This is a genomic window from Promicromonospora sp. NPDC060204 (genome assembly GCF_042728455.1).
In the GTDB taxonomy this organism is placed as follows: domain Bacteria; phylum Actinomycetota; class Actinomycetes; order Actinomycetales; family Cellulomonadaceae; genus Promicromonospora.
In genome coordinates this window covers 1-48,701 of record NZ_JBHWZO010000010.1, presented here as the reverse complement: position 1 = coordinate 48,701, position 48,701 = coordinate 1, and the positions used below count along the sequence as shown (strand labels likewise).

Here is a 48,701-nt window from a genome sequence, read left to right as displayed (position 1 = left end):
CCCTTCCGGGGCCGCCGCTCGTCGCTCGGGTCGTTCAGATCGTTCGGGTCAGGACGCCGCGACGCAGCGGTAGTCGGCGCCGTCGGCCGGGTCGCCCTCGTAGCGGGTCACCAGCGGGTAGCGGCAGACCTCACGGGTCACGGTCCGGCCGTCCCGCTCGGTGACGACGGCGGGCAGCGTCGCGGGGGCCTTGCCCTTCTCTACCCAGTCCACCAGGGTCACCAGCGGGTCCGTGCCGATGCCGCAGTGGTTCACGCCCGGGGGCAGGAACAGCCGGTAGAAGCTGTCGACCCGGGCGTTGCCGCCCATGACCCGGTTGACGTGCTCGCGGTAGTCGACCGTGCCCTGGGTGGGGACGAGCTGGTCGGCCTGGCCGTGCCAGCTCAGCAGCTTGCCGCCGGAGCGGGCGAACGCGGACAGGTCCGGGTCGTCGCTGCCGATGACGGAGTGGAAGTCGCGCTGCGACTTCGCGAAGAGCTGCTCGAACTGCCGGTAGGTCAGGTGGGCGGTGTCGAGCTGCGGGTCCTTCGCGACGAAGTACTTGACCCACTGGTCGGCCACCACGAACGGCTGGCCGGGCGTGGCGAGCCAGTTGAACGCGGCGCCCTTGTTCGGGCCGTACCACAGCGGGTGGCCGGACGGGCTGACCGGACCCTGCCAGATCTTGCGGACGGCGTCCGCGAGGTCCGAGCTGATCGTGTAGGTCGCGCCGTCGCACTCCACCTGGGTGCCGACCAGCTCACGCGGGTCCCACGCGCAGTCCTGCGGGTCGTCGATGATGCCGTCCCGCACGCCGTCGATCGTGTCGCACGCGTCGACCGCGGCGGTGTTGAACGCCTCGATCTCGCACGGTGCGGGGGCGACGTCCTCCTCGTTGAACACGACCTGCGGCCACAGCGTGGCCACGGCGAACTTGTCCCAGCTCACCGCGGGCGCGCCCGCCAGGATGCCCTGGAAGTCCGTCGGGTACTCCTGCGCGGCCACGTACCCCTGGCGGCCGCCCGTGGAGCAGCCGTTCCAGTACGAGTAGGTGGCCTTGGTGCCGTAGTACTGCTTGGTCACGGACTTGCCGACCACCGCGAGGTCGTGGACCGACCGGGACGCGAAGTTCTCCAGGAGGGGCGTGTTCACGCGCCCGTCCGACGTCAGCGCCCAGCCGCTGACGTCGGCCGGGGACTCGCCGATACCCGCGTCGGTGGCCGCCGCGGCGTATCCGTTCTTCACGGCCGCCACCAGGGTGGCGCCCAGGTCGCCGGCCAGGTACGCGCTCCCGCCGGTGGCCTGGAAGCGGCCGGACCAGTCGGCCCGGTCCTGCGGCAGCGAGACCTTGACGGTCTCGTGGTCGCCGGCCCGGCCGTGCGTGAGGGTCACCGTGATGTCGCACCGGGCGGGCACGTCGGGGATCGGGGCGGGCGTCTGGAGCGGCGGCGTCGCCTCGGGGAAGGTGACGGTCCCGGCGGGGAAGGCCTGGGCGGTCACGGACTCGACCCGGGCGCCGGGCGGCGCGGAGACGGTTACGGGGGCGCACGACGACGCGGGGTGGGCGTCCTCGGCAGGGCTGCTCGCCGGTGCCGCGAGCGGGAGGAGCCCCGCCGCCGACACGGACAGCGCCGCCGTGACCAGCATGACTAGCTTGTTCATGGTGCACAGCCTGGCCCGGCGGCACCCGGGGCCGCCCCAGGGAGACACCCTGGTGCGCCCCCGGGGCCGCGGCGCGAGGGTAGGGCAATGGACAGAAGGACATTCGTACGGACCGCCGGCCTGCTCGCCACCTCCGCCGCCGTGGGCGGGACCGCCCTGCCCGAGGCGGCGGCCACGCCCGCCGTCGCCCCAACCCGGCCCGCGCCGTCGTTCCCCGTGATCAAGCAGGTCCGGGCCGGCGAGCTCGACATCGGGTACGCGGAGCTCGGGCCCGCCCGGGGCCGGCCGGTCGTCCTGCTGCACGGCTGGCCGTACGACATCCACGCCTACGCCGAGGTGGCGCCCCTGCTCGCGGCCCGCGGCTACCGCGTGATCGTGCCGTACCTGCGGGGCCACGGCAGCACCACGTTCCTGTCCCCGGACACGTTCCGCAACGCCCAGCAGGTGGTGGTGGCGCGCGACGTCGTCGCGCTGCTGGACGCCCTGCACATCAAGCGCGCGCTGCTGGCCGGCTTCGACTGGGGCTCCCGCACCGCGGACATCGTCGCGGCCCTGTGGCCCGAACGGGTCCGGGCGCTCGTGTCGGTGTCGGGCTACCTGATCACCAACCGCGCGGCGAACCAGACGCCCATCGAGCCCGCGCGGGAGTGGGCGTGGTGGTACCAGTACTACTTCGCCACCGAGCGGGGACGGCTGGGACTGGAGGACGAGCACTACCGCAAGGAGCTGGCCCGCGTGGTGTGGAAGTCCAGCTCGCCCACCTGGGCTTTCGACGACGCCACCTTCGACCGGACCGCCGCCGCGTTCACCAACCCGGACTACGCCGCGATCGTGCTGCACAACTACCGCTGGCGCCTCGGCCTGGCCGAGGGCGACCCCCGGTTCGACGACGTCGAGGCCCGGCTGGCGGCGGGGCCGAGCATCGGCGTGCCCACCGTGACGATCGACGCCGAGCTCGATCCCTTCACCATGCCCGGCAACGGCACGGGGTATCGCGACAAGTTCGTGGGGCCGTACGACCACCGGACGTTCCGCAGTGTCGGCCACGACGTGCCCCAGGAGGCGCCGGCCGAGTTCGCCCGCGCCGTCGTCGACGCCGACCGGCTCTGACCTCCTCGGGGGAGTGCCCCCGCCCGGTGTAACCTCCGCAGGGAGGTGCGTGTGCGGAGCGAGACGGTGCTGCGCGGCCGGCGGCGTGAGACGGACGCGCTCGACGAGCTGCTGCGAGAGGTCCGGGCCGGGCACAGCCGGGTGCTGGTGCTGCGGGGCGAGGCGGGGATCGGCAAGACGGCGCTGCTGGACCACCTGTCGGCGCGGGCGGGAAGCGCCCGGGTGGTCCGGACGGTCGGTGTGGAGCCGGAGTCCGAGATCGCCTACTCGGCGCTGCAGCAGCTCTGCGCGCCGCTCCTGGACCACCTCGACGCGCTGCCCGCGCCGCAGCGGGACACCCTCGCCACGGCCTTCGGCCTGAGCCCGGGCAGTCCGCCCGAGGCGCTGCTGGTCGGCCTCGCGGTGCTCGGGCTGTTCGCCGAGGCCGCGGCCGACCGGCCGCTGGTCTGCGTGGTGGACGACGTGCAGTGGGTCGACCGGATGTCGGAGGTGATCCTGACCTTCGTGGCCCGCCGCCTCCAGGCCGAGTCGGTCGCCCTGGTCCTCGCCCTGCGCAGCCCCGGCGACGAGCAGATGCTCCCGGGCCTGCCTGAGCTGCGGGTCGGCGGGCTCCCGGACGCCGACGCCAGGGCGCTGCTCGACACGGCGCTGCCGGGGCCGGTCGACGACCACGTCCGGGCGCGGATCCTCGCCGAGACGCGCGGCAACCCGCTCGCGCTCCTGGAGCTGCCCCGCGACCTGACGCCGGCGGAGCTCGCGTTCGGGTTCGGCGCCCCGAGCCCGACGCCCGTCGCGGACCAGGTCGAGGACGGGTTCCAGCGGCGCGTCGCGGAGCTCCCGGCGGACGCCCGGACGCTCCTGCTCACCGCCGCCGTCGAACCCGTGGGCGACGTGCCGCTGTTGTGGCGCGCCCTGGACCGGCTGGGCATCGCGCCGGACGCCGCCGCGGCGGCCGAGACCGCGGGGCTGGTCCGGATCGGCGCCCGCGTGCGGTTCCACCACCCGTTGGTGCGTTCCGCCTGCTGGCGCTCGGCCACGCCGGCCGAGCTGCGGGCGGCGCACCGCGCGCTCGCCGACGTGACCGACCCGGGCCTGGACCCCGACCGCCGCGCCTGGCACCGGGCGCACGCCGCGCTCGGGCCGGACGACGAGGTGGCCGGCGAGCTGGAGCGCACCGCCGACCGGGCGCTCGCGCGCGGCGGACGGTCCGCCGCGGCGGCGTTCCTGGAGCGTGCCGCGGAGCTGACCCAGGACCCGAAGCTCCGGGCCGGGCGCGTCCTGGCCGCCGCGCGCGCCCGGTTCGCCTCCGGCGCCCTCGACGGGGTGCCCGGCCTGCTGTCGGCCGCGGAGCTCGGACCGCTCGACCCGCTGCAACGCGCCGGGGCGGAGCGGCTGCGGGCCCAGGTCGCGTTCGCGCTCGACCGCGGCCGGGGCGCCGTCGGACCCCTGCTGGAGGCCGCGCGCCGGCTGGACCAGCTCGACCCGGCGGCGGCCCGCGAGGCGCACCTCTGGGCGCTCGGCGCCGCCGTGCACGCGGGCCGGCTCGGCGCCGGCGGTGACGACGGCGACGGCGGCGACCTGCGGCGTGCGGCTGAGGCCGCGCGCGCCGTGCCGGCCGGGTCAGACGCTACCGGCCTCTTCCTCGCCGGGCTCTCCGTGCGGTACACCGACGGGTACGGCCCGGCCGTGCCCCACCTGCGCGCCGCGCTCGCCGCGCCGACCGACGACGCCGCGGCGCTCCTGTGGCTGTCGGCCCCGGTGGCGCACGAGCTGTGGGACGACGCCGCCTGGTTCCGGCTCACCGAGCAGGCGCTCGCCGCCGCCCGCTCGACCGGCGCCCGCACGGTGCTGCCCACGGCCCTGACCTTCCGCGCCGGCGCCCATGTGGCCGAGGGCCGGTTCGCCGAGGCGTCCGACCTGCTACGGGAGGCCGAGTCGTTCGCGAACCTGCCCCCGCACCCGTCCGCGGCGCTCACGCTCGCCGCGCACCGGAGCGCCGAGGAGCCCGCGATGCGGCTGGTCGACGCGACCGTCCGCGAGGCCGAGGCGCGCGGCGAGGGCCGGTGGCTCGGCCTGGCGGGCTACGCGGAGGCCGTGCTGCACAACGGGCTCGGCCGCTACCCGGCCGCCCTGGAGGCCGCGCGCCGTGCCGTGGCGTACGACGACCTCGCCCTGACCGGCTGGAGCCTCGGCGAGCTGGTCGAGGCCGCGGCGCGCGCCGGCGAGGCCGGGGTGGCCGCCGAGGCCCGCGAGCGACTGGGGGAGCGCACCGCCGCCGCGGGGACGCCCTGGGCGCTGGGCGCGCAGGCGCTCGCGGACGCGCTGGCGGGTCCGCCGTCCGCCGCGGAGGACCGGTACCGCGAGGCGGTCGACCTGCTGGGCGGCACGCGGCTGACGGTGCTGACGGCCCGGTCCCGCCTGCTGTACGGCGAGTGGTTGCGCCGGGAGAACCGGCGGGCCGCGGCGCGGGAGCACCTGCGCGCCGCGCACGAGGTGTTCGCCGCGGCGGGCGCCGAGGGTTTCGCCAGGCGGGCGAGCCGGGAGCTGGCGGCCACGGGGGAGACGGTCCGCAGGCGCAGCGCCGGGCCGGCGGACGGGCTGACGGCGCAGGAGGCGCAGATCGCGCGCCTGGCGGTGGCGGGCCGGACCAACCCGGAGATCGGCGCGGAGCTGTTCCTCAGCCCGCGCACCGTGGAGTGGCACCTGCGCAAGGTGTTCGGCAAGCTCGGGATCGGTTCGCGGCGCGAGCTGGCGGCAGCGCTGCGAGAGCGCTGAATCCGCGCCAGCCGTTCCCCCGCGCCGAGCGGAGGCGGCTGAGTGACAATCGTTCAGGTGATCGGCCATGACATCTGGTCGCCGACCCGCTTCGCGCGCAACGGCGACGTCCAGCTCGCGTACGACCGGTTCGGCACCGGCCACGGCACACCCCTGCTCCTGCTGATGGGCCTGGCCATGTCGCGGTTCTGGTGGCCCGACGGCCTGTGCCGCGCGCTGGCCGACGAGGGCTTCGACGTGGTCCGGTTCGACCAGCGCGACACCGGGGAGTCCACCCGGTTCGGCGCGAGCGAGCGGCGCGTCTCGTGGGCGTCGCTCTTCGGCGGGGGTTCGGTGCCCTATACGGCCGAGGACGTCGTGGACGACGCCGCCGCCGTGCTCGACGCCGTCGGGTGGGACCGCGCGGTGGCGCTGGGGCACTCCCAGGGCGGCGTCGTCGCGCAGCGGTTCGCGCTGCGGTACCCCGAGCGGACGCTCGGGCTCGTCTCGTGCGACGCCCCGCCGAGCGACGCCGCCGGGCTCACGGCGCTCCGGCACCTGCGGTACGGGCTGATCGCACGGCAGTCCACGGCCCGGCACCCGCGGACCCGGGAGGGCGACGTCGCGTCCGCGCTCGCCGTCGCCCGGGCCATGGCGTCGCCCGCGTACCCCGTCGACGAGGCGGCGGCCCGCGCCCGGATCGAGCGCGGGCTCGACTGCGGCCCACGCGACATGCGGGCCATGGGCCGGCAGCTCCGCGCGGTGTGGCACGGGCCCCGGCTGCGCGAGGTGCGCACGCCGACGCTCGTCGTGCACGGCGCGGCCGACCCCCTGGTGCGGACGACGGCGGCCCGCGCCACGGCTCGCGCGATCCCGGGCGCCCGGCTCGTGGTGCTCGACGACGTCGGGCACGACCTGCCGCCCGTCGTCTGGCCCACGCTGGCGCGGCAGGTCCGGGGGCTCGTGCCGGCCTGACCTGGCCCGGTCTAGCGCCGCTCCGGCATCGGGATCCACGTGTGCCAGGGGGTGACCCGGTCCACGTGCACGACGGCGTCGAACGCCCGGCGGGCGTCCACGAGCTGCAGCTCCGTGCCGTTGTGCGTGCCGCGCGTCGCGTCCAGGGCCGCGGCGGCCGCGCCGTCGGCGGGTCGCAGGTCCACGTAGTACGAGCCGAGCCCGGGCGCGGCGAGCGCCGCGTCCAGGCTCGTCGGGTCCGGCGCGCCGAGGTCCTGGGTGAAGGGCGTCGAGTGTCCCGGGGCGTCGTCCGGCCCCGGGCGGTGCAGCCACGCCGTGCCGCCGCCGAACGTGGTGCCCAGCACCACCAGGTCGTCCCCGAGCCGGTCGGCGAGCTCGCGGCCCATCGTCGTCATCGGCTGCGGCACGAACGGCGGCGCGTGGAACGGCGTGCGCTGCACGTGGCCGTTCGCGGCCGCGACCACCACGCGGGGCTCGCGCTCCAGCACCCACTCCACCGTGTCCGCCATGGTCACGTCCCGGACGTTGCCCGGCGGATAGGCGCGCGTCGCGCCCGCGGGCATCGCCGCGAGGAACGCGTCTGTCTGCCGCGCGACCCGCGCGGCGTGCTCCGCGAACGCCACCGCCCGCGGGTCGGCTCCGGCCTCCAGGTAGTCGATCCGGCGGGCCCGGACCCGCTCGGCCAGCTCTCCGACGAGCGCCGTCAGGGCCGCCCGCTCGGCGGCCGGCAGCGCGATGTACGCGTGCAGCGCGGGCGCCGCCTGGGCGATCCCCGACCGGTCGGCCGGGAGGTAGTCGAACAGCGGCAGCAGGTCCGCGAGCACGTGCGCCGCATACCCCGGGTCGACGTCGGCCAGGAAGGCCTCCATCGCCTCGACCGCCGGCCGGGCGCTCGCGGCCGAGTCCGGCACGTCCGCCCCGTAGAACCGCACGCCGCCGTCGGTGCGCAGCCAGGCCAGCAGGTCGAGCATCTCCTGGCACCGGCCCATGCTGTAGGTGACGCCGCGCTCCAGCACCTCGCGGACCGGTCGCGTGCTGCGGCCGGAGACCCAGTCGTCCACCAGCCGGGCCTCCGGGAAGCCGGACTCCATCACGTACGCGGTGAACCCGTGCCGCGCCAGGAACCGCAGGATCCGGTGCCGCACCAGGTACATCTCGTGGATCCGGTGCATCGACTCGCCGATCGCCACGACGCGCGCGTCGCCGACGATCTCCAGCAGCGGCAGCAGGTCGGCGTCGTCGTCGGCGTCCGGGTCCAGGGTGGCCAGCCGGCGCGCGTTCGCGCCCAGCCAGGCGGTCAGGTCGTCGCTCACCCCCGGAACGTAGCCCTTGCCCGACGTCGGAGGGCGGGCTGTGCGCTCAGGGCGCAAATGCCTCGGCCGCCCGGAGCGGCCCGGGATACCGTGCGAGGGCGCCGACCAGGGGGAGACGGGCATGACGATCACACCGGACGAGCTGCTGAGCGGCTGGCGCGGGCGCCGGTTCCTGCTGGAGTACGCGCGCCGCTCCGAGGAGCTCGCGACCGACCCCGACCAGCCGGAGGCGCCGTTCTCGTCGGCCGCGATGCTGGCCGGCTACGAGCTCGACCCGGGCCGGGGCAGCTCGGTCGTGCTGGTCAGCGTTGGAACCGGAAGCTGTGCCGCCGAGCCGGTGGAGGCCACACCCGCGTCCGTGGCGACCCTGCTCGACGGCGTCGCCCTGGCCGAGGTCGACCAGGAGACGGTGCTACGCACGCTCGCGCACGCGGTGACGGTCGCCCGCTACTGGCAGGAGCCCGACGGCGAGGACGTGCTCGCCGCCCTGCCGGTGGTGCGCACCGCCCTGGAGCGCGTCGCGGCGCACGTTGCGGGCTCCGCGGACGCCGTCGGCTGGTGGAGCACCCCGGTCGACCGCACGGACCAGCACGCGGTGACCTGGGACGCGGACCGGACGCCCCCTGCCGGCACGGCGGCCGAGCGTCTCGACCGGTGGCGCACCGACGCCCTCAAGGAGGAGCGGGACGCCCGGAGGCAGCGGCCCGCCGACCCTACGGCGTCCTGGAGCGGCACGTGGTGGTCCGCCCCGCCGTGGCAGCTGACGCGCACCCTGCGCAGCCTCGACGGCCACGGCCCGGCGGGGCTCTGGCTGGTGGAGGACGACATGGGGTGGGAGCAGGCGGTGACCCACCGGGTCGACGTCCCCGCCGGCGCGCGGGTGTACGAGGTGGACGGCGCCGAGGCCTGGGCCGCGCTGTGCCGCGCGTACCCGCTGGAGGTGACGGCGCAGAAGCGGCACGACTGGTACCGCACCACCGGCCGGGACGGGCCCTGGGTGCAGCCCGACTGGGCGGCGGTCGCCGCCGACCACGACGCCGTGCACCTCACCGCCGCCTACCTCGCGGCGGCGGGCACCGTGATCCCCGTCGGTGACGACACGGCGAGCGTCATCGCCGGGTGGAACCCCGACGAGACCTGCTGGCTCGTCGACACGGTCCGGCCGGAGCCGGAGGGCAGGGCATGGGTGCTGGACGACGAGGACTGGGTGCCCGCGGCCGGTTAGCGGCGCGGCTCAGCGGCCCTCGGCGCGCTCCAGCTCCCGGGCCAGGTCGAGCATCTCGCGGCCGAGGGCGTCCAGCCGCTCGCGGAGGCTCGTGGTGCCGACCGGCGCGGCGGGGGCGGGGGTGCCGGTCCCGGCCAGCCCCGCGGCGTCGGGCTCGCGGATCACGTTGATGTCGAACACGACCCGGTCCGCGCGGTGCCAGGTGCGGAACACCTCGACGGGCCGGGCGGCCTCGTCGGTGCTGGTGCCCTCGAGCAGCAGCACGGGCGCCCCGGCGGGGACCTGGAGCAGCTCCGCCGTCTCGCCGTCGGCGCTCACGGCCCGCACCTGCCGCTTGCCCGCGACGACGTGCGTGCCGAACCGGCGCAGGATCGTGGCGTGCAGCGACGTGTCGGTCAGCTCCTCGGCGGTCAGGTCGCCGAGCTCCTCGGGCAGCCAGGTCTCGATGAGGGCCAGCGGCTCGCCTCCGGCGCTGCGCAGCCGCCGCAGGCGCAGCACCCGGTCGGAGGCGAGGGCACCGGTCGCCTCAGAGGCCGGCTCCAGCCCGAGCTCCAGGATGCGCGTGGTGACGTGCACGCCCTCGCCCTCGACCTGGGTCGACAGGCCCGGCACGCGCTGCACCAGGCGGTGCAGCTCGCCGCGCTCCCGGACGGTCGTGCCCCGGCCCCGCCGGCGCTCCACGAGCCCCTCCTGCTCCAGCGCCGCCAGGGCCTGGCGGACCACGGAGCGGGAGACGCCGTAGCGTTCCTGCAGCTCGGCCTCGGTGGGCACCTGCGCGCCGGGCGCGAGCGTGCGCCCCAGGATCTGCGCGCGCAGCTCGCTGCCGATGCGCCGGTGGAGCGGCTGACCGTCGGGTGCGGGGCGGGCCACGGTCAGCTCGCCGCGCTCGGGGCGCCCTGCTGCGCCGTCCGCCAGACGTGGTCCCAGCCGGGCGCGAGGCCGGCCGCCCGCTCGATCGCGAGCACGAGGCTGGCCTCCCGGGCGATGCCCTGGCCGGCGATGTCGAACGCGGTGCCGTGGTCCACGGAGACTCGCACCACGGGCAGTCCCACGGTGATGTTCACGCCGTCGTCGCCGTACACGGCCTTGAACGGGGCGTGCCCCTGGTCGTGGTAGCAGGCCACGACCATGTTCCACTTCCCCTTGACCGCGGCGGGGATGAGGGCGTCGGCCGGGAGCGGGCCGTGGGCGTTGAGCCCGCGGGCGCGCGCCGCCTCGACCGCGGGAGCCAGGATGTCGGCGTCCTCGTCGCCGAACAGGCGGTTCTCGCCGGCGTGCGGGTTCAGGCCCGCGAGCCCGATGGCCTCGTCCGGGCGGCCCAGCGCCGCCGTGAACGCGCCGGCCAGGTCGAGCACGTCGCGGGTGCGCTCCGGCGTGATGTCCTCGATGGCCTGGCGCAGCGAGACGTGCGTGGTCAGGTGGAAGAAGTACAGGTCGCCGGCCGACAGCACGAGGCTGAAGTTCTTGACCCCGAACTCGTGGGCCAGCAGCTCCGTGTGCCCGGGCCACCGGTGCCCGCCCGCGTGCATCGCGGCCTTGTTCAGCGGGGGCGTGACGATGCCGTCCACCAGCCCCTCCCGGGCCAGCCGGCAGGCCTCGACCACGAACCGGTAGGCGCCGTCGCCGGCCGCCGCGCTGATCTCGCCGATCGGCACGTCCGCCAGCGACGGGCCGGTCTGGAGCAGCTCGATCGTGCCCGGGGTGTTGGTGGCCTCGGCCGGGGACGCGATCACGCGGACCCGCTCCGGGTCGCCGCCGACGGCGGAGACGGCGCGGCGCAGCGCGCCGGCGTCGCCCACGACCACGGGCACGCACAGGGCGCGCAGGTCGTCGTGGCCGAGCAGGGCCTTGGCCGTGATCTCCGGGCCGATGCCTGCGACGTCGCCGAGCGTGACGGCGAGGGTGGGGATGCTCAAGGGTTTACCTCCTGGTGCGAAGAGTACGATCTCAGGCTTTCGAGGACGTCGACGACGGTCCGGCGGGTGCCGAACCCGCCCGCCTTGGTGACGACGACGGTGCCGTGCGCCGGCCCGCCCTCCAGCCGGCCGAGCGGCACGCCCTCGGCCACGGTGCCCGACACCCGCACGCTGCGGGCACCGAGCCGGGCGAGCACGGCGCGGGCGCCGTCGCCCCCGACGAGGACGACGGCGTGGGGGCGGGTCCGCTGCGTGACGGCGGCGACCAGGTCGGCCAGCTCGGCCGCCGCACGGGCGGCCCGCTCCCGTCCGGTGCCGGCGGGCCCCGTGGGCTCGGGGGTGCGGACGAGCACGGTCGCGGGCAGGTCCGCGCCCAGCGCCCGCGCGGCCGTCTCGTCCGGTCCGGTCCCGGCCTCCGGGGTGATCAGCAGCGTCCCGGGCTCGGCGCGCAGCAGCTCCTCAGCCTGCCCGCGGGAGACCTCGTTCAGGGAGCTCAGCACCACGAGCGTGCGCCCGACGGCGACCCGGGGCTGGTCGGGCGCGCCGCGGTCGCCGCCCCAGCGCGGGGCCAGCGCCGCCGCGAGCCCGGCGGAGCCGACCGGGACGGCGCGGGCGCCGAGCAGCACGACGGCGTCGGCGAGGCGCTCGAGGCCGGCGTCGTCCAGGGCGTCGACCACCACGGCGTCCGCGGCCGCGCCCGCCTCGGCGAGGCGGTCCGCCAGGGCCGCGGCGTCGCCGTCGGCGGGCACCCGGACGGTGCCCGGCAGGAGCGCGGTCAGGTCGCTCGTGCGGACCGGGGTGACGGGGTCGTGCCCGGCGGCCGTCGCCGCGACCGGCACGCCGCCGACCAGGAGCACGCCCTCGCTGACCGTCCGCCCCAGCGCGGGGTAGCTTGGGCAGACCACGGCGAACGCGCCCGGGACCCGCTCGCGCCAGGCGGTCAGGGCCCCGGTGACCTGGGCCGCGACGCTGCCGCGCATCGTCGAGTCGATCTTGACGTAGAGGCGCCCGGCGTCGGACAGGGCCCGCACGGCGGCCGCGGTGGCGGCCGCAGCCGGGCCGTCGTCCTGGGCCCGCGCGTCGGTGACGACGGCGACCGCCGCCCGCTCGCCGGAGGGCAGGTCAGGGCCGAGGGCCAGGTGGCTGGTCCAGCCGGCACGCGCGAACTGCACCACGCAGTCGCCGGCCCCGGTCAGGTCGTCCGCGACGACCCCGACGGTGTGCTCGCTCATGCGGTGCCGCGCCCCTCGACGGCAGGTGCCTCGGCGGCGGCGGACCCGGCGCCGTCGTCCTCCGCGGCGGGCGCGAGGCCGCCCTGCCGCTTGAGCACGATCGTGGCCAGGAGCGGCGCCAGGACGGCGCTGACCAGCACCGCCGAGGCGACCTGCGCGGTGGCGACCGCGACGTACGGCTCGAACGTGGGGTCCACCCCGCCGATGATCGCAGGCGTGGCGACGGCGTTGCCCGCCGTGGTCGCGGCGGCGATCGCGATGCCCGACTTCATGCCGCGTCGCAGGATGAAGCGGTAGCCCGAGTAGGTCAGGGCGGCGGTCAGCAGGACGGCGAAGACGCCGACGAGGAGGCCGCTCGCGCCGCCGGTCACGACGTCGCGCAGGTTGATCCCCGTGCCGAGCGCGAACGCGAAGAACGGGATGACGATGTTCGGCACCGGCCGCATGATCTCGGTCCAGCGCGGGTCGAGGTTGCCCACCACGAAGCCCAGCACCAGCGGGATCACCGCCGCGAGGAAGGCCGTCAGCGGGATGTCGGCCAGGCCCGAGGCGCCGAGGAAGAGCATCGAGATGAACGGGCCGTCGTTCAGGGCCGAGGCCATGTAGGCGCCGCGGTCGCGCTCGTCGCCGTACTTGCCGGTGAAGGCGAGCCACAGCCCGCCGTTGCTGTTGTCGATGGTGGCCATGAGGGCCAGGATCGAGACCCCCAGGAACCCCTCGATCCCGAAGATGCTGCCCGCCAGCGCGACCAGCCCGGCGGGGATCAGGGACTTCGTCAGCAGCAGCGTCCCGGTGGCGGCGAGCACCGGCCCCGACGTCCGCGCCGTGATCTGCATGCCGGTCGCGAAGATGAGCACGGCGATGAGCGGCAGCGCCGAGTCCTTGAACAGGGCGGTGGTGAACGAGCCCAGCTCCAGGAAGCCGGGGAAGAACGTCCCGACCACCGAGCCGAGGACCAGCGGCACGAGCATGAGCCCGCCCGGGATCTTGTTCATCCAGTCGTAGAGGGGCACGGTCGACCTCGGTGTCAGTCCGGCATCCATGGCGGAACCTCTCGTTGTGCGCGACCGGCGATGGTCGCAATTGTCAGGACAAGAAAGTACGGACAAAGTACGGGACGGGACGGGCGGCGGGCAAGTCCCCTGTACACAGGCCCCCGCGCGCGCAGGATTCACCCGGCGCATAGCGTTTCCGGGTGACCGACGTGTGGACGTGGCCGGCCCGGATCGGCGTGCTCATCGGGACTGCCCTCTTCGTGGCCCTCCTGATCCCGATCCTCGTGATCCAGGTGCGCCGGTACGGCGCCATCAGCCCCGCCCGGCTGCTCGGCGCGGCGGCGCTCGCCGTCTACGGCACCGCGCTGGTGGCGTACACCCTGCTGCCGCTGCCGTCGGGCGACCTCGCCGCATGGTGCGCCCAGTACGGGTACGACGGCGCGCAGCTCAAGCCGCTGCAGATCGTCTCCGACATCCGTGCGCGCACCGCCGGCCTGTCCCTGGGCGCCGCGGTGCGGGACATCTCCGTGCTCCAGGGTGTGTTCAACGTGGTGCTGTTCGTGCCGTGGGGCGTGCTGGTGCGCCGCTACCTGGGCTGGGGGCTGCTCGCGTCCGCGGCGTCGGCGCTCGGGGCGTCGCTGCTGATCGAGGTCACGCAGCTCACCGGCATCTTCGGGCTGATCCCGTGCTCGTACCGGCTGGCCGACGTCGACGACCTGCTCACCAACACCCTCGGCGGGGTGCTCGGCGCGCTGATCGCGCCGTGGGTGCTGCGCTGGATGCCCGGCGCCCGGACCCTGGCGGCGGGCCGGGGGACACCGCGGCCGGTGACCCTGTGGCGGCGCTGGTTCGGCATGGCCGTGGACTACCTCGCCTTCACCGCCCTGGGCGGCGTGCTCGCCCTGACCCTGGGGCTGGGCTACTACCTCGTGACGGGCCGCGCCCCGGCGGACTCCCTGGCGGTCTGGCTGGGCACCAGCGTCCTGGCGTGGGTCGTCGTGTTCGTGCTGCCCCTGGTCACGGGCGCGGGGGAGTCGCTGGGGCAGCGCACGGTGTGGCTCGCCGTCGTGTCGCCCGACGGCGGGGCGCGCCTCGCGCCGTGGGCCCGCCTGCGACGCGGGCTGGCCGGGGGAGCGCTGTGGGGCCTGCTCCAGGCGCTCGGCGACGCCGCGACCATGTTCGACGTCGGCGCGCTCTCCCCCGCGCAGGGCCTGGCGGCCACGGTGGCGACCGTGCTGGCGCTGTCCGCCCTGTTCACGCGGGGGCGGCGCGGGCTCTCCGGGAAGGCGGCCCCGTACCTCCTGGTCGACGCGCGGTCCCTCGCGCCCGAGGGTCAGCCGCGGGCGCGGGGGTCCCGGCCGAGCAGGTGACGCAGCGCCGGCTCCAGCGTGGGGTGCCGGAACCGGTGGCCCAGCGCGAGCAGCACCTCGGGCGAGACGCGCTGGCTCGCCTGCGCCAGCTCGTCCGCGCCCTCCTGGCCCAGGAGCAGCCGGGGCCCCAGGTCGGGCACCGGCAGGACGGCGGGACGGCGCAGGACGCCGGCCAGCGTGGCGGTGTAGGCGGCGTTGCGTACGGGGGTGGGCGCGACGGCGTTGACCGGCCCGGACAGGCGCTCGTCGTACAGCGCGCGGTGGTAGACGTCCACCAGGTCGTCGATGCCGATCCAGGACTGCCACATCTGCCCGTCGCCCAGCCGGCCGCCCAGGCCCGCGGCGAACAGCGGGTAGAACAGGCGCAGCGTGCCGCCGCGCGGTGACTGCACCAGGCCGGTGCGCACGTTCACCACCCGCAGGCCGTCCGCGGCCGAGGTCGCCTGCTCCCAGTCGTCGACGACGTCGGCGAGGAACCCGTCGCCGCGCTCGCTCGTCTCGGTGAGCACCTCGTCGCCCCGGTCCGGGCCGTAGAACCCGATCGCCGACGCGCTGACGAAGACCCGCGGCCCGTCGGCGGTGCGGCCGGCGAGCGCGGCGAGCGCCGTCGTCGGCTCGATGCGGGAGCCGCGGACCGCCGCGCGGTGCGCGTCGGTGAACCGGCCCGCGATGGACGCCCCGGCGAGGTGGATGACGGCGTCGACGCCCCGGAGCAGGTCGTCGGCGGGTGCCTGCGGGTCCCAGTGCCGCTCGTCGGGGCCGTGCGGCGCGCCGCGCACGAGCCGGACCACTCGGTGGCCCGCCGTGGTCAGGAACGGCACCAGGGCGCTGCCGACCAGCCCGCGGCTGCCGGTGACCGCGACGACCTTGGGCCAGTCGCCGGCGTTGCGGGCGGACGCCTGGGCCGCGAGGTCCAGGCCGAGCTGGCGGTGCCGGTAGGCGAACATCGGCCGCAGCACGGCCTCGGGCACTCGGGTCTCGACCGTGTCGGTGATCCGGGTGCCGCCGCCCTCGTCGTGGAACTCGTGGGTGTGCCGCCACGGCACCACCCAGCGCAGCGGCGCGGAGACCAGCTCGTCCACGAACCGCTCCGGCGGCTCGTAGCCGCTGTGCCGGGCCACCCACCGCAGGCCCACCGGCAGCCGCAGCACGGCCGCCCCGCCCGCGAGCGTGGACGCCTCGCGGACCACGTGCAGGGGCGACCACGGCGGGGTGAGCCGCATGATCGCGCCGGGTCGCTCGTGCCAGGCGAACACCTCGGGGCGCGGGTGCCCCACGACGCTCGAGTACGTCAGACCCATGGTTCCCCCTACAGGTAGCCGGCCGCGGTCGCGATGAGGAGGATCGTCACCGCGGCACCCGCGGCGTAGTTGACCCACAGGAAGTGCCGCCAGCCGCCGTTCGCCCGCGCGGAGTCCGCGTCGCTCACGCCCGCGTACGGCGCCGCGAGCACGAGGTAGGGGACGGCGAGCAGGCCCAGGAGCGCGGTGGGCCACCCCGTCGTGAGCATCAGCAGGCCCGCGACGACCCACGCGCCCAGCGCGAGCCGCACGGTGGTGGCCGCGCCGAACGCCGTCGCGATCGAGGAGATGCGGCCCTCGCGGTCGGGGACGACGTCCTGCACCGCGCCGAAGGCGTGGCTGGCCATGCCCCACAGCAGGAACGCGCCGAGCACCGCGAACGTCTGCGGCGTCGGGTCGGCCTGGGCCAGCGCCAGCCCGTAGACCGCCGGGCTCACGAAGTGCACGCTGGACGTCAGGGAGTCCAGCACGGGCACCTCCTTGAACCGGAACGGCGGCGCGGAGTAGGCGACCAGCGCGAACAGGCTGACCGCGAGCACCGCCCACGACGCCGGCGGGCCGAGCACCACGAGCACGGCGACGAACGGCACGCAGGTCGCCAGGGAGGCGACGAGGATCGGCCGGTGCCGCCGGGGTGCCAGCAGCGCGCCCTCGACGCCGCCCTTGCGGGGGTTGGTCAGGTCGGACGCGTAGTCGAACACGTCGTTGATCCCGTACAGCGCCAGGTTGTAGGGCACGAGGAAGAACAGGGTGCCCACGACCAGCGCGACGTCGACCGTGCCCGTGGTCAGCAGGTAGGCGGCGGCGAACGGGTAGGCCGTGTTGATCCAGCTCAGGGGGCGCGACGCGCGCACCAGGTCAGCGAGCACGTCGACTCCCGAACAGGGTCCAGAGGGCGGGCAGCAGGACGACGCCGGCCAGCGGGTAGGCGAAGTCCTCGATCGGCGCGAGCCCGATCCGGACCCCGGAGATGTGCGCGTCGGCGTACGTGAACAGGCCGGTCGCGATCATCACGTTGTCGAAGACGGCGGTGAGCACCAGCAGGGCGACGGCGGCCAGGACGATGGGGCGCCAGCCGATGGGGCGCGTCCCGGCCAGGCGTGCGCGCAGGGCGGCGATGACCGCGACCGCCACGGCCACCGCGAGGAAGGCGCGCGCGAGGATCAGGTAGGTCATCGCAGCATGTCCTCCCGGAGACGGGCTCGGTCTCGGGCGCGGATGCGGGCCCGGACCCGGGCCCGGCGCAGCACCCGCTGGGCACCGAGGACGAGCACCATCGTGAGCTCGCAGAGGAACGCCAGGAACACGATCTCCTCCATCGGCAGCTCGGGGGCGAGCATGAGCCCGGTCATGTACGGGCCGGCGCCGTGCAGGAAGATGCCGAGCCCGATGCCCGCCAGGTCCCACACGAGGAAGAACGCGGTACCGGTGACGAGCACGGCGGCGGCCCGGACGGGGGAGTCCCAGAGGAAGAGCCGGAACCGCCGGTCGACGATCAGGACGCCGGCGGCGGAGAACAGCAGCACGGCGAGGTAGACGAAGCTCATGACTCCTCCCGCAGCGGCCCGGCGCTGGTGTCGCCCCGGAGCCGCTTGACCACCAGCTCCGCGCTGATGAGGCACATGGGCAGGCCGATCCCGGGGATCGTCGTCGCCCCCGCGTACAGCAGGCCCGAGACGCGCGACGACGCGTTGGACCCGCGGAACATCGCGCTCTGCCGCAGGGTGTGGCCCGGGCCGAGCGCGCCGCCGCGCCAGGCGCCGAGGTCGTGCTCGAAGTCCGCGGGCCCGATCGTGCGCCGCACGACGACGCGCTCGGCGAGGTCGGGGGTGTCGGTCCACTTGGCGATCTGCGCGATCGCGTCGTCCACGACCTGTTCGACGCCGAAGGCCCCGGCGCCGTCGATCCCGCCCGCGCCGATCGAGGTGTCGGCCGGCACGGGGACGAGCACGAACAGGTTCTCGTGCCCGGGCGGCGCCACGGCGTCCGTCGCGCTGGGCTTGCAGACGTACAGCGACGTCGGCGTCCGCACGGACGGGTTCGCGCCGTAGATGGCGTCGAACCCCTCCTGCCAGTCGCGGGCGAACAGCAGCGAGTGGTGGGCCAGCCGGGGGAGCTCGCCGCGCACGCCCAGCAGCGCCAGCACGGCACCCGGCCCGGGGTCGCGGCGCTTCCACCAGCGGTCGCTCCTGCTGCGGTGCCGTGGCCCGAGCAGCTCGTGCTCGGTGACGCGCAGGTCCGCGGTCGAGACCACGACGTCGGCGGCCAGGTGGCGGGTGCGGCCGTCCGGGCCGGTGACGTCGACGCCGGTCGCGGCGCCGTCGGCCACCGTGATGCGGCGCACCCGCTGGCCGGTCAGGAGCCGGGCGCCCTGGCGCTCGGCGAGGCGGGCGACCGCGTTGATCACCGCGCCGAACCCGCCGCGCGGGTACAGCACGCCCTGGGTCACGTCGAGGTGGCTCATCAGGTGGTACATGCTCGGCGCGGCGCTCGGCGACGTGCCGAGGAAGACCGCGGGGTAGCCGAGGATCCGGCGCACCCGCTCGTCCGTGGTGTGCCGGGAGATGAAGTGGTCCAGCGACTCGCCCAGCAGGCGCAGCAGCCGCGGGGCGCGCCGCACGACGTCCGGCGCGAGCAGGGGCTTGGGCGAGGCGAACGTGGCGTAGAGGAACCGCTCGGTGGCGATCCGGTACGTCTCGGCGGCCGAGTCCAGGTACGCGTCCAGCCGCGGGGCCGACGCCGGGTCGAGCGCGAGCAGGGCCTCGCGCGCGCCGTCGGCGGGCAGGTCGAAGGGCTCGGAGTCGTCCTCGAAGAACACCCGGTAGGACGGGTCGAGGCGGATCAGGTCCAGCTCGTCGGCGGCGCTCGTGCCCAGGAGGCGGAAGAAGTGCTCGAAGACCTCGGGCATGAGGTACCAGGACGGGCCGGTGTCGAACACGAACCCGTCGCGGTGCCAGCGTCCCGCGCGTCCGCCCAGCTCGTACCGGGCCTCCAGCAGGGTGACCGACGCGCCCTCACGGGCCAGCAGGGCAGCGGTCGCCAGGCCCGAGATGCCGCCGCCGATCACGACCACGCGCCGTCCGGGCTGTCCGTCGTTCATGCCGCCCATCGCCTGCCCGTCCGGGTGCCCGCGAGCGTGGCGACGACGATGCGCATCTTGACGCCGGTCGGCACCGAGACCCGCCGGACGTGCATCTGCGCCGCCGGCATGGTGCGCAGCCGGTCGTTCAGCTCGGAGAACAGGCCTGCCGCCAGCGCCGTCGCCCGCCGTGGCCCGACCGGCAGCAGCGGGAGCACGGCGCGCGCGGCGGCCAGGTCGGCGTCGATGTCGGCCACGACGGCGGCCTTGCGGTCCTCGTCGAGCAGCTCGGGACCGGCGCCCGGGAAGTAGGTGCGGCCCAGCCGCTCCTGGTCGTCGCCGAGGTCGCGCAGGAAGTTGATCTTCTGGAACGCCGCGCCGAGCCGGCGGGCGCCCTCCTCCAGCCGGCCGCGGACGCCGGGCGGCACGGGGTGGCCGTCCAGGAACGCGCGCAGGCACATCAGGCCCACCACCTCGGCGGAGCCGTGCACGTAGGAGCGGTACTCGTCGTCGCCGAGGGCGACGACGGGGTCGAGGTCGCGGCGCATGGACGCGAAGAACGGGCGCACCAGCGTCTCGTCGATGCCGACGGCGCGCGCCGTGGTGCCGAAGGCGTGCACCACCATGTTGGTGCTGAACCCGCGGCGCAGCGTCAGGTACGTCTCCTCCTCCAGCGCGTCCAGGGCCGCGCGCCGCTCGGCGTGCGCCAGCCCGGCCTCCTGCGCCGGACCGTCGACGATCTCGTCGGCCACGCGCACCAGCGCGTAGATGTCCTCGATCATGCCGCGTGTCGCGGGCGGAAGCAGGCGCGTGGCCAGGCTGAACGACGTCGAGTAGGCGCCGATCACCTGGGCGGCGGCCGCGTGGGCGGTGTGCGAGTACAGGGCCAGCGAGGACGACGGGATCACGACTCACGCTCCGCGAGCCGCAGCGCGAGCCCGGTCAGCTCCCGCTTGAGCACGGTGGGCAGCTCCGACCGCTCGACCATCGCGACGGCGGCCCGCCGCTTGGCGTCGATGAGGTCCGCCACCGCGGCGCGGGCGCCGCTGGCGACCAGGGCGGCGCGCAGCAGGTCGGCGTCGGCGTCGTCCAGCTCGGGGCGGCCCCACAGGTGCCGCACCGCCATCCACTCCGGGTGTCCCTCGGCGCAGGCGACCAGCAGGGTGCGCTTGCCCTCGCGCAGGTCGCCGGTGGTGCTCTTGCCGGTGCGGTGCGGGTCGCCGAACACGCCGAGCATGTCGTCGCGCACCTGGTACAGCATGCCCAGGGCGATGCCGACCTGTTCGAGCTCGGCCGAGGCCTGCGGGCCGGCACCGGCCAGGGCGCCGCCGGCCCGCAGGGGTCCCGCGAAGGAGTAGCTGCCGGTCTTGTTGGCCATCATCCGCAGCACCCGGTCGGGGGTGGCCGGGGCGGTGCCCAGGCCGAACCCGACGTCGTCGTGCTCGCCGGCGGCGGCGCGGAACAGGCTCTCGGCGATGATGTCGGTCAGCTCGGCCCGGCCGTCGGACTTGATCCGCCCCACCAGGGCGTACGCCGAGCTGAGCAGCAGGTCGCCGCCGAGGATGCCCGAGGCGGTGCCCCAGGCCGTCGCGGCCTCCGTGGACAGCCCGTTCTGGGTCGCGTCCCCGGCGAACTCGGCCGCCAGGTTGGGGCGCCCGCGCCGTGTGAGGTCGCGGTCGAGGATGTCGTCGTGCAGCAGCAGCGCGGTGTGCACCAGCTCGAACGCGGCGGCCGCGACGGCGGCGTCGTGCGGGTGTGGGCCGCCGAACGCGGCGTGCGCGTCGAGCAGGAGGCGGGGGCGCAGGCGCTTGCCGCCCTCGCTCGACCGGGCCAGCCGGCGCCACAGCAGCGCATAGTGCTCCGCGAGGGGAGTGGCGCGCCGGACGTGTTCGGCGAAGAAGTCGGCGAGCACCACGTCGACGGCGTCGTGGGTCAGCATCTCGGTCATGGCCACGACACGTCTCGGGCGGACCGCACGGCCAGGGCGGCGTACAGGGGCATCTCGTCGGCCTGCTCGACGAACCAGGGCGAGAACGCCCACGGCGTGGCGCGCAGGGCCTGGCCGAGCGCGCCGCCGTCGACCCACCTGGCCTCCATGGCCTCGTAGGGGTTGACCTGCGGCTCGTCCTCGGTGACCGCGACGTAGACCGGGCACAGCTCGTTCTCCACGATCCCGCTGGCGTCCACGGCGCGGTACCGGAAGCGCGGCAGCTCCACGCGGAGTTCGCGCAGGCTCAGGCCGAGCTCGTCCTGCGCGCGGCGCAGCACGGCCTCCTCGCCCTGCTCGCCCGGCTGGGGGTGGCCGCAGAAGGAGTTGGTCCACACCCCCGGCCAGGTCTGCTTGTGCAGGGAGCGCCGCGTGACCAGCACCTCACCCGCCGGGTTGAGCACGTGGCACGAGAACGCCAGGTGGAGCGGCGTGTGCTCGGAGTGCACGGCACTCTTGAGCTCTGACCCGACGGGAGTCCCGTCGTCGTCGAGCAGGACCACTCTCTCGGTCGTCACTGTGACCCCTCTGTGAGTTTTGCTAGCCTGGCTATATTCAAGCACAGGAAGCAGTTTTTCTCACTGCCGATACCGGACAGATCGCACGGGGTCTTGCAGTAGTTCGGAGCGGGCGGGGGATCGGCTGGGGCTCCTGTGACACCAGGTGACTTGCTGAACTGGGTGAATACTCTCGGCATGGAGACAACAAGGGGCTGGGAGTACGTCGCCGCGGTGGCCGAAGGCGGGGCCGTACTGGTCGCCGGCGTCGACCCGTGGGGCGCTGACTGGGCGGCTCTTCCGGTCGGGAGCGTCGTGGTCGCCGACCCCATTTATCCCAACCAGCAGCACTCGATGTACGCGTACCGGCTCGTGGGTGTAGAGCCCGTCGTCCTGTTCGCGGCCGGGGAATTCTCGAACGGGGTGTGGGGGTTCTACGAGCCGTCGGAAGCGATGCGGAAGTTCCTGCTGACCAGGCTGAGGTGAGTGCTGGTGGTGGGGCCGTGGGGCGGCGAGGTCCTGCGCCGAATCTCCTGGCAGCACGCACCTGTCCGTCTGTAGCGTCCGGCCATGGCTGCGCCCCTGCTCTTCGTGCCCTCCGACCCGCTCGCGCCGCGGGTCCCTGACGAGCACTTCGCGCGGGAGGCCGAGGCCGCGCGGGACGCCGGCCTGGCGGTCGCGGTGGTGGACCACGACGCGGTCGTCGCGGGTGAGCTCGCCGCCGCGCTCCGCCGGGTGCCGGCGTCCGACGCGGCGCGAACCGCCTGGTACCGCGGGTGGATGCTCTCTTCGTCTGCGTACGCGCGGCTCGGCTCCGCGGCGGAGACGCGGGGGATCGGCCTCCTGACGAGCCCCGCCGCCTATGCCGCCGCTCACGAGCTGCCCGGCTGGTACGGCACGTTCGCGGGTTCGACGCCCGCCAGCGTCTGGCTGCCGTGGGAGCCGGGTCGGACGCCGACCTCGGCCGACGTCGGGCCGCTGATCGAAGCCCTGGGTGACGGCCCCGGCGTGGTGAAGGACTACGTGAAGTCGCGCAAGCACGAGTGGGACGAGGCGTGCTTCATGCCCGACCTCTCCGACCTTGCGACCGCCACGCGTGTGGTCGCCCGGATGGTCGAGCTGCAGGGGGACGACCTGGCCGGCGGGATCGTCGTGCGCGCCTTCGAGCGGTTCGTGTCCGACGCCGGCGGGCGGGCTCAGGAGGTCCGGGTCTGGTGGGTGCTGGGCGCTCCGGTGCTGGTCACGCCACATCCCGATGCTCCTGCGGCCTCGGATGTCGACGTGCCCGCGGACGTGCTGGACGCTGTCGGGCGGAGCGTGGGTGCCTTGGGCGCTCCGTTCGTGACCACGGACCTCGCGCTGCGGGCCGACGGGGTCTGGCGCGTGATCGAGGTGGGGGACGGCCAGGTCAGCGATCTGCCCGGTGGTCAGGACCCGGCGCCGCTGCTGCGCGCCCTGGCTGCGGTGGGCTGAGGGGGTGGAGGAACGCGTGGACGGGTCTCTGACTGGTGGACGGCGCTCGCCGTCGATCGAGCGGCGCTCCGGCGAGGTGCTGCGGGCGCGCGGAGCCGGAGCCGGTGACGTCGCTCGGACCCTGACCGCGCTCGAACGGTTGGGCTACCCCTACGCCCCTACGCCCCTACGCCCCTACGCCCCTCGGTACCTGGGACGTGCGTCGGACGGCCGCGACTGCCTCTCCTACATCGAGGGCGTGACGACGACCCATCCCAGCGAACGCGCGGAGACGTCCTATGCGCGTGGGGGAGCGATGCTCCGTCGACTGCACGAAGTCACGCACGGGACGGCGCTCGCCGGCGACGGCGAGTGCCTGACGCACCGCGACCCGGGACCGTTCAACACGGTGTTCCGTGACGGCGAGCCGGTCGCGTTCATCGACTGGGACACCGCCGGTCCGGGCGAGGCATTGAGCGACCTGGCGTATCTCGCGTGGACCTGGCGCATCCAGGCCATCGGGAACGTGCCCGTTCCCGACCAGGCAAGACGGCTGCGGCAGGTGCGTGACGGGTACGGCCTGGAGCGCGACGTCGACCTGCTCGGGGCCGTGCTGCGGCAGCAGTCGGGGATCATCGAGCGCAGCGATTCTGTCCGGCGAACCGCGGACGCCCGCCTTGCTGCCCTCCACGCGGCGGCGCGGGACTGGGCGACCGCGGACAGGTCGCTGGTGCTCGACAATGTCGCGGTGTTTCGAGAGGAGCTCGACGGATGACCCGGACGCACGTAGGTGACGGGTACGCGGGCGACGACTTCTACTGCGACGTCGCGATACCCCACGCCGCGCAGCTCCAGGTGGAGCATGACGACGAGTGGGTCCTCGCGTTCCACCACACCAGGCCGTTCTGGGCGAACCACATCGTGGTCGTGCCCAAGAAGCACATCGCGTCGCTGACATCGGTCACGGCCGAGGACGAGGAGTGGATGCGGCGGCTGTTCGCCGTCGTCCAGACTCTGGCCGGCGCGCTCGAACGGCGCGACGGGGCGGCGGCTGTGCTGACCAATCTCGGGGCGTTCCAGGACTCCAAGCATCTGCACGTGCACATCCACAACGGCCGCCGGCTGCGGGACTGACCCGGTGCTTCCCCTGGACCCGGCATAGGGTGCCGCGGTGGATATCGCTCTGACCGTCCGAGGCGCCGTCGACGACGCCGCGCTCTCAGCCCTGCACGCCCGCGCGTTCGAGAGCCCGTCGGAGGCGGTGACGCCGTGGACCGAGCGACTGACTCGGCACAGCCTGACCTGGGTCACGGCGTCCGACCCCGCGGGGAACCTCGTTGGGTTCGTCAACGTGATCGGTGACGGCGGGGTGCACGCGGTGCTGCTCGACACCGTCGTCGACCCCCACCGCCAGGGGCAGGGCATCGGGCGAGCGCTGGTCGCGGCGGCCGCCGAGGCCGCCCGCGAACACGGCTGCGAGTGGCTGCACGTCGACTTCGAGGCGGACCGGTCGCGGTTCTACCTCGAAGCCTGCGGTTTCCGGACGACGGCGGCGGGGCTCATGCGTCTCGCCTGAGCCCCGGCCGTTGTCCCGCCGCATCACCAGTCCGCGGGCCGGCTGTCCTTCCCGTCGAGCCACAGGCGGTCGCTCGCATCCCGGTGCGCGCCGGCCGCGCCGACATGTTTGCCGTTGATCCGGTCGCCCTTGGTGATGACGTGGGTGACCGCCATCGCGTGACCGTGGCCCAGCCCGTACGTCTCCTTGAGCCACGCGACGACCGGCGTCGCCTTACTGCCCCGGCCGAAGCCCTGAGCCTGCGCGAGCTCGACGAGCTGTCGCGGGGTCAGCCCGGTCTTCGTCTCGGCGTTGTCGAGGTAGGCCTGGAAGGACATCAGCGGTTCTCCTGGATCATCGTGTCCGAGGCGTGGATGCACATCATGCGCAGCGTCCCGGTCCCGGTGTTGGTGAAGCCGTGCCAGACGTCGGGCTGGACGACGGCGGTGTCGCCGGCCCGGGCGACGACCGTCTCGTCACCGATGGTGATCGTGGCCTCGCCCTCCAGGACGGACCAGGTCTCGCTGTACGGGTGGCGGTGCAGCCCGGGCCCCTGGCCGGGGTCGTTGGTGACGAGGAAGAACGAGATGCCCGAACCGTGGTCGCGGCCCTCGTAGCGCAGGGTGCGCGAGCCGGGGATGCGGATGGTGTCGGCGGAGACCGTCGTGGTCATGTCTGCTCCTGGTGAGGCGTCGGAGCCGGCCCGTGCGGCCGGCGTGTTCCCAGCCTCGTGGGGGCGGCGACGGCGCACTACGGTTTCGACGTGCATCGAAACATGGTGGAGTTCCGGCTCGCGCCCGACGACATCTCGGCGATCCGGTTCGGCGTCTCGCCCGGTCACGAGCTCGCCCATGCCGTGCGGTTGCTCGTGCAGCCGAGCTACCACCCGCTCCAGTGGGGCTGGCTGCGCCGCGCGCGCACCCAGGTTCCGCAGCGCGCGTTCGACCTGATGCGGCTGCTCGTCGGCCCCGACGGGTACATGCCGGACTTCCTCACCTCGACGCCCGGCTGGGACCTGAGCCCCGACGAGGAGCTGGCACGCCTGCGCGAGGCCGACCTCGCGCCCCTGCGCGTCGACCTCCTCAAGCGCGTCGACCGCACGAACGGGACCGAGCAGCGCCTGCTGCGGGCCCTGGCGGACGATCCCGAACACGCCCGCTCAGTCGTCGCCGAAGCCTGGGAGCAGTGCTGGGACGCGTTGCTCGCCCCATACTGGCCGCAACTGGGAAGGATCTTGCGGGCCGACGTCGGGGTGCGCTCCCGGCGCGCGACGACGGACGGCCTCGGCGCGATGGTCGAGACCCTGCACGAGGCAGTGGGCTGGGCCCCGCACGCCGTGCGGGTGCGGCTGCGCATGCACGGCGAGGTCCTCGACTGCGCGGGCAGCGGCCTCGTGCTGGTGCCGTCGGTCATGGCACCTCGGTGCTCCGTCGTCACCGAGCCGCCGGCCCAGCCCACCCTGTTCTACCCGGCGCTCGGCGTCTCCGAGCGATGGGCCGACGACGGTCCCGGCACCGCCGAGGCGCTCGCCCGACTGCTCGGCGCCGGCCGGGCGGGAGTGCTGCTCGCGCTGGGGGCGCCGCTGTCGACCAGCGAGGTCGCCGCCGCCTGCGGCCTCGCCGTGTCGACGGCGTCGCACCACCTGGCGCTGCTGAGCGGCGCCCGCCTGGTCGACGCCCGCCGCGACGGCGCGCGCGTCCTGCACGTCCGGACGCCGCTGGGGGAGGCGCTGGTCGGAGGCTGACGGCAGGTGCTACGGGGCGGACTGGCTGGGCCGCGTCGTCGCGACGACCGTCCAGGCCGTCGCGGACACCTCGAACGGCCCTGCGGGGAGCAGCTCGCGGCAGCGTGCCTCGACCGCCCCCCGGGCGTCGGCGTCGAGGCCGGCGACGTAATCCCCGGCGAGCCCCACACCCAGGGTGTACGGCTCCCACCACTCGGCGAAGCCGGCGTACGCCGAGCTCACGGTGAGTTCGTGGGAGCGCACGTCGTGCAGGCCGGCGGCCCGGAACAGGTCGGCGAGCTGGCCGGTGCGTGCGCCGACGGCCCCCGCCTCGTCGAAGGCACCCGGGTCGACGTCCCGGGCGGCGCGCCAGAACGTGGACAGCGGCGCCCGCTCGCGGCCGAAGTCCCAGACGCTCGCGGAGACCGAACCTCCCGGCCGCGTCACCCGGGCCATCTCGCGCAGACCCGCCACGGGGTCGCTCATGAAGGGCACCACGAGCTGCGCGAGCGTCAGGTCCACGACGCCGTCGTCGAACGGAAGCGCCTCGGCCACACCCTGGCGGACGTCGACGCCGGGGCACCGCCTGCGGGCCGCCTCGACGAACGGGACCGACGGATCGACCGCGGCGACACCCTCCGGGCCCAGCCGGACGACCAGCCGCTCGGTCACCGCGCCGGGCCCGCACCCGACGTCGAGCGCACGCTGGCCGTGCCGGGGGTCGACCAGGCCGACCAACTTGTCCGCGAGCGGCTCGGAGTACCTGCCCATGAAGCGCGTGTACGACTCGGCCGCGACGTCGAAGGCCATGGTCCGACTCTACGACCGGCGTCGGTAGGCGACCTGGATTGCTCTTGCGTTCACGCTCGCTGCTGGGCGCGAACACCGTCACGGTCCGGGCTGGTCGCCAGGCTCGCCGATCGTGCGGTGCGGGGCCAGGTCCAGGCGTACCTGATGATGAGGGCGAGAACGATCAGTTCCAGTACGACGCCGAGGCCGTAGAAGTACAGCCAGAACCCGCCGGCCACATTGAATACCGTGACGGGGACGTAGAGCGCGGCCACGACGAGGTTCGCGATGCGGCTCACGCGGGCGGGCAGCGTCATCGACAGCACGACCATGAAGATCGGGACGGCCATGAGGGTCAGCGCCGTCGTCGAGAAGGTCTGGGAGAGGGCGAACTCGTAGACCCGGCCGTCGAGGATGTCTTCGACGATGCCAGGCGTGAAGAAGCCGAGAATGTCCACGTAGGCGTACAGGAACATGAAGCTGGTCCACGCTGCGGCGAGCTTTGCTCTCACCGGGATCTGGGGGTCTTCCAGTGTGGTGGTGGGGTGCTGCGTGCTCATCATGGGCTCCGTTGTCGGGGTGAGGATCGGTAGGTCCACGCTCGCTGAGCCCGGCGGCGTGCGCACCGGCCGGGAGGCCGGAGCTCACCTGGCCGATGAGACGGTCTCTTTCTCGTGCTTTCGGCGGGTACGCCGAGGCACGCCGATCCCTAGGCTGGAGCCGTGGTCACCTCCCGGCGCTCCATCTGGCATGAGCCGCGGCCTGCTGACGCCCGGCCCATCGGTCGGCTCGACTGGCTGCTGGCGGGCGTGTTCGCGGCCGCCGCCCTGGTCGAGGGCATCGTTCGGCCGGGCTTGGCCTGGCGACCCCTTGTGACGGTGCTCGCCCTGGCGCTGGTGCCTGCCCTGCTCTGGCGGCGGAGCCGCCCCCTCGTGGCCGCCCTGGTCGGGTGGGGCGTCGCGGGGCTGCTCTCGGTCCTCCAGCTGACCGCGCACGCCGGGGACCTCGGCCTCTACTCCATGATCGCCGTCCTGATCCTGCTCTACTCCCTGGTGCGGTGGGGCTCGGGACGGGAGATCGTCCTGGGGACGGCGTTCGTGGCAGTCGTCGTCGTGCTCGGGATGTACGCCACGTCCACGGGCTGGACAGACGTCTTCGGCGGCAGCGTCCTCCTGCTGCTGTTCGTCGCCCTCGCGGCGGTGTTCCGCTACCGCGCGGACCTCTGGCATCGCCGACAGAGCGAGATCCGCAACCAGGAGCGGGTGGCGCTGGCGCGCGAGCTGCACGACACCGTGGCCCACCACGTCTCGGCCATCGCGGTGCAGGCGCAGGCCGGTGGCGTCGTCGCCGCCGTCCAGCCCGAGAAGGCTGCCGAGGTCCTGGCCGCGATCGAGTCCGAAGCATCGCGAACCCTGGCGGAGATGAGATCCATGGTGCGGGTGCTGCGTGAGGAGGAAGCCGCCGCCTACGCACCGCAGCAGGGCGTCGCGAACCTGCCTGCTCTGGCGCGCGCCGAAGCGACGCCCACCGTCGAGGTCTCGCTGAACGGTTCGTTGAGCCGGCTGGCACGCCCCGTGGACGCCGCGCTCTACCGGCTGGCGCAGGAGTCGCTGACCAACGCTGTACGGCACGCCCGGAGCGCGACCCGCATCGGGATCGACGTACGCCGGGAGGGCGACGCCGTCAGGCTGTGTGTCAGCGACGACGGAGAGACCGCTCCGGGGCCGGTCCCGGAGCCGGGGTTCGGCCTGCTGGGCATGGCCGAACGCGCCCAGCTCCTCGGCGGATCACTCTCCGCGGGGCCGGGGCCCGAGGGTGGCTGGGTGGTCGAGGCCGTGCTGCCGGCGGAGGCGCCGGCATGAGCATCCGTGTTGTCGTGGCCGACGACCAGGACCTGGTCCGGACCGGGCTGGTGATGATCCTCGGCGCGCAACCCGACCTCGAGGTCGTGGGGGAGGCAGCAGACGGGCTCGCAGCGCTCGACCTGGCAACCCGGTTGCGTCCCGATGTCCTCCTCGTCGACATCCGGATGCCCGGGCTCGACGGCGTCGAGGTGACACGGCGCCTGGCCGGGCCGGACGTGACGGACCCGATGGCGGTCGTCGTGATCACCACCTTCGACCTCGACGAGTACGTCCTCGGCGCCCTGCGCGCCGGCGCCCGCGGCTTCCTGCTCAAGGACGCCGGGCCGGAGCTCTTAGTGCAGGCCATCCACGCGGCGGCCAACGGGGACGCGCTGATCGCCCCCAACGTCACCCGCCGGCTGTTGGCGACCTTCGCCGACCAGGCACCGGCGGTACCGGTTCAGCCCGTCGACCCGCTCACCAAGCGTGAGGAGGAGGTGCTCGCGCTGGTGGCACGGGGCCGGACCAACGCCGAGATCGCCACCGTGCTCTTCGTCGGCCTGAGCACGGTCAAGTCCCACGTCGCGTCGTTGATGACCAAGCTCGGCGCCCGCAACCGCGTCGAGATCGCGATGTGGGCGTACGACACCAGACGCGTGAGAGCCGATTAGGTGCGGCGCAGCCCTCCGGACAGTGCGCCTCAGATGGCCCGTGCGAGTCGTCGTTTCTGGACGGCCGACGGTCGCGGGTCTGCGGCGAAGCCGGAGCAGTCCGGGCACTCGGTGATCTCGGCGTGACGGCAGGAGAGGAGGTGCTCGAGGAAGCGGCCCGTCGCCTGTAGCTGGTCGACGGCGTCCATGATGCGCGATCGGTGTTCCTCGATGAGGACTCGCCTCGCATCATCGTCCGCGGGACGGAGCTCGCGAATCTGCGCGAGCGAGAGACCAGCGCGCTGGCAGCGCCGGATCACCAGCGCCCGACTGACCGCCTCGTCGTCGTAAACCCGCTGACCGGTGGCTGAACGCGGCGGAACCAGTACGCCCACGTCCTCCCAGTGCCGGAGCACGTGAGTGTCGACGCCGACGATCGAGGCCGCGTCTCCGATACGAAGCTCCGACATGTCGAAACCACTCCTTGCCTTCAGGTCGACCTGAAGAAATAGTGTCGCACGCATGCCGCATTCGCCCCATGTTTCCGACGCCCCCGATCTGTCCTCCCGCGCGCCGTTGCTGCCCGTTCTCGGCCGAGCGGTCGCCGCCCTGGTCGCCCTGTCGTCTGACCGTCGTCACCCTCGCCTGCCTGACGAGGCCTTCCGCAGGTCTCTGCGTAACGTCGGTCTGCCCACGCCCGCCGTCTCGGTCACGCTGACTGCCTTCGAGCAGGTGGCCAGGTCGGTGCCGACCATGGCGATCGTGCAGGGTCTGCGCGATCCGGCGCGGGTACGGAACTCGATGACGGCATTTCTCGTGCGGCACCCGACTGCGACGTTCTTGATGGATCCGGCGATCTGCGGGGATCTCGACCAGCGGGTACTGCCGCAGCTTCCGAAACCGTTGCGTGCGGCCGTGACCCCGCCGGCCGACGTCATCAGCGTGACCGAGTCCCTCGCGCAAGCCGGACTTGATGCAGATGACATCGACTTCGCGTTGCCCACCCACCTGCACTGGGACCATGTCTCAGGCCTGGTCGACCTGCCGTCGATCCCGGTCCGTACCAGTCACGCCGAGTGGAACTGGGCGATGGATGGGCGGCGCGCGCCCCTCGGGGTGGCTCGCCGAGCACTCGAGAACCGCGACGTGAGCTTCTACGAGCTGGACGGTCCGCCGGTGCTGACCTTCGAGCGCAGCCACGATCTCTTCGGCGATGGCTCGGTCGTGCTGGTCGACATGGCCGGTCACACCCCGGGAAGCGTCGGCGTGCTCCTGCATCTCGGCGCCGGCAGGTGGGCGCTCATGGCCGGCGACTCGGTCTGGCACACCCTCCAGGTTCAGACCGTACGACCCACGGCATCCTTCCCTGGCCGCCTCGCCGACGCCGACCGCACGACGGCGTTCCAGACCGTCCAGAGGCTCGCTGCGGTGGGGCCGGAGGTCGTGATCGTCCCGACGCACGACCATGACGCCTCAGCGCGCTACCGGCGTGACGGCCGCTCGGTTGGCACCATGTGACAGAACCAGCAAGGCCCGGAACCGTTGAGGTTCCGGGCCTGGTGGCTCCCGCGGTTGGACTTGAACCAACGACCGTCCGATTAACAGTCGGATGCTCTGCCAGCTGAGCTACGCGGGATCGCATTCGCCCGTCCCGTGGACCGGGTGGGCGACCGGTGAAAACTCTAACAGGTTCCCGGGGGTAGTCCCGACTCATATCTGATCTGCGCGGGAGCGGCGTCGATCACACCGCGCAGCCCCCGCGCGGATGTCACGGTCTACCCCGTCATTGGGCCTGGAATCACCCTCGTTCCGGGCCCAATGACGGGGTAGACCATGACTTTCGGCGGCACCCCCGCCAGCCCCCGCTCACGCGCGACGACCAGTCACCTCACCGCCCCACCATCCCCATCCCGGCCTCGTTGTACCGGTCGCCCTCCACCCCCACGCGCGCGGCCAGTCCGTTCAGGTCGGCCACGTCGTCGGCGGAGAGAGCCACACCCGTGGCGCCCACGTTCTCCGAGACCCGCGCGAGGCGCCGCGTCCCCGGGATCGGCACGATCCACGGCTGCTGCGCCAGCAGCCACGCGAGCGCCACCTGACCCGGCGTCGCGCCCTGGGCCTCCGCGAGGGCGCGCACGTGGTCCACGAGCACCTGGTTCGCGTCGCGGTTGGCGGCAGTGAACCGCGGGATCGACGCCCGCATGTCGTCGCTCGTGAACGACGTCGTCGCGTCGACCGCCCCCGTCAGGAACCCGCGCCCGAGCGGGCTGAACGGCACGAACCCGATGCCGAGCTCGGCGAGCGTGGGCAGCACCTCGGGCTCGGGGTCGCGGGTCCACAGCGAGTACTCGCTCTGCACCGCGGTGACCGGGTGCACAGCGTGCGCGCGCCGGATCGTGGCCGGGCTCGCCTCGGACAGACCGAAGTGCCGCACCTTCCCGGCGTCGACCAGCTCCTTGACCGTGCCGGCCACGTCCTCGATCGGCACGTCGGGGTCCACGCGGTGCTGGTAGAAGAGGTCGATCACGTCAGTGCGCAGGCGGCGCAGGGACGCGTCGGCGACGGCGCGGATGTGCTCGGGCCGGCTGTTCAGGCCCACCGTGGCGCCGTCCTCGATGCGCCAGCCGAACTTGGTGGCGATCACCACCTGGTCGCGCACCGGCTCCAGCGCCTCGCCGACCAGCTCCTCGTTGACGTACGGCCCGTAGACCTCGGCGGTGTCGACGAGGGTGACGCCCCGCTCCACGGCGCCCCGCAGCACGCCGATCATCTCCTCGCGCGTGCCCGGGTTGGGGCCGTAGCCCTCCGACATCCCCATCGCGCCCAGGCCGATCGCGGAGACCTTCAGGCCCTGGCCGAGCGTTCGCTGATGCATCGTCACAGTCTCCTTCGCAGTGGGTTCGCGGACACACGCTAGACCTGCGGCCTGGACCACGGCCCAGGACAAAAGGCCCACGGCACCACGCCAAGGGGGTTCCGCCAGTACCGGCTAAGCCAGGGACTCCCCGCGCCGACCGAGGTGTTGCACCGTAGGACGGACGGCCGTGCCCCGCGGTCGGTGCAGGCGGCGCCAGGGGGCGCCCGGAAGGAGCAGCGATGAGCTGGACCGAGCAGGAGCTGAAGCAGGTCGACGACACCGACGAGCTGCGCGTCTCGTCCTACCGGCCGGACGGGACCCTGCGCCCGTACGTGATCATCTGGACGGCGCGGGTGGGCGACGACGTGTACGTCCGCTCCGCCTACGGCCCGGACAACGGCTGGTTCCGCCGCGCCAAGGCCTCGGGCACCGGCCGGGTCCGCGTGGGCGGCGTCGAGCGCGACGTCCGCTTCGAGGTCCCGGACGACGACGTCCACGCGTCCCTCGACGACGCCTACCGTGCCAAGTACGGCAAGTACGAGAAGCGCATCGTCGACACCGTGGTCGGCCCTGCCGTGGTGGCGACGACGCTGCGCGTGGTCCCGCAGGACTGAGCGCGGCCGCCCCGGGTAAGCCGGGCAAGCACGGTCAGGCCGGCAGCCCCGCCGCGCTGCGCACCCGCGCCTCGGCTGCGTCGACCGCCTCCGCGGTCGCGGGATCCGCGAGGTCGACGTCGCTGCCGCCGATCACCTGGGAGAACAGCTCGCCGTCGACCCGGCGCCGGACCGCCACGCGGGCGGACCGGCCGCCCGGCAGCTTGACCGGTTCCGCCAGGACCACGGACCACTGCACCCGCTCGCGCAGCACCTGGGGCAGCACGGTGCGGCGGCCGTCGAGCGTCAGCGGCGTCGGCTCGTCGCCGTCCACCCAGTGCACGCGGATCACGTTGGAGTCCGTGTCGTAGGTAGCCCGGTCCACGTCGGCCCACTCCCGGTGCACGACGACGGACGGGGCACCCCGCGACTCCGTGTCGCCCTGGCCGGTTGCCGCCTCGGGCGCGGAGATCAGCAGCAGCTCGGCGCGTGTGGCGAACGCCCACGCCTCGCCCGCCGAGGTGACCAGCGCCGCCCGGGCCAGCACCGAGTCGGTGCGGTGCGAGCGGACGGTGCGGCGGACGGCCTTCTGCGGGCGGTGCGCGAACCACGAACGGAACCCCATGGGCCCACGTTAGTGGGGACCGGCGCCCGGGCCGTGCAGCCCGCGGGGCGACGTCGGCAGGTCAGCCCCGCACGCGGGCCGTCGCCCCTTCGGACCCGCTGACGCCGGTCCGGCGCGCAACCGTGCGAAGGTGGCACAGTTCACCCCCTGATAGGTCGGCGGGTACCTCCCGGGTGCCGTAGGTTCTGGCCTCGTGACCTTGACGAACGCCGCGCCGCCCGCCGAACCGACGGACGCGAAGGCCGACGGATCGGCAAGAGAGCGGCGGGAGGCGAAGGCCCGCCGTCGGCGCACCCTGCGGATCTCCCTCGCCGCGACGATCGTCGTGGTCGTGCTGCTCGGCCTGGCCGGGCTCGCCTGGTACCTGGTCTCGGACGTCGAGGACCTCGGCGACCAAAAGGTCGCGGCCGCGCAGCTCCTGGCCAACTCGTCGGAGCGGGTCGCCGACCCGGGGACCCGCGTTGCCCTGTCGGCCGAGATCGCGGAGGCCGACAACCTGCTGGCCGAGCCGTTCCTCACGCGGCTCACCGTCGGCACGTCGGACACCGCCGCGTCCCTCGCCGCGGCCTCTGATGCCGTGCGGGCCTCGATGGTGGACCTCGCCCGCAGCGAGGTCACGTCGGCCCGCGAGAGCTTCGCGGGCGCGGGCAAGCGCGCCGAAAAGATCTACGCCGCCACCGAGGGCAAGGGGGTCGACGACGACGTCCGCTCCCAGCTGCGAGAGGCCCTGGACTCGGGCACCGCGGTCGACGCCGCGGCGGACGCGACCCTCGCCGGGACCGACCTGGCCGACCTGGGTCAGGCCGAGCACGACCTGACCACGACCCGCTCCGTCGTCACCATGGCCACGGAGGCGCTGGTCACCGCACAGGACGCCGTCAGCTGCCCCGCACCCGACCAGGTCTGGGACCCGGACAGCGGGCTCCTGCCGGACGAGGCGCTCGCGCCCATCCCGTGGGCGCCCGACTTCGTCGTGCGGGCAGACGTGCTGGACGGGCTGATCGCGCTGGACGCCGCCTTCCAGGCGGAGTTCGGGCAGCACCTCACGATCAACTCGGCCTACCGCACCTACGCCACGCAGGAGGAGCTGTACGACCCGTCCTCGCCGATCGCCGCCCCGCCGGGCTGCTCCAACCACGGGCTCGGGCTCGCGGTCGACATCGGGGGCGGCGTCGAGACGTTCGACACCGCGCCGTACAACTGGCTCAAGGCCAACGCCGCGACCCACGGCTGGACGCACCCGGCGTTCGCCGAGCCGGACGGGCGCGTGCCGGAGCCGTGGCACTGGCAGTCGACGCTCGCTCGCGCGAACTGACGGGGCCCACCCAGCCGCGCGTGTTTTGACCGTGTTGTCTTTTTCGCCGTGCGAGTGAACCCGGACCGGGTCAAGGTCGGAAGAACGCGGCGCGACCCAGCGCCCGCGCGGTGGAAGGAGATAGACATGCCCGGCTGGCTCATCCTCATCCTGATCGGTGTCGCCCTCGTGATCCTCGGGGTCGCGACCGAGATCGGTCAGTTCCTCATCTGGATCGGCGTGATCGTCCTCGTGGCGAGCCTGATCATCGGCCTGGTCGGTCGCAGGCGCGTCTGACGCACGACGTTCTCCCGCCGGTCCGGCGCCCGCTGCAGGGGCGCCGGGCCGGCGGCTTTCTTACGCAGGCGCGGTCGATGCATGCGGGTTAATGTCGTTGCAAAGTCACAGACAGGGGACCCGTGAGCACTGCGACGCCTTCGTCCGGAACATCGATCAACCGCACCACCCGGCGTCGCACTGCCGTGGCCGTGTGCCTGCTCCTGGCGGTGACGTTCCTGGTGCCGGGGCTGTCCGGGGCGTTCGCCCAGGAGGGCACCGGACGGCTCTCGCTGTTCAAGCGCATCGAGAACCTCGACACCGGTGCGTCCGAGGGCCGTCGTGAGCTCTGGACCATGCACGCGGAGAACGTCGCGACCGGCGAGGTCATCGAGGGGGACGGTCTCAACGGCGTGCAGTCCCTGGAGGTACCGGCCGGCACGTACAAGATCTCGGAGTCCGGCGGCGTGTCCGGCTACCGGTTCGAGGCCTGGAACTGCGGCGGCGCCGACATCGCCGACCCCACCCCGGAGGTCACGGTCACGGCGGGCGGGAACCTCACGTGCACCGTGGAGAACGTGGCGATCAAGCCGGGGCTCACGCTGGTCAAGGAGATCGACGGCGGCACGGCGTCGCCCGAGGACTGGACCCTGCGCGCGCAGGGTCCCGAGTCGATCAGCGGTGCCTCCGGCTCCGAGGCCGTGACGAACCGGCCCCTGCGGATCGGGCAGTACACCCTGTCCGAGGAGGGCGGGCCGGACGGCTACCGCAACGCGGGCTGGACCTGCGACGGCGCGGACCTGACGGGCGACGTCGTCACGCTGGAGCTCGGGCAGGCCGCCACCTGCACGGTGCGCAACGTCGGCTCCCCGAGCGGCGCCCTGCCGACGCTCACCCTGGTCAAGGAGGTCGCCGGCGGACCGGCCGCGGCGACCGACTGGACGCTCACGGCGGACGGGCTCCGGCCGCTGTCCGGGACCACCGGGTCCGACGACGTCACCGCGGCGGCCGTGCTGCCCGGCACGTACACGCTCGGCGAGGACGGGCCCGCCGGCTACACGGGTGCCTGGTCGTGCAGAGGCTCCGCAGCCGGGGACGGTGCGGGCGGGACGGTGCGGGTCGCCGTCGGCGAGGATGTGGTGTGCACCGTGACCAACACGTGGCAGGGCGGGCAGCTCACTCTGGTCAAGCAGCTCGCCGGCACGACCACGGCGCAGGCCGCCGACTGGGAGCTGACCGCCGCCGGTGACGGCGCGACGGTCAGCGGGTCCACCGGGTCCGACGCCGTCACCGCCGCGGCCGTCCCCGCGGGCGACTACACGCTCTCGGAGAGCGGCTGGACCGGCTTCGACGCCGGCGCCTGGCAGTGCGTGGGCGGCGCCCTCACCGGGAGCACGGTCACCGTCGCGACCGGCGCCGACGTGACCTGCACGATCACCAACACGGTGGTGCCGCCCCACCTGACCCTGGTCAAGGTCGTCGACGGCGGCCCGGCCGCCGCGGCGGACTGGACCCTCTCGGCCACCGGCCCGCAGGAGGACGGCAGCCCGGGCACGATCAGCGGTCCCTCGGGCGGCGTCGAGGTCTCGCACGTGACCGTCGGCGAGGGGGACCACGTCCTCGCCGAGGCGGCCGGCCCGGACGGGTACGAGCCGGGCGAGTGGGTGTGCGACGGCGCCTCCGGCCAGTCGGGCGCCACGGTCACCGTCGGCCCGGGCGACGACGCCGTCTGCACCATCACGAACACGTACACGGAGGCGACGCTCACGCTCGTCAAGGAGGTCGAGGGCGGCTCCGCCGACCCCGCCGACTGGACGCTCACCGCCACGGACGACGCCGGCCGGGCGGTCGCCGAGGGGGCCTCCGGCGGTGACGCCGTGACCGACGTGCACGTCCCTGACGGGGCCTACGACCTGGCCGAGAGCGACGGCTGGTCCGGGTACGTCTCCGCGGGCTGGGCCTGCGACGGCGGCACCCTGGCCGGCAGCACGGTGACGCTCGCGCCGGGCGACGACGTCACCTGCACCGTCACGAACACCGCCCAGCTGCCGCACCTCACGCTGGTCAAGGAGCTCGACGCCCGGGGCTACACCGGCGACGCCGGGCCGACCGACTGGACGCTCACCGCGCAGGGCCCGGACGCGTCGCTCTCGGGCGCGACCGGCAGCCCCGAGGTGTCGCACGTCTCGGTCGAGCCGGGCCGGTTCGACCTCGGCGAGACCGGCGGCGAGGACGGCTGGACCGCGCTGGCCTGGGAGTGCGACGGCGCCCGCGTCACGGGCTCCACCGTGGTCGTCGAGCCGGGCGACGACGTGGTCTGCACGGTGACGAACCACTGGCTCGCCGGCGAGCTGACGCTGCACAAGCAGGTCGTCGACGACGTCGTGCCGGTGGACGACTGGGAGCTCACCGCGATCGGCCCCACGCCGCTGTCCGGCCACGACGGCAGCGCCGACGTGACCGACGTGCCCGTCGCCGCCGGCGACTACGACCTCGCGGAGTCCGGCAGCGAGTGGGACTACGAACAGGTCGAGGTCGACTGCGTGGGCGGCGAGATGCTCGACGAGGACACGGTCCGCGTCGAGGACGACGAAGATGTCGAGTGCACCATCGTCAACCAGGTGCTCAACCCGCCGTCGCCGTCGCCGTCACCCTCGCCGTCGCCGAGCGATCCGTCGCCGTCGCCGTCGGTGACCGACCCGTCGCCGTCGCCCTCGGGCTCGACGCCGGGGCCCACCGACTCCGGATCCGCCACGCCGACCCCGGGTGGGTCCGGCGGCCCGGGTGGCGACGGGTCCGGCTCGGACGGCGCAGGCGGCTCGGACGGCTCGGGCACGGACGGCAGCGGCTCGCCCGGTTCGATGGCCGCGACCGGCGCCAACGTGCTGTTCGCGCTGGTGGCGGCGGTGATCGCCGTCGGCGCGGGCCTGGCTCTGCTCTGGTTCCGTCGCCGGCACAGCTGAGGGGTCAGCGGCCGCCCCCGGCGGCGAGCCGCATCAGGTCGGTCGTGAAGTCCACGTCCGCGGCCGACCGGTCGGCCCGGGTCGCGTTGCCCGAGAACTGGTGCTGGTACCCGTCCCACGCGGTGTCGGCGATCTCGCGGCCTGCGCCGCTGCGCAGCAGCAGCGCGAGCTCGGTGGCCGCGCGCGTGATCCGCGTGCCGAGGTCGGGGGAGCCCCAGTCCTCCGGCGTCGCGTACACGGACGTGGGCACGGGCATCGCACGCAGGAAGGCGAAGAGCGGGCGGAGCTGCTCGTCGGGCACCATGGCGTGCCGCGCGCTGCCCCCGGTCGCGGCGAGGATCACGGGCGTGGCCACGAGCAGGTCGTTGTCCAGCACGTCGGCGAACGACTTGAACAGGCCGCTGATCCCGGCCTTGTAGACCGGGGTCGCGGCGATGACGGCGTCCGCCGCGGCGAGTCGCGTGATCGCGCGCTTCAGCTCCTCGCCGGGGAAGCCGGAGACGAGGGCGCGGGCGATGTCGGTCGCGAGCGGGCCGAGGTCGATCACGCTCGCCGTGGCGGGCACCCCGGCGTCCCGGAGCGTGTCGAGGGTCTTCTGCGCGATCCGGTCGGTCAGCAGCCGGGTCGACGACTGCTCGCTGACGCCGGCGCTGACCACCACGAGGTCGAGCGGGGTGGTGCTCATGGGTGACTCCCTTCGAGCAGTGCGGTGCTGAGGTCCCGGAGCGTCTCGAGCTGGCTCCGGTCGAGGGCCCGGGTCATGGCCCGGGCGACGTGGCGCGCGTGCTCGGCGCCGATCCGGTGCTGGAGGGTGGCGCCGTCCGCGGTGAGCCGCAGGCGACAGGCGCGGCCGTCGTCGGGGTCGTCCTCGCGGGCGATCAGCCCGCGCTGCTCCAGGCGGGCGACGAGGCGCGAGACGCCCGCCTGGGTGAGGAGGACGTCGTCGATCAGGTCCTTGATGCGCAGGCCGTCCGGGGCGGCGGACAGGGCGTAGAGCACCCCGTACTCGTTGGGCAGCACGTCCTCCCAGATGTCGGCCGCCTCGAACTCGCGCGCGATGGTGGCCTGGGCCCGGAAGAGCGCCTCCCAGGCCTCGTTCGCGAGCCGCGTGGTGCCGGCCATCGTCAGGCCACCGCCGGGAACCGGGCCTGCACCGAGGCGTCCGTGTCGTGGTAGGGCGAGGGGCCCGACAGGTTGTCGCCGCGGTTCGGGTTGGGCCGGGGCTGGCGCGGCTCGGCGTCGCCGTACTTGGCGGTCACCAGGCTCGCGTGCGTGGGCGCGTCGGGGACGCCGGGCGCGCGGCGCGACTCCGTCTCCTTGCGCAGCACCGGGACCACCTCGGTGCCGAGCAGCTCCACCTGCTCCAGGGCCAGCTCGACGGGCAGGCCCAGGCCGTCCAGGTTGAAGAGCTGGCGCTGGTAGTCGCCGAAGCCCTCCTGGAAGGTCAGGACCTTGTCGATGATCTGCTGCGGGCTGCCGACGGTCAACGGGGTGTCGCGCATGTAGTCCTCCAGCTTCATGCCGCGGAACAGCGCGTAGTTCTCGAAGTACGGGCGGAACGTGTTCACCGCGTCCTGCGACCGCTTCGCGATGAACGCCTGGCCGCCGAGGCCCACGATCGCCTGGTCGGCGCGGCCGTGGCCGTAGTGCTCGAACCGCTGCCGGTAGAAGTCGACGAGCGGCTTGAAGTGGAAGTTCGGCGCCAGCACGTGGTTCGCGAAGTACCCGTTGCCGTAGTACGCGGCCTGCTCGGCGATCTCGGGCGTGCGGATCGAGCCGTGCCAGACGAACGGCGGCACGTCGTCCAGCGGGCGCGGGGTGGCGGTGAAACCCTGCAGCGGGGTGCGGTACTGGCCCTCCCAGTCCACGACGTCCTCGCGCCAGAGCTGGTGCAGCAGGTTGTAGTTCTCCAGGGCGAGCCCGACGCCGTCGCGGATCTTCTTGCCGAACCACGGGTAGACGGGCGCGGTGTTGCCGCGGCCGACCATCAGGTCGAGCCGGCCCTTGGCGAGGTGCTGGAGCATCGCGTAGTCCTCGGCGACCTTCACCGGGTCGTTGGTGGTCATCAGGGTGACCGACGTGCTCAGCACGATGTTCTTCGTCAGCGCGGCGATGTGGCCCAGCAGCGTGGTCGGGGAGGACGGGATGAACGGCGGGTTGTGGTGCTCGCCGATGGCGAAGACGTCCAGGCCCACCTCGTCGGCGCGCTGCGCGATGCGCACGATGTTGCTGATCCGCTCCGCCTCGCTCTGCGTGTATCCGGTGACCGGGTCGGGTGCGATGTCGCCGACGCCGAAGATTCCGAACTGCATGGGTTCGCCTTTCCGAGCGCTGAGTTGCATGACTGGTTATGCATCTCCAACAACATGACCGGTCATGTATTCCCAGCCCCGCCGCACCCGGGGCGCGGAGGGGGTTGCCATCTGAGAAACCGGTTACTAGGATCTGGGAAACCGGTTACCCGTATTCACCCGCTGCGCGCACCACAGCAATGTCCCGCATTCAACGACGAACGTGAGGCAATGAGATGAGACGACCAAGAGCTGTCCAGATCCTCTCGGCGGTGGCCGCGACGGCCCTCGCCGTCGCGATCGGGGTGACCGCACAGTCCGTGCCGGACGCCGCGGCCGCCACCGGCTCGGCCTCCGGGTACGCGACCCAGAACGGCGGCACCACCGGCGGCGCCGGCGGCCAGACCGTCCGGGCCACGACCGGCACGGCGATCCACACGGCGCTGTGCAGCCGGGCCAGCAGCAGCACCCCGATCATCATCGAGGTGTCGGGCACCATCAACCACGGCAACACCAGCAAGGTCTCGGGCGGCAGCTGCAGCACGGCCGACGACGTGATCGAGCTCAAGCAGATCAGCAACGTGACGATCGTCGGCGTCGGCAGTGGTGCCGTCTTCGACCAGATCGGCATCCACATCCGCGAGTCCAGCAACATCATCATCCAGAACGTGACCGTCCAGAACGTGAAGAAGTCGGGCTCGCCGACGTCGAACGGCGGCGACGCGATCGGCATGGAGAGCGGCGTCCGCAACGTCTGGGCCGACCACCTCACGCTGCTGGCCTCGGGCGGCGAGTCGGAGGGCTACGACGGCCTCTTCGACATGAAGAACGACACCAAGTACGTGACCCTGTCATACAGCGTCCTGCGCAACTCGGAGCGCGGCGGGCTCATCGGCTCCAGCGAGAGCGACCTCTCCAACGGGTTCGTCACGTTCCACCACAACCTGTATCAGAACCTCAACTCCCGCACGCCGCTGCTGCGCGGCGGCATCGCCCACATCTACAACAACCACTACGTGGGCCTCGTGGAGTCGGGCATCAACTCGCGGGCCGGCGCCAAGGCGAAGGTGGACAACAACTACTTCGAGGACTCCAAGGACGTGCTCGGCACGTTCTACACCGACCAGGCCGGCTTCTGGCAGGTCGCGGGCAACGTCTTCGACAACGTCACCTGGTCGAGCCCGGGCGAGGACAACAACCCGGCCGGCCCCAACCCGACGTCGAACACCTCCGTGAGCATCCCCTACTCCTATCCGCTGGACGCGGCGAGCTGCGTGCCCGCCGTCGTCGCCGACACCGCGGGGGCGAACACGGGGCTGCAGGTCTCGGACGGGAGCTGCACGCCGACCGACCCCACGGACCCGACCGACCCGACCGATCCGCCGACCGACCCGACCGACCCGCCGACCGAGCCGCCCACCGGCACCAACCTGAGCCTCGGCGCCGGCGCCGACGGCTCCAGCAAGGCGAGCGGCACCAGCTACGGCAACGTGCTCGACGGCAGCACGAGCACCTACTGGTCCCCGGCGAGCTCGACCGGGCGCGTCTCGGTCAAGTGGGGGTCCGCGACCACGGTGTCGTCGATCAACGTCCGTGAGGCGTCCGGCGCCGTCGGGAACATCGGCACGTGGCGCGTGGTGAACAACGACAACGGCGCGGTGCTGGCCACGGGCAGCGGCGCCGGCGTCATCAGCTTCGCGTCCACCTCGCTGAGCAAGATCAACTTCGAGATCACCGCGTCGTCGGCCACGCCGCGGATCGCGGAGCTGGAGACGTACGCGGGTACGCCCTCCGGCGGGGAGGACCCGGGCGGCGAGGACCCGGGCGAGGAGCCCGGTGAGGAGCCGACGGCGGACGCGCTCTACGTGGCGCCCGGCGGCAGCTCCGGTGCCTCGGGGACCGAGTCCGACCCGACGACGCTGGCCTCCGCGATCGGCCGGATCGCGGCCGGCGGCACCATCTACGCGCGGGGCGGCACCTACAACCTGTCGCAGACGGTCGACATCCCGCCGGGCAACAGCGGCACCTCGGGCAACCGCACCGAGCTGTTCGCCTACCCGGGCGAGACCCCGGTGCTGAACTTCTCGGCGCAGAGCGAGGACCCCGCCAACCGGGGCATCGCGATCGGCGGCGACTGGTGGCACCTGCGCGGCATCGTCGTCGAGCACGCCGGCGACAACGGGATCATGCTCGGCGGCGACAACAACGTGATCGAGCGGGTGGTGACCCGGTTCAACCGCGACTCGGGCCTCCAGATCTCCCGGTACACCGCCGGCGCGCCGAGCAGCGAGTGGCCGTCGAACAACCTCGTGGTGTCCTCGGAGTCGCACGACAACGCCGACTCCGACGGCGAGGACGCCGACGGGTTCGCGCCCAAGCTCACCGTGGGCTCGGGCAACGTCTTCCGGTACACCGTGTCCCACAACAACATCGACGACGGCTGGGACCTGTACACCAAGGACGACACCGGACCCATCGGGGCGGTGACCATCGAGGACTCGCTCTCGTACGAGAACGGCACCCTGTCCGACGGCTCGCAGGCCGGCAACGGTGACCGCAACGGCTACAAGCTGGGCGGCGAGGACATCTCGGTCAACCACGTCGTGCGGCGCAACATCGCGTTCGACAACGGCAAGCACGGCTTCGGCTACAACCGGAACCTGGGCTCGCTGACGGTCTCGAACAACCTGAGCATCGGCAGCGCGGAGCGGAACTTCAACTTCGACGGCGGCTCGTCGACGTTCCGCGACAACACGTCGTGCAACAGCGGGTCGAACGACCGCATCATCGGCACCGACGCGGGCGGCAACCAGTGGTGGTCCGGCTCGAACGGGTCCCGGTGCGCGCAGTACTCCGGCGCGCTGAACTGGTCGTTCGCCTCGGACGGGCGCCTGGTCGTGACGATCGGGGGGACCACCGTCAACCTGTGACCGCCCCGGTCCGAGGGGTCGGTGCCTGAGACGAACGCCCTGGGGAGTGCGGTGATACCTCCCCAGGGCGTTCCTCGTTGCCGCGGGCGGGTACGGCTCAGTTCAACAGGGAGAGCAGGACCGTCGCGGCGCCGTCGTCGTCGATCGAACCCGTGCTGTACGACGCGGCCGCGAGGACGAACGGCGGGGCGTGTCCCATGGCGACGTCGTAGGCGGCCCACCGGAACATCTCGACGTCGTTCTCGCCGTCGCCGATCGCGACCGTGCGGCTCGCCTCGACGCCGAGCTCCATGCGCACCTTTGCCAGCGCAGAGGCCTTGGAGATGCCGGGCGGGGTGACGTCGACCCAGTCGGACCGGGTGGCGATCGCCGTCAGGCCGCGCGCGACCAGCGCGGGCACCATCCGGTCGGCACCGGGTCCGTGCAGGACGATCCGGGGCGTCGGGTTGACCAGGAACTCGCCGATCGGCGCCTGGTGCTGGGCGCCGTTGAGCTCGTGGGCGGGGAACGGGGCGCTGACCCGCCAGCCCTCGCCGACGATCTCGGCGGCGACCCGGACGGCGGGCGCCTCCTTGAGCGCGACGTCGATCACCAGGACGGCGTCGACGGTGTGCTCCTCGACCACCTGATAGTGCTCGCCGACCAGGTGCGCGGTCACCGCGCCGTTGCTGGAGACGATCCACACGTCCGTGAGCCCGAGCTGCAGCGCGGCGGAGACCGCGCCCAGCACGGAGCGCCCGGTGGCCAGGACGACGTGATGGCCGGCCCCGAGGACCTCGCCCATCGCGTGGCGAACGGCCGACGTCGGCGGGTGTCCCGTGCGCAGGAGCGTCCCGTCGATGTCGCACGCGATCATCAGCCGGGTGGCGAAGCTCGCGTCCGGCGCCGCGCTCGGGGGCTCGGTCGTCATGTTCTGGAGATTATTGGTGCTCTCCGGCCCAGGTGGGGCGGACACGGCGAGATGCTCGGCGATCAGGCTGGAAATTCCCCCAGGTTCGGAAGACGCGCCTTGTCCGTTACGGGCTACAGGCCGGTCTGGTCGACGCCGTATGTCGCTTGCTCCACGGTGAACTGGTCGCCGTACTTGGAGGAAAGCTGATCGATGAGGCCCTGTCGGCTGAACGAGTCGTAGTCCAGGTAGTCCTGTGCAGCCTTGGCGGCCTGCTCGTTCCAATCGACGTCCAGCGAGTCGACGGCGAACTCTGCGTCCTTCACGGGGAAGGCTTCGCCGTACTCGCTGGACAGCTGGTCGATCAGGCCCTGCCGTGAGAAGGCCTGGTAGTCGAGGTAGTCCTGCGCCGACGCAATGGCTTGCTGCTGGGACTCGGTGAGTTCGGGCTCGGTCTTTTCCTTCTTGGTGGGCTCCTCGGCCTTCTTCTCGGCCTTGTCCGCGGACGCCTTCGGCGTCGACGCCGGGGCGGAGGAGGGGACGCGAAGGTGACGCGCTATCCAAGCAGCGACAGCAGGGCGCTCGCGGCACCCTCGTCGTCGATCGACCCAGTGCGGTGTCTCGCAGCCGCCAGCACGAACGGCGAGGCGTGCCCCATGGCGACGTCGTGAGCGGCCCACCGGAACATCTCGATGTCGTTCTCACCGTCGCCGATCGCGGCAGTGCGGTCCGTGTCGACGCCGAGCTCGATGCGGACCTTCTCCAGCGCAGAAGCCTTGGAGATCTGGGGCGCTGTGACGTCGACCCAGTCGAGCCGCGTTGCGATGGCGGTCAGACTCCGGGCGAGCAGCGTGGGAACCAGGCGGTAGGCGTCTGGCCCGTGCAAGGCGATCCTGGGCGTCGAGCTGGTCCGGAACTCCGCGATCGTGGCCAGACGCTGGGCGCCGTTGAGCTCGTGGCTGGGGAAGGGCGCTGACACACGCCAACCGGCGCCGACGATCTCGCCGGCGATGCGGACGGCCGGGGCCTCTTTCAGCGCGACGTCGATCACGGCCGTGGCGTCCACCGTCTGCTGCTCGACGACCCGGTAGTGGTCGCCGAGCAGGTGCGCTGTCACCGCGCCGTTGCTCGCCACGATCCATACGTCGCGCAGACCGAGCTGCAGGGCGGCCGTGACCGCGCCCGTCAAGGACCGGCCGGTGGCGAGGGCGACGTGGTGGCCGGCCCGGAGGACCTCGCGGGTCGCGTGCTGCACGGCGGCCGTCGGTCGTTGCCCGGTGCGAAGAAGCGTCCCGTCGATGTCGCACGCGACGAGGAGCGGCGCGGTGGGCTCGGTGTTCGCTCTGGTCGGCTGCGCCGTCGCGGGGGTCATGCCGTGGACGATATTGACGTGCAACCCGTCCCGCGAGGAATATTCTCAATTATTCTCGGTCAGCGATCTGCCGGCCCATCCGCGCTAGTGCGTTGCGTGCTTTGTCCTCGTAGACCGCGTCGAGCGCCATGGCTTCGAACACCTTTGTGTACTGCTCGATCTCCTGGGGCTGGGCCAGGTTGAGCTGTGCGGATACCGTTTCGACGACGACCAGGTGATCGTCGTAGACCCAGAAGGCATGCTGCGGTACGACCGTGTAGGGCCGATCGAAGGGGATCACGCCGATCCGGACGTTGGGCAGCATGGCCAGGTTGATGAGGCGGTCGATCTGGCCGCGCATCGCGGTCGGCGGGCTGACGTAGTTCAGAAGTGCCGCCTCGGTCAGGACCAGGCGGAACTTCTTCGAGGTGTCGTAGAGGATGTTCTGCCGCTGCATCCGGGCGGCGACCACCTGGTCGACCTCCTCTCGGGAGGCTGGTCCGTTGCCGGCCCGCTCGATGATGCCCCGTGCGTATTCGGGCGTCTGCAGGAGGCCGGGCACGATCGTGGGCTGGAAGCCACGGAAGATCCGGATGTCCTGCTCCTGGCGTCCCATCGCGGTCTGTTCGGCGGCGAGGCCTGTCCGCATCACCCGCCGCCACTCGCGATGGCGGGTCTGGAGCGTATGCAGGTCTGCGAGCAGTGCGTCGGTCGCGCGGTCATCTCCGGTAGCGCGACACCAGGAGCGCACGTCGTCGTCAGTGGGCGTCTGCCGGCCGTTCTCGATCTTGGAGACCTTCGGCTGGTTCCACGACAACGAGGCGGCGAGCTGCTGGCCGGTCAGGCCGGCAGCCCGCCGCAGGTCCCGGAGGCGCGCGCCCAGCTCGTTGCGGGCGGCCCGGATATCAGGGTTGGTCGAGGTGTTCCGCGGCAAAGTCGTCTCTCGTGGTGGCGCGGTGCCACGCGGCATCACGCCGGTAGTTGAGGTCGACCAGGGTCGTCGGGTCCTCGATGGGCTCGGCGTCGAGGGCGACGCCGTCGTCGAAGCGCATCCTGGCAGCGGTGCGGGAGTCGAACAGCCAGTAGTCGAACCCCGGGAGTCCGGCTGCGTCGTGCCGGGCGAGATACCGGATGTCTTCACCAGCCTCATTGTTGAACGCCGCGGTCCACAGCCCGAACCTGTTGTAGTCCGACAGCGGCAACGACACGACCCGCACGCGCCGGATGACCCGGCCCCCACGAGTCCGGGATCGCACGGTGCTCAGCCAGCCCTCCAGCCAGGCCATGTCGGTGGTCCCTGTCGCCAGGTACCGGGCCATGGGCTCGCGCAGGTTCGGGGAGTTGTACCGGTCGAGGGTCTCAAGGCGGTAGGCGGTGTGCTCGAACTCGGCGAAGAGCTTGCCGACGTCGGGCGCCGACGGGTCCTGGGAAGTCAGGGTCGGCCCTCCTGCTCCTTGTGCGCGATGTACATCTCCAGGATCTCGTACGGCACCTCGACGATGTCCTCGTGGCCGGGGATCTTGCCAACGTCGGCCAGCGCGGCACCGTCGGTGACCTTCCAGCCCTGCACCAGGAACGTCTTGCGGTCGGTGCGGTCCGTGGCGAACAGCGTGGGGGAGTTGACGTCGGGCGACTCGGGGTCCTTGCCGATGAAGCGTGCGCGCATAATGGGCTCCCATGCTCGAATATCCGGCGAACCTTGTCGGACCATGGTCGGCCGTACGGCGAGGCGCCGTCAACTAGCGGTGACTCTGTCCTTGCGCGAGGTCCGGGGCTTCGTGATCTCGTTGCCCTCTCCGTCGCGCAGCACCTTCCTGCCGTCCTGGTACAGGCCCACCAGGCCGAGCAACCCGAAGAACGCGGCGGGCAGCCACAGGAGGAGCCACCAACCACCCTGCACGGCCCACCAGCCAAAGGCGACGGCGAGGGCGAGGAAGAAGATCGCCAGGCCCACTCCGAACGGATCGCGTTTTGCCCGGCTCGCCTTGTCGGTCGACGCCGCAAGCCGCCGAACCCTGGTGTCGATCGACTCCTGCAGGACCGCCCGCATGGTCGACTCCTCGTGCAGGTTGGCGAGGATCCGCTGGTCCTGCTCGACCTCGTCGCGCACGTGGGTGCTCCGCGCCCGCTTCAGCCAGAGAGCAACCACTCCGAGCAGCGAGGTCGCCGCCGTTCCGACGAATTCCCAGGGTATTGATGACGCTGCTTCGGTCTCCACGGTCAGAAAGTATGACCGCAGTTTCACTCCTCCAGGTACATCGCACCCGCAGTGCCCCGTACAGGACTTGAACCTGTGACCGAGAGATTACGGAAACCTCCGTCGTTCGATATGCGCTGGGTCTCGATGTTTGCCGATCGTTGCAGCGAGGCGGACCGCGCGGGTGCTGTAGGTATGCGTACGTGCTCACTGTTTGCTGGTCATTCCGTGGGGTTTTCGCTGGGCTCGCAGGGGCGCAGGTCGCTCCAGTGTTCGTACACATGTTCGATGGTGCCGGGTACCCTCCACATAGGTTCCGTATACCGCGCACCGTTCAGTGCGGCGGCCCGCTGACCTGTACGGGGACTGGGTAGTGTCACGCATGTGAGGGAACTTGAGTCAGCGATCGGAGTGTGGTGGGTCGAGACAGACCCTGGTCATCGGGTGCCTGGCTACATCGAGCTAGCTCCTGACGAGCCGAGCTTTCCTTGGCGGCTCACTATCGACGGCCAGCTCTATCCGAAATTGCCACTCGGAGTGGACCAGACGGTCACGATCTTCGGTGACACGCCCGCAGGTGAGTTCACGCTGGAGCATGCGTCGCGTCGCAGTTGGTTGTCCCGTGATTCCGGCGAGCGAGTGATGCAGCAATGGCGCGGATTTCGGTTGCTTGATGGCGGTCACCTTGAGTCCGGGGCAGTCTTGAACTGGGCGGCGTTTCGCTTGCCCCATCTTTGGAACTGGTTCGGGCCCACAAGTCTCAATAAGCACTCAACGAACTTACTCGAACCGGCAGCGGATTCCGCTGAGGACACCGAGTGGTTTGATGCGGAGCTTGTCGACGGGATGAAGCTCAGCCTGGGGCGAGTTAAGGCGACCTCGTTCGAAGCTGCTGGACGTCGTTCTACCACTCACTGGATCGGAACATATAGCGTCACGTCGAAAGTCGGATTCACTAAAGAGCAACTTCATACCGTTTGCGATGGGATGGCGAAACTTCATTCGTTGGTCACGTCTATTCCAATCG

The 48,701-nt window shown here is 72.9% G+C and carries 51 protein-coding genes and 1 tRNA gene; 20 read left to right on the top strand and 32 right to left on the bottom strand.

The annotated features are described in order from the left end of the window. Nucleotides 1–48: 48 nt before the first annotated feature. Nucleotides 49–1,641: a tannase/feruloyl esterase family alpha/beta hydrolase gene (locus ACFWEJ_RS02855; RefSeq protein ID WP_377227692.1), complete on the bottom strand. Its 1,593-nt coding sequence runs from the start codon at nucleotides 1,639–1,641 to the stop codon at nucleotides 49–51. 87 nt (nucleotides 1,642–1,728) lie between these two features. Between ACFWEJ_RS02855 and ACFWEJ_RS02850 the strand changes: the two genes are divergently transcribed. Genes ACFWEJ_RS02850 through ACFWEJ_RS02840 form a run of 3 tightly spaced genes read left to right on the top strand, consistent with a single transcriptional unit; the run spans nucleotide 1,729 to nucleotide 6,480 of the window. Beyond that, a complete protein-coding gene (locus ACFWEJ_RS02850; protein ID WP_377227691.1) occupies nucleotides 1,729–2,751 on the top strand; it encodes an alpha/beta fold hydrolase in 1,023 nt (340 codons plus the stop codon). A gap of 51 nt (nucleotides 2,752–2,802) precedes the next feature. After that, complete coding sequence (locus tag ACFWEJ_RS02845) at nucleotides 2,803–5,526, top strand: AAA family ATPase (RefSeq protein WP_377227690.1); 2,724 nt, start codon at nucleotides 2,803–2,805, stop codon at nucleotides 5,524–5,526. A 42-nt stretch (nucleotides 5,527–5,568) separates the two neighbouring features. Further along, nucleotides 5,569–6,480: an alpha/beta fold hydrolase gene (locus ACFWEJ_RS02840; RefSeq protein ID WP_377227689.1), complete on the top strand. Its 912-nt coding sequence runs from the start codon at nucleotides 5,569–5,571 to the stop codon at nucleotides 6,478–6,480. Between the two features lie 11 nt (nucleotides 6,481–6,491). On the opposite strand, the gene ACFWEJ_RS02835 is transcribed toward ACFWEJ_RS02840, so the two are convergent. After that, nucleotides 6,492–7,793: an erythromycin esterase family protein gene (locus ACFWEJ_RS02835; RefSeq protein WP_377227688.1), complete on the bottom strand. Its 1,302-nt coding sequence runs from the start codon at nucleotides 7,791–7,793 to the stop codon at nucleotides 6,492–6,494. Between the two features lie 121 nt (nucleotides 7,794–7,914). Here ACFWEJ_RS02835 and ACFWEJ_RS02830 point away from each other — a divergent pair, with 121 nt between their 5' ends. Continuing rightward, nucleotides 7,915–9,018 (top strand): hypothetical protein, encoded by a 1,104-nt coding sequence (locus tag ACFWEJ_RS02830; RefSeq protein ID WP_377227687.1) that lies wholly within the window; start codon nucleotides 7,915–7,917, stop codon nucleotides 9,016–9,018. A 9-nt stretch (nucleotides 9,019–9,027) separates the two neighbouring features. Here the strand turns inward: ACFWEJ_RS02830 and ACFWEJ_RS02825 are convergent, their stop codons facing one another. Genes ACFWEJ_RS02825 through ACFWEJ_RS02810 form a run of 4 tightly spaced genes read right to left on the bottom strand, consistent with a single transcriptional unit; the run spans nucleotide 9,028 to nucleotide 13,209 of the window. Next, on the bottom strand, nucleotides 9,028–9,888 hold the full coding sequence (locus ACFWEJ_RS02825) for a GntR family transcriptional regulator (protein ID WP_377227686.1): 861 nt from the start codon (nucleotides 9,886–9,888) through the stop codon (nucleotides 9,028–9,030). A 2-nt stretch (nucleotides 9,889–9,890) separates the two neighbouring features. Beyond that, nucleotides 9,891–10,934: a 4-hydroxythreonine-4-phosphate dehydrogenase PdxA gene (gene pdxA, locus ACFWEJ_RS02820; protein ID WP_377227685.1), complete on the bottom strand. Its 1,044-nt coding sequence runs from the start codon at nucleotides 10,932–10,934 to the stop codon at nucleotides 9,891–9,893. Next, nucleotides 10,931–12,166: a four-carbon acid sugar kinase family protein gene (locus ACFWEJ_RS02815; RefSeq protein WP_377227684.1), complete on the bottom strand. Its 1,236-nt coding sequence runs from the start codon at nucleotides 12,164–12,166 to the stop codon at nucleotides 10,931–10,933. Before ACFWEJ_RS02815 ends, pdxA begins: the two co-directional genes overlap by 4 nt. After that, a complete protein-coding gene (locus ACFWEJ_RS02810) occupies nucleotides 12,163–13,209 on the bottom strand; it encodes a 2-keto-3-deoxygluconate permease (RefSeq protein ID WP_377227683.1) in 1,047 nt (348 codons plus the stop codon). The genes ACFWEJ_RS02815 and ACFWEJ_RS02810 overlap by 4 nt, the downstream gene beginning before the upstream one ends. 152 nt (nucleotides 13,210–13,361) lie before the next feature. On the opposite strand from ACFWEJ_RS02810, the gene ACFWEJ_RS02805 reads away from it, so the two are divergent. Then, nucleotides 13,362–14,531, top strand: a complete 1,170-nt coding sequence (locus ACFWEJ_RS02805; RefSeq protein WP_377227682.1) for a VanZ family protein — start codon at nucleotides 13,362–13,364, stop codon at nucleotides 14,529–14,531. Here the strand turns inward: ACFWEJ_RS02805 and ACFWEJ_RS02800 are convergent. The 8 genes from ACFWEJ_RS02800 to idi are packed head-to-tail and all read right to left on the bottom strand — an operon-like array spanning nucleotide 14,495 to nucleotide 21,416. Continuing rightward, entirely contained in the window at nucleotides 14,495–15,832 is a 1,338-nt protein-coding gene (locus ACFWEJ_RS02800) for a TIGR01777 family oxidoreductase (protein ID WP_377227681.1), read from the bottom strand. The two genes, ACFWEJ_RS02805 and ACFWEJ_RS02800, sit on opposite strands and share 37 nt — an antisense overlap. Before the next feature lie 8 nt (nucleotides 15,833–15,840). Next, nucleotides 15,841–16,701, bottom strand: coding sequence for a prenyltransferase (locus ACFWEJ_RS02795; protein WP_377227680.1), 861 nt, complete (start codon nucleotides 16,699–16,701; stop codon nucleotides 15,841–15,843). Then, entirely contained in the window at nucleotides 16,691–17,008 is a 318-nt protein-coding gene (locus ACFWEJ_RS02790) for a lycopene cyclase domain-containing protein (RefSeq protein WP_377227679.1), read from the bottom strand. The genes ACFWEJ_RS02795 and ACFWEJ_RS02790 overlap by 11 nt, the downstream gene beginning before the upstream one ends. Next, nucleotides 17,005–17,379 carry a lycopene cyclase domain-containing protein gene (locus ACFWEJ_RS02785; RefSeq protein ID WP_377227678.1) on the bottom strand — a complete coding sequence of 125 codons (375 nt, stop codon included), beginning with the start codon at nucleotides 17,377–17,379 and terminating at the stop codon, nucleotides 17,005–17,007. Before ACFWEJ_RS02785 ends, ACFWEJ_RS02790 begins: the two co-directional genes overlap by 4 nt. Beyond that, entirely contained in the window at nucleotides 17,376–18,941 is a 1,566-nt protein-coding gene (crtI, locus tag ACFWEJ_RS02780) for a phytoene desaturase family protein (RefSeq protein ID WP_377227677.1), read from the bottom strand. The genes ACFWEJ_RS02785 and crtI overlap by 4 nt, the downstream gene beginning before the upstream one ends. Continuing rightward, nucleotides 18,929–19,819: a phytoene/squalene synthase family protein gene (locus ACFWEJ_RS02775; RefSeq protein ID WP_377227676.1), complete on the bottom strand. Its 891-nt coding sequence runs from the start codon at nucleotides 19,817–19,819 to the stop codon at nucleotides 18,929–18,931. The genes crtI and ACFWEJ_RS02775 overlap by 13 nt, the downstream gene beginning before the upstream one ends. Beyond that, entirely contained in the window at nucleotides 19,816–20,859 is a 1,044-nt protein-coding gene (locus ACFWEJ_RS02770; protein WP_377227675.1) for a polyprenyl synthetase family protein, read from the bottom strand. The genes ACFWEJ_RS02775 and ACFWEJ_RS02770 overlap by 4 nt, the downstream gene beginning before the upstream one ends. Continuing rightward, nucleotides 20,856–21,416, bottom strand: coding sequence for an isopentenyl-diphosphate Delta-isomerase (idi, locus tag ACFWEJ_RS02765; RefSeq protein WP_377227674.1), 561 nt, complete (start codon nucleotides 21,414–21,416; stop codon nucleotides 20,856–20,858). Before idi ends, ACFWEJ_RS02770 begins: the two co-directional genes overlap by 4 nt. A 177-nt stretch (nucleotides 21,417–21,593) precedes the next feature. Here idi and ACFWEJ_RS02760 point away from each other — a divergent pair, with 177 nt between their 5' ends. From ACFWEJ_RS02760 to ACFWEJ_RS02740, 5 genes are all read left to right on the top strand, one after another. After that, entirely contained in the window at nucleotides 21,594–21,881 is a 288-nt protein-coding gene (locus ACFWEJ_RS02760) for a hypothetical protein (protein WP_377227673.1), read from the top strand. Between the two features lie 84 nt (nucleotides 21,882–21,965). Continuing rightward, on the top strand, nucleotides 21,966–22,868 hold the full coding sequence (locus tag ACFWEJ_RS02755; RefSeq protein ID WP_377227672.1) for an ATP-grasp domain-containing protein: 903 nt from the start codon (nucleotides 21,966–21,968) through the stop codon (nucleotides 22,866–22,868). 16 nt (nucleotides 22,869–22,884) lie between these two features. Next, nucleotides 22,885–23,622, top strand: a complete 738-nt coding sequence (locus tag ACFWEJ_RS02750; RefSeq protein WP_377227671.1) for an aminoglycoside phosphotransferase family protein — start codon at nucleotides 22,885–22,887, stop codon at nucleotides 23,620–23,622. After that, nucleotides 23,619–23,981 carry an HIT domain-containing protein gene (locus tag ACFWEJ_RS02745; protein ID WP_377227670.1) on the top strand — a complete coding sequence of 121 codons (363 nt, stop codon included), beginning with the start codon at nucleotides 23,619–23,621 and terminating at the stop codon, nucleotides 23,979–23,981. Before ACFWEJ_RS02750 ends, ACFWEJ_RS02745 begins: the two co-directional genes overlap by 4 nt. Before the next feature lie 37 nt (nucleotides 23,982–24,018). Beyond that, entirely contained in the window at nucleotides 24,019–24,423 is a 405-nt protein-coding gene (locus ACFWEJ_RS02740; protein ID WP_377227669.1) for a GNAT family N-acetyltransferase, read from the top strand. Nucleotides 24,424–24,446: 23 nt separating this feature from the next. Here the strand turns inward: ACFWEJ_RS02740 and ACFWEJ_RS02735 are convergent, their stop codons facing one another. Beyond that, nucleotides 24,447–24,740 carry a DUF4287 domain-containing protein gene (locus ACFWEJ_RS02735; RefSeq protein WP_377227668.1) on the bottom strand — a complete coding sequence of 98 codons (294 nt, stop codon included), beginning with the start codon at nucleotides 24,738–24,740 and terminating at the stop codon, nucleotides 24,447–24,449. Further along, entirely contained in the window at nucleotides 24,740–25,075 is a 336-nt protein-coding gene (locus ACFWEJ_RS02730; protein WP_377227667.1) for a cupin domain-containing protein, read from the bottom strand. The genes ACFWEJ_RS02735 and ACFWEJ_RS02730 overlap by 1 nt, the downstream gene beginning before the upstream one ends. A 90-nt stretch (nucleotides 25,076–25,165) precedes the next feature. On the opposite strand from ACFWEJ_RS02730, the gene ACFWEJ_RS02725 reads away from it, so the two are divergent. After that, nucleotides 25,166–26,146, top strand: a complete 981-nt coding sequence (locus ACFWEJ_RS02725) for a DUF5937 family protein (RefSeq protein ID WP_377227666.1) — start codon at nucleotides 25,166–25,168, stop codon at nucleotides 26,144–26,146. 9 nt (nucleotides 26,147–26,155) lie between these two features. Here ACFWEJ_RS02725 and ACFWEJ_RS02720 read toward each other — a convergent pair whose 3' ends face one another. Together ACFWEJ_RS02720 and ACFWEJ_RS02715 are read right to left on the bottom strand one after the other, a co-directional pair. Further along, a complete protein-coding gene (locus tag ACFWEJ_RS02720; RefSeq protein WP_377227665.1) occupies nucleotides 26,156–26,935 on the bottom strand; it encodes a class I SAM-dependent methyltransferase in 780 nt (259 codons plus the stop codon). A gap of 50 nt (nucleotides 26,936–26,985) precedes the next feature. Further along, nucleotides 26,986–27,474: a DUF6326 family protein gene (locus tag ACFWEJ_RS02715; RefSeq protein ID WP_377227664.1), complete on the bottom strand. Its 489-nt coding sequence runs from the start codon at nucleotides 27,472–27,474 to the stop codon at nucleotides 26,986–26,988. 162 nt (nucleotides 27,475–27,636) lie between these two features. Between ACFWEJ_RS02715 and ACFWEJ_RS02710 the strand changes: the two genes are divergently transcribed. Next, entirely contained in the window at nucleotides 27,637–28,776 is a 1,140-nt protein-coding gene (locus tag ACFWEJ_RS02710) for a sensor histidine kinase (RefSeq protein WP_377227663.1), read from the top strand. Then, entirely contained in the window at nucleotides 28,773–29,429 is a 657-nt protein-coding gene (locus ACFWEJ_RS02705; RefSeq protein ID WP_377227662.1) for a response regulator, read from the top strand. Before ACFWEJ_RS02710 ends, ACFWEJ_RS02705 begins: the two co-directional genes overlap by 4 nt. 29 nt (nucleotides 29,430–29,458) lie before the next feature. Here ACFWEJ_RS02705 and ACFWEJ_RS02700 read toward each other — a convergent pair whose 3' ends face one another. Continuing rightward, the gene (locus ACFWEJ_RS02700; RefSeq protein WP_377227661.1) at nucleotides 29,459–29,878 is read right to left on the bottom strand and encodes a MerR family transcriptional regulator; all 420 of its coding nucleotides are present in this window, start codon (nucleotides 29,876–29,878) and stop codon (nucleotides 29,459–29,461) included. A gap of 52 nt (nucleotides 29,879–29,930) precedes the next feature. On the opposite strand from ACFWEJ_RS02700, the gene ACFWEJ_RS02695 reads away from it, so the two are divergent. Further along, the gene (locus ACFWEJ_RS02695; RefSeq protein ID WP_377227660.1) at nucleotides 29,931–30,926 is read left to right on the top strand and encodes an MBL fold metallo-hydrolase; all 996 of its coding nucleotides are present in this window, start codon (nucleotides 29,931–29,933) and stop codon (nucleotides 30,924–30,926) included. Nucleotides 30,927–30,968: 42 nt separating this feature from the next. On the opposite strand, the gene ACFWEJ_RS02690 is transcribed toward ACFWEJ_RS02695, so the two are convergent. Together ACFWEJ_RS02690 and ACFWEJ_RS02685 are read right to left on the bottom strand one after the other, a co-directional pair. Then, nucleotides 30,969–31,044: transfer RNA gene (locus ACFWEJ_RS02690), tRNA-Asn, on the bottom strand. Between the two features lie 252 nt (nucleotides 31,045–31,296). Further along, nucleotides 31,297–32,283, bottom strand: coding sequence for an aldo/keto reductase (locus ACFWEJ_RS02685; RefSeq protein ID WP_377227659.1), 987 nt, complete (start codon nucleotides 32,281–32,283; stop codon nucleotides 31,297–31,299). A gap of 221 nt (nucleotides 32,284–32,504) precedes the next feature. On the opposite strand from ACFWEJ_RS02685, the gene ACFWEJ_RS02680 reads away from it, so the two are divergent. Next, a complete protein-coding gene (locus tag ACFWEJ_RS02680; RefSeq protein ID WP_377227658.1) occupies nucleotides 32,505–32,879 on the top strand; it encodes a DUF2255 family protein in 375 nt (124 codons plus the stop codon). A gap of 34 nt (nucleotides 32,880–32,913) precedes the next feature. Here ACFWEJ_RS02680 and ACFWEJ_RS02675 read toward each other — a convergent pair whose 3' ends face one another. Continuing rightward, a complete protein-coding gene (locus tag ACFWEJ_RS02675; RefSeq protein WP_377227657.1) occupies nucleotides 32,914–33,483 on the bottom strand; it encodes a hypothetical protein in 570 nt (189 codons plus the stop codon). 193 nt (nucleotides 33,484–33,676) lie between these two features. On the opposite strand from ACFWEJ_RS02675, the gene ACFWEJ_RS02670 reads away from it, so the two are divergent. The 3 genes from ACFWEJ_RS02670 (at nucleotide 33,677) to ACFWEJ_RS02660 (ending at nucleotide 38,016) form a co-directional block, all read left to right on the top strand. Next, entirely contained in the window at nucleotides 33,677–34,798 is a 1,122-nt protein-coding gene (locus ACFWEJ_RS02670; protein WP_377227656.1) for a M15 family metallopeptidase, read from the top strand. A gap of 126 nt (nucleotides 34,799–34,924) precedes the next feature. Beyond that, nucleotides 34,925–35,074, top strand: a complete 150-nt coding sequence (locus ACFWEJ_RS02665) for a hypothetical protein (RefSeq protein ID WP_285103938.1) — start codon at nucleotides 34,925–34,927, stop codon at nucleotides 35,072–35,074. A gap of 122 nt (nucleotides 35,075–35,196) precedes the next feature. Next, complete coding sequence (locus ACFWEJ_RS02660; RefSeq protein WP_377227655.1) at nucleotides 35,197–38,016, top strand: hypothetical protein; 2,820 nt, start codon at nucleotides 35,197–35,199, stop codon at nucleotides 38,014–38,016. A 4-nt stretch (nucleotides 38,017–38,020) separates the two neighbouring features. Here the strand turns inward: ACFWEJ_RS02660 and ACFWEJ_RS02655 are convergent, their stop codons facing one another. The 3 genes from ACFWEJ_RS02655 to ACFWEJ_RS02645 are packed head-to-tail and all read right to left on the bottom strand — an operon-like array spanning nucleotide 38,021 to nucleotide 40,328. Beyond that, nucleotides 38,021–38,701, bottom strand: coding sequence for a CE1759 family FMN reductase (locus tag ACFWEJ_RS02655; RefSeq protein ID WP_377227654.1), 681 nt, complete (start codon nucleotides 38,699–38,701; stop codon nucleotides 38,021–38,023). Beyond that, nucleotides 38,698–39,138 (bottom strand): MarR family winged helix-turn-helix transcriptional regulator, encoded by a 441-nt coding sequence (locus tag ACFWEJ_RS02650; protein ID WP_377227653.1) that lies wholly within the window; start codon nucleotides 39,136–39,138, stop codon nucleotides 38,698–38,700. Before ACFWEJ_RS02650 ends, ACFWEJ_RS02655 begins: the two co-directional genes overlap by 4 nt. 2 nt (nucleotides 39,139–39,140) lie before the next feature. Beyond that, a complete protein-coding gene (locus ACFWEJ_RS02645) occupies nucleotides 39,141–40,328 on the bottom strand; it encodes a CE1758 family FMN-dependent luciferase-like monooxygenase (RefSeq protein ID WP_377227652.1) in 1,188 nt (395 codons plus the stop codon). Between the two features lie 215 nt (nucleotides 40,329–40,543). On the opposite strand from ACFWEJ_RS02645, the gene ACFWEJ_RS02640 reads away from it, so the two are divergent. Then, nucleotides 40,544–43,237, top strand: a complete 2,694-nt coding sequence (locus ACFWEJ_RS02640) for a polysaccharide lyase family 1 protein (RefSeq protein WP_377227651.1) — start codon at nucleotides 40,544–40,546, stop codon at nucleotides 43,235–43,237. A 97-nt stretch (nucleotides 43,238–43,334) separates the two neighbouring features. On the opposite strand, the gene ACFWEJ_RS02635 is transcribed toward ACFWEJ_RS02640, so the two are convergent. From ACFWEJ_RS02635 to ACFWEJ_RS02605, 7 genes are all read right to left on the bottom strand, one after another. Beyond that, the gene (locus ACFWEJ_RS02635; protein WP_377227650.1) at nucleotides 43,335–44,147 is read right to left on the bottom strand and encodes an HAD family hydrolase; all 813 of its coding nucleotides are present in this window, start codon (nucleotides 44,145–44,147) and stop codon (nucleotides 43,335–43,337) included. A gap of 113 nt (nucleotides 44,148–44,260) precedes the next feature. Further along, nucleotides 44,261–44,545: an Ltp family lipoprotein gene (locus tag ACFWEJ_RS02630; RefSeq protein ID WP_377227694.1), complete on the bottom strand. Its 285-nt coding sequence runs from the start codon at nucleotides 44,543–44,545 to the stop codon at nucleotides 44,261–44,263. A gap of 137 nt (nucleotides 44,546–44,682) precedes the next feature. Continuing rightward, the gene (locus ACFWEJ_RS02625) at nucleotides 44,683–45,498 is read right to left on the bottom strand and encodes an HAD family hydrolase (protein WP_377227649.1); all 816 of its coding nucleotides are present in this window, start codon (nucleotides 45,496–45,498) and stop codon (nucleotides 44,683–44,685) included. A gap of 49 nt (nucleotides 45,499–45,547) precedes the next feature. Continuing rightward, nucleotides 45,548–46,411, bottom strand: coding sequence for a helix-turn-helix domain-containing protein (locus tag ACFWEJ_RS02620; RefSeq protein WP_377227648.1), 864 nt, complete (start codon nucleotides 46,409–46,411; stop codon nucleotides 45,548–45,550). Next, entirely contained in the window at nucleotides 46,383–46,913 is a 531-nt protein-coding gene (locus tag ACFWEJ_RS02615) for a DUF6879 family protein (RefSeq protein ID WP_377227693.1), read from the bottom strand. The genes ACFWEJ_RS02620 and ACFWEJ_RS02615 overlap by 29 nt, the downstream gene beginning before the upstream one ends. Then, on the bottom strand, nucleotides 46,910–47,143 hold the full coding sequence (locus ACFWEJ_RS02610) for a hypothetical protein (RefSeq protein WP_377227647.1): 234 nt from the start codon (nucleotides 47,141–47,143) through the stop codon (nucleotides 46,910–46,912). Before ACFWEJ_RS02610 ends, ACFWEJ_RS02615 begins: the two co-directional genes overlap by 4 nt. A 69-nt stretch (nucleotides 47,144–47,212) precedes the next feature. After that, nucleotides 47,213–47,695 carry a hypothetical protein gene (locus ACFWEJ_RS02605; protein ID WP_377227646.1) on the bottom strand — a complete coding sequence of 161 codons (483 nt, stop codon included), beginning with the start codon at nucleotides 47,693–47,695 and terminating at the stop codon, nucleotides 47,213–47,215. 363 nt (nucleotides 47,696–48,058) lie between these two features. Between ACFWEJ_RS02605 and ACFWEJ_RS02600 the strand changes: the two genes are divergently transcribed. After that, nucleotides 48,059–48,701, top strand: a 643-nt coding sequence (locus tag ACFWEJ_RS02600; RefSeq protein ID WP_377227645.1) for a hypothetical protein, incomplete at its 3' end; no start/stop codon positions are given.

What these genes read in the sequence shown, in the direction of transcription:
- ACFWEJ_RS02855 (WP_377227692.1), bottom strand. Translation starts at nt 1,641, where the DNA reads ATGAACAAGCTAGTCATGCTGGTCACGGCGGCGCTGTCCGTGTCGGCG.
- ACFWEJ_RS02850 (WP_377227691.1), top strand. Translation starts at nt 1,729, where the DNA reads ATGGACAGAAGGACATTCGTACGGACCGCCGGCCTGCTCGCCACCTCC.
- ACFWEJ_RS02830 (WP_377227687.1), top strand. Translation starts at nt 7,915, where the DNA reads ATGACGATCACACCGGACGAGCTGCTGAGCGGCTGGCGCGGGCGCCGG.
- ACFWEJ_RS02815 (WP_377227684.1), bottom strand. Translation starts at nt 12,166, where the DNA reads ATGAGCGAGCACACCGTCGGGGTCGTCGCGGACGACCTGACCGGGGCC.
- ACFWEJ_RS02810 (WP_377227683.1), bottom strand. Translation starts at nt 13,209, where the DNA reads ATGGATGCCGGACTGACACCGAGGTCGACCGTGCCCCTCTACGACTGG.
- ACFWEJ_RS02800 (WP_377227681.1), bottom strand. Translation starts at nt 15,832, where the DNA reads ATGGGTCTGACGTACTCGAGCGTCGTGGGGCACCCGCGCCCCGAGGTG.
- ACFWEJ_RS02790 (WP_377227679.1), bottom strand. Translation starts at nt 17,008, where the DNA reads ATGACCTACCTGATCCTCGCGCGCGCCTTCCTCGCGGTGGCCGTGGCG.
- ACFWEJ_RS02785 (WP_377227678.1), bottom strand. Translation starts at nt 17,379, where the DNA reads ATGAGCTTCGTCTACCTCGCCGTGCTGCTGTTCTCCGCCGCCGGCGTC.
- crtI (WP_377227677.1), bottom strand. Translation starts at nt 18,941, where the DNA reads ATGGGCGGCATGAACGACGGACAGCCCGGACGGCGCGTGGTCGTGATC.
- ACFWEJ_RS02770 (WP_377227675.1), bottom strand. Translation starts at nt 20,859, where the DNA reads ATGACCGAGATGCTGACCCACGACGCCGTCGACGTGGTGCTCGCCGAC.
- ACFWEJ_RS02760 (WP_377227673.1), top strand. Translation starts at nt 21,594, where the DNA reads ATGGAGACAACAAGGGGCTGGGAGTACGTCGCCGCGGTGGCCGAAGGC.
- ACFWEJ_RS02755 (WP_377227672.1), top strand. Translation starts at nt 21,966, where the DNA reads ATGGCTGCGCCCCTGCTCTTCGTGCCCTCCGACCCGCTCGCGCCGCGG.
- ACFWEJ_RS02745 (WP_377227670.1), top strand. Translation starts at nt 23,619, where the DNA reads ATGACCCGGACGCACGTAGGTGACGGGTACGCGGGCGACGACTTCTAC.
- ACFWEJ_RS02735 (WP_377227668.1), bottom strand. Translation starts at nt 24,740, where the DNA reads ATGTCCTTCCAGGCCTACCTCGACAACGCCGAGACGAAGACCGGGCTG.
- ACFWEJ_RS02730 (WP_377227667.1), bottom strand. Translation starts at nt 25,075, where the DNA reads ATGACCACGACGGTCTCCGCCGACACCATCCGCATCCCCGGCTCGCGC.
- ACFWEJ_RS02720 (WP_377227665.1), bottom strand. Translation starts at nt 26,935, where the DNA reads ATGGCCTTCGACGTCGCGGCCGAGTCGTACACGCGCTTCATGGGCAGG.
- ACFWEJ_RS02715 (WP_377227664.1), bottom strand. Translation starts at nt 27,474, where the DNA reads ATGAGCACGCAGCACCCCACCACCACACTGGAAGACCCCCAGATCCCG.
- ACFWEJ_RS02705 (WP_377227662.1), top strand. Translation starts at nt 28,773, where the DNA reads ATGAGCATCCGTGTTGTCGTGGCCGACGACCAGGACCTGGTCCGGACC.
- ACFWEJ_RS02700 (WP_377227661.1), bottom strand. Translation starts at nt 29,878, where the DNA reads ATGTCGGAGCTTCGTATCGGAGACGCGGCCTCGATCGTCGGCGTCGAC.
- ACFWEJ_RS02695 (WP_377227660.1), top strand. Translation starts at nt 29,931, where the DNA reads ATGCCGCATTCGCCCCATGTTTCCGACGCCCCCGATCTGTCCTCCCGC.
- ACFWEJ_RS02685 (WP_377227659.1), bottom strand. Translation starts at nt 32,283, where the DNA reads ATGCATCAGCGAACGCTCGGCCAGGGCCTGAAGGTCTCCGCGATCGGC.
- ACFWEJ_RS02680 (WP_377227658.1), top strand. Translation starts at nt 32,505, where the DNA reads ATGAGCTGGACCGAGCAGGAGCTGAAGCAGGTCGACGACACCGACGAG.
- ACFWEJ_RS02675 (WP_377227657.1), bottom strand. Translation starts at nt 33,483, where the DNA reads ATGGGGTTCCGTTCGTGGTTCGCGCACCGCCCGCAGAAGGCCGTCCGC.
- ACFWEJ_RS02665 (WP_285103938.1), top strand. Translation starts at nt 34,925, where the DNA reads ATGCCCGGCTGGCTCATCCTCATCCTGATCGGTGTCGCCCTCGTGATC.
- ACFWEJ_RS02655 (WP_377227654.1), bottom strand. Translation starts at nt 38,701, where the DNA reads ATGAGCACCACCCCGCTCGACCTCGTGGTGGTCAGCGCCGGCGTCAGC.
- ACFWEJ_RS02650 (WP_377227653.1), bottom strand. Translation starts at nt 39,138, where the DNA reads ATGGCCGGCACCACGCGGCTCGCGAACGAGGCCTGGGAGGCGCTCTTC.
- ACFWEJ_RS02645 (WP_377227652.1), bottom strand. Translation starts at nt 40,328, where the DNA reads ATGCAGTTCGGAATCTTCGGCGTCGGCGACATCGCACCCGACCCGGTC.
- ACFWEJ_RS02640 (WP_377227651.1), top strand. Translation starts at nt 40,544, where the DNA reads ATGAGACGACCAAGAGCTGTCCAGATCCTCTCGGCGGTGGCCGCGACG.
- ACFWEJ_RS02635 (WP_377227650.1), bottom strand. Translation starts at nt 44,147, where the DNA reads ATGACGACCGAGCCCCCGAGCGCGGCGCCGGACGCGAGCTTCGCCACC.
- ACFWEJ_RS02625 (WP_377227649.1), bottom strand. Translation starts at nt 45,498, where the DNA reads ATGACCCCCGCGACGGCGCAGCCGACCAGAGCGAACACCGAGCCCACC.
- ACFWEJ_RS02610 (WP_377227647.1), bottom strand. Translation starts at nt 47,143, where the DNA reads ATGCGCGCACGCTTCATCGGCAAGGACCCCGAGTCGCCCGACGTCAAC.